A 55,522-nucleotide genomic window follows, 5' to 3' on the forward strand; every position below is an offset into this window, starting at 1 on the left:
AACGCCCTGCTGAACACCGCCAGCGGCGCCACCTGGGTCTCGTTGCACCATGGCGGCGGGGTGGGCATGGGCTTCTCCCAGCACTCGGGGATGGTGATCGTCTGCGACGGCACCGACGAAGCTGCCGAGCGCATCGCCCGCGTGCTGACCAACGACCCAGGCACCGGCGTGATGCGCCATGCCGACGCGGGTTATCAGATCGCGATCGATTGCGCCAGGGAACAGGGCCTGAACCTGCCGATGATCACTGCCTGAGGAATCGAGCATGAGCAATGTGACTGAACTGCCCACACCGCAGCCGCTCAACGGCGTGCGCGTACTGGACCTGAGCCGCGTGCTGGCCGGGCCGCACTGCACCGCGATGCTTGCCGACCTCGGCGCCGAAGTGATCAAGTTCGAAGTGCCGGGGCACGGCGACGACAGCCGCCATCTCGGCCCGTTCAAGGACGGCGAAAGTGTCTATTTCGGCCTGATCAACCGCGGCAAGCGCAGCGTCGAGCTGGACTTCAAGGCGCCGGAAGACCTGCAACGTTTCTATGACCTGGTGGCGGACGCCGATGTGGTGGTGGAGAACTTCCGCCCCGGCGTCACCCAGCGCCTGGGCATCGATTTCGACAGCCTCAGGCAGCACAACCCGAAGCTGATCTACGCGAGCATTTCCGGTTTCGGCCAGAACGGCCCGCTGTCGCGCCGCCCGGCCTACGACATCGTCGCCCAGGCGATGTCCGGGCTGATGAGCGTCAGCGGTTTCCCCGAGACCGGGCCGACCCGCAGCGGCGAAGCACTCGGCGACCTGTGCGCCGGCGTCTATGCGGCCTGGGCGATCAGCAGCGCGCTGTTCTCCCGCGAGCACCAGGGCAGCAGCGCGCAGTACATCGACGTGGCGATGTTCGACGTGCTGGTCAGCCTGCAGATGACCGGCCTGTCCAACCTGTTCGCCCACGGCAGGGCGCCGGGGCTGGTGGGTAACCGCCACCCGGTGTCGACGCCGTTCGACACCTACCGCGCCGCCGACGGCCTGGTGGTGATCGCGGTGGCCAGCGACAAGCTGTTCCGGCGCTTCTGCGAAAGCATCGGCCGCGGCGAACTGGCCGACGATCCGCGCTTTGCCGACGACCCCTCGCGCACCCGCAACGAACAGGCATTGCGTGCCGAGATCGAGGCCTGGACCGGCCAGCGCAGCGTCGAGCAGGCCTGCGACCTGCTGCTGGATGCCGGCGTGCCGGCCTCGCCGGTGTGGAACCTCGCCGAGGCTACCGGCAGCGAACAGGCGCAGGTGCGCCAACTGCTGGTGCAGCCGGGCGACGGCCAGCCGCCACTGGTGCCGCAACCGGTCTACTTCAACGGGCGCAAGCCCCACGCCGCGACGCGCGCTCCCCGATTGGGCGAAGCCAATGCCGCGTTCGGCCTCACGAATAAAGCAGGAGCTGTGCAATGAACTTCGACATCGACGCCACCGAACTGGCCATCGTCGACTCCGCCGAGCGGGTCTGCCGCGACGTGCTGGCCGCCAACGCCCAGCGCTATGACGAAGAAGAGGCCTTCTGCGCCGAAAGCCTGCAGGCCCTCGGGGAGCTGGGCTTCATGGGCATCAACCTGCCGGAAACCTATGGCGGCTTCGGCATCGGCAGCCTGGCCATGAGCCGGGTGGTCGAGGCGGTGTCGGCGGCCTGCGCCTCCACTGCGTCAGCGTTGACCGCACACTTCCTCGCCACCGATTCGATCCTCATCGGCGGCACCGAGGAGCAACGCCAGGAATGGCTGCCGCGCTGTGCCAGCGGTGAGCTGCTCGGCGCCTTCGGCCTGACCGAACCGGCAGCCGGCTCCAACCCGGCGGACATGCGCACCCGTGCCGTGCGCGAGACCGGCGGCTGGCGGATTCGCGGCAGCAAGCACTACATCACCAATGCCCGCGAAGCCGACTTCATCGTGCTCTACGCCAAGACCGACCCGGAGGCCGGCGCCCGTGGCATCAGCGCCTTCCTGATTCCCAAGGGCACCGTCGGCGTCACCTTCGCCAACCCGGAAAAGACCATGGGCCTGCGCGGCAGCACCATCTACGAGCTGGCGCTGGACTGCTGGCTGCCGGCGGATGCGCTGCTGGGCGAGGAAAACCAGGGCTTCCGCACCGCCATGGAAGTGCTGGATCGCGGCCGCGTGGAAGTCGCCGCCATGTCGCTGGGCATCGCCCGCGCGGCCATGGAGTACGCCTTGAAGTGGGTGGATGAGCGGCAGATCGGCACCAAGCCGTTGTCGGCTTACCAGGGCACCCAGTGGCGCATCGCCGATATGCACGCGCAGTTCGAAGCGGCACGGCTACTGACGATGCAAGCCGCCGCCCGACGCGACAGCGGCGAGCGCTTCAGCCTCGAATCGGCCACCGCCAAGCTGTTCGCCGCCGAGGCCTGCGGCTTCATCACCGACGCCGCGCTGCAACTGCACGGCGGCTACGGCTACATCCGCGACCTGCCGCTGGAGCGCTTCGTGCGCGACGCGCGAATCCTGCGGATCTTCGAGGGAACTTCCGAGGTGCAGAAGATCATCATCTCCCGCGCCGTGCTGGATGCCGCCCGCCATTGACGGCAGGTACGGGGCGGCCTCCGCTGCCGCCCCGGCGAATCAGGAAACGCTGTGCATAACAACAACAGCGCGGCTGGGCGAACGTCCGGCGGCGAGGAGAACGCTTCATGGCTGGTAAGTCCCTGATCGAAACCCGCTCCATCGATTACATTCCCCAGGCTGAACGGCACGGCCGCCTGTTCAGCCAGTTCACCCTGTGGTTCGGCTGCAACCTGCAGATCACCGCCATCGTCACCGGCGCGCTGGCGGTGGTGCTGGGCGGCGATGTGTTCTGGTCGCTGATCGGCCTGCTCATCGGGCAGATATTCGGCGGCGTGGTGATGGCGCTGCACGGCGCCCAGGGGCCCAAGCTCGGCCTGCCGCAGATGATCTCCAGCCGCGTGCAATTCGGCGTGTTCGGCGCAGTGATCCCGCTGGTGCTGGTCTGCGTGATGTATGTCGGCTTCAACGCCACCGGCACGGTGCTGGCGGGCCAGGCCATCGGCCAGTTGGCCCATGTCAGCGATACCGTCGGCATCCTGGTGTTCGCGGCGGTCATCGTCGCGGTGACAGTCTGCGGTTACCGGGTGATCCACTGGCTGGGCAAGGCCGCCAGCGTGCTGGGCATCGTCGCCTTCGCCTACCTGTTCGTGCGTCTGCTGTCGGTCAACGACATCGGCGTGCTGCTGGAGAACCGCCACTTCGCCTGGAACACCTTCCTGCTCGCCGTTTCCCTGGCGGCGTCCTGGCAGATCGCCTTCGGGCCCTACGTGGCGGACTACTCGCGCTACCTGCCGAGCGAAACCTCGTCGCCGAAGACCTTCTTCGCGGTGGGCCTGGGCTCGGTGCTCGGTTCGCAGACGTCCATGGTCCTCGGCGTGTTCGCCGCGGCGCTGGCCGGCAAGGAGTTCTCCGGGCAGCCGGTGGCTTACGTGGTCGGCCTGGGGGCGAGTGGCATGATGGCGTCCGCACTGTTCTTCAGCGTGGCCTTCGGCAAGGTGACCATCGCGACGTTGAACGCCTATGGCAGCTTCATGTGCATCGCCACCATCATCAGCGGCTTCCGTGGCCAGTTGAAGGTCACGCACCTGCAGCGTCTGCTGTTCGTGCTGGTGATCGTCGGCCTCTCCACCGGCCTGGCGCTGGCCGGGCAGCACTCTTTCCTGGCCGCGTTCAAGTCGTTCCTGCTGTTCCTGCTGGCGTTCTTCACGCCGTGGAGCGCGATCAACCTGGTGGACTACTACTGCATTACCCGCGAGCGCTATGACATCCCCGCGCTGTCCGATCCCGACGGCCGCTATGGCCGCTGGAACTGGACCGGCATCGGCGTCTACTGCTTCGGTGTGCTGGTGCAGATGCCCTTCATCGACAGCGGTTTCTACACCGGGCCGTTGGTGGAGACGCTGGGGGGCGTGGATATCTCCTGGCTTATCGGCCTGCTGCTGCCGGCCTTGGCCTACTACTGGCTGGCCGCCAGGAGTCAACGCTCAGTGCCGGCCGCGCTGGTGCTGCCGGGGCAGGGCGAGTCCTCCGCTGCCTGAGGGACGGTGCGCCGCTATTGGCGCACCCTCGCTTCCCGGACGGGGGCTCGGCTGATTGCGCTCAGAGCCCCCGGATCTCGCTTGGCTCGACTTCCACCTGATAGCCCGGCCCGACATCGAAGAGGATGTAGAAGTCCTCGCCGGGGCGCTTGAAGGTCAAGCTGGAATCCGCGCCCAGCCTGCCGGGGGCCAGCACCCGGTTGTCGGCGGCGCTCATCACGTCCAGGGTCACACCCGGGGCGTCGCTGCCGTCGGTGAAGCCGCCAACGCAGCGGATGGTCTCGGCATCCAGCGCCGTGCATTCGCAGAAGGGCGCGTGGGCCAGAGCGCTGGCGCTGGCGGCCAGGCCGAGCAGCAGGGCGCTGTGCTTGAGGATCGCTTTCATCGATTGCTCCGGGTCTTTTCCAGCCAGGCCACCAGCGAAGGCGAGGCCTGGTCGAGAGGGATCTGCGCCTGGTGCACGGCGCCATCCCAGCCTTCCACGGTCAGCCACAGCTTGTCGGCCGGGGTGACCCGAGCCGGGATCGTGACTTCCGCGAACTGCTGGTGCGGCGTGCCGGCGAACAGCCCGCCGGCGGCCCGCAGGCTGCGCGGTTCGCCGATACGCAGGTAGGCGGCCTTCACCTGTGCAGAGCAGCTGTCGCAGAGGGCCAGGGTAAAGGCCTTGACGAAGCCGGCGCGGCCTTCGTCTTCCGGCTCGCCGACTTCCCATTCGGCCATGCGCGCGGTCCAGGGGCCGACCTGCAGATTGCCGATCTCGCGCTCGCCCAGGCCGCGTAGGCCACGGTCCAGTTTCGCCTCGTGGAAGTACTGCGGCATGAAGCCCAGGGGAATCAGCACCAACAGGGCGCTGAGGTGGAAACGCCAGCGCAGCCATAGGCGGCGCAGCTTGCTGTTGCCGCTCATTGGCTGGCCTCCGCGGTGGCCGCGACAGCGATGCGCTCGCGGGCTTTCTGCTTCTTCAGTTCCTTGGCGGTGGCGATCAGGGTGCGCTTGCTCCAGATCATCAGGCCGCTGAGCACCATCATGCTGAGGATCAGGCCGAACACGAACCAGATCAGCTTGACCCACACGCCACCGAAATCGCCGGTGTGCAGCGGGCGCATGGACTCGGTGACGAACTCCAGGCCCGAGCGGTCGCCCAGCAGGCGAGTCGAGGCGATGCTGCCGTCGTAGGGGTTCACCTGGGCGCTTTCGGACATCAGCGGGTACCAGGCCTTGCCGAAGATCGTCACCGGGTCGTAGGCGCTGGAGGGCAGGCGGAAGAAGGTCGGCTCGAAGCCGGGAATCCGTTGCTGCGCGGACAGCACGGCGGCGTCCAGGCCGATGCGCGGTGGCGCCTTGCCGTCCACGCCCAGTGGGATGCTGTCGCGCTGGATGATGGTCGGTACGCCCTCGCTGGAGATGGAAATGCTGTTGTCGAACAGCACCGCCTGGATCAGGAACCAGGTGCCGGTGATGGAAATCACTGCGATGAACCAGATCGACCAGATACCCATCAGCCGGTGCATGTCGCCCCAGAAGATGCGCGCGCCCTGGCGCAGGCGCAGGGTCGGCTTGAGGAAGCCGCGCCAGAAGCGCTTGTACACCACCAGGCCGGTGACCAGCGAGGCGAGCATCGGCAAACCGAGCAGCGAGACCAGGTACCAGCCCCAGCTGAAACCGTGGTTGAAGGGCACCAGCCACCAGCCATGCAGTGCACGGGTGAACTGGCGGAAGTCGAACAGCGGCATCTTGCCCTGGATGACCCCGGTATAGGGGTTCACGTAGAGCATGGCGGTAGCGCTGTCGGGATAGGTGACGCTGACTCGCAGCGCAAAATGCATTTCGCTGGGTGCGCTGATCATGCGCACGGCGGCCTGCGGTTGCTGCTGGGCCATGGCGGCGAGTACCTGGTCGTAGCCCAGGCGTTGGGCGTCATCATCCGGCGGATTGGCGCGCACGGACGGATCGGCCAGCCAGACAATCTCCTGGCTCACCGTGGCCAGGGTGCCGGTGATGCACACCAGGAACACGAAGAACCAGATGGGCAGGGCCAGCCAGCTGTGGACCAGGAACCAGAGCCTGGAGCGGGATTTCTTGGACATGGGGAATCACGGCCACGCAAGGGAAAGGCAATGGAAAAGGCCCCCGCCGGACAAGGCCGGCGAGGCGCGAAGACACCCAGTCGCAGCGGTGTTCTAGGAGTAAGGACGGATGAGATCGAAAAACCGGCCATCTGCAGTTGCAAATAAATGTTTCGGTGCGGTTTTCGCGGTCTTTTCCATTTCTTTACACATTTTCTGTGCGTGTTTTTTGCGGCTCATCCGTCTTGTATGTGAAAGCGATCGATTCGCAACGGAAGCGAACTTCAGCCAGACAACAGGAGAACCGCATGACCTTCTACCTTCGCCAGCTCACGCTGCTGGCCGTGGCGCTGAGCTGTGCGCCATTGGCCAACGCGGACTACCTGTGGCTGGAACGCAATGCAGGCCAGAGCGCGAAAAGCTATTTCAGCGAACAGCAGCCCGGCGAGCACCTGCAGGTGACCCAGTTGCAGAACGCTCACGTCGTGCTCGGCGAGGGCAAGACGGCGCCGATGAAGGCTGGCGTCGAGTCCTTCGATATCGGCGCCGTGCCGCCGGGCGACCTGCGCGTCGCCGCCCAGCGTGCCGAAGGCAGCACCCTGACCATTTATCAGGCCCGCGAGGGACGCACCGAGACCCGGGCGCAGAATGATCTGGAGCTGGTGCCCACGACGCCCGGCGGCAATACCTTCGCCCTGCACTGGAAGGGCACCGTGGTGCCGGCCTCGCAGGTCAACGTGTACACCTCCGAGCAGTGGAGTCGCAGCCTGAAGCCGGCAGCCGACGGCACCGTGACCCTGGCCACGCCGTTCCCGGCGCGCTACGTGCTGGAGGTCTCGGCCCAGGTCAACGGCGGTGCCAGCGTCGACGGCAAGCGCTACGACAGCGTGATCCACGTTTCCACCCTGTCCTTCGAGGTGCGCCCATGAGAGTTGCGATCAAAGCCAGTCCGGTGATCCGCCCACGCCTGCCGCGCCCGGCCCGGCAACTGCTGGAACATGCCGGCCTGCGCAGCAGCCTGCCGCGGCTGAACATCCTCGATGCGCTGGTGGCTTGCCGCAAGGCGACTGCCGTAGAGCTGCACGCCTACCTGGAGGAGCCAGGGCTGCCCATCTCCCTCAGCTGCGTCAGTCAGACGCTGCGCCGCCTGCACCTCTCCGGCCTGCTCGAACGTGACGAGAACAAGCGCTACAGCCTGGCACCCGGAGCGGTGGCGGCCATGGGCAAGTCGAGCGAGTTGCATTGACGACGGTGGCTCCCCTGTGGGAGCGAGTCATCTCCGCGATCCGGCCTGCAGGCCGGCTCAGCGCGTCGCCATCGGCCCTGGCGGAGCCGAGATTTCGCGCAGAAGCTTCGTTCATGCATCAGCCAGTGCAATAGCAGGCCGTGCGCATTGAACCCGCCAGGCTCCGTCAGTGGTCGGCGGCGGCCACCTATCGTCGGGACCTATCCTTAGGCGATCCCGGTCTACAGTTGAAGTGACAAGTTCTGAAGACCCGAGGGAGTGCCACCATGAGCCAGTTGTTCGAGCCCCTGACCCTGCGCCAGCTGACCCTGTCCAACCGTATCGCCGTATCCCCCATGTGCCAGTATTCCGCCCAGGACGGCCTGGCCAACGACTGGCACCTGGTGCACCTAGGCAGCCGGGCAGTCGGCGGCGCCGGCCTGGTGATAGTCGAGGCCACGGCGGTCGCCCCGGAAGGGCGGATCAGCGCCGAGGACCTGGGCATCTGGAATGATGAGCAGGTCGAGCCGCTGCGGCGTATCACCCGTTTCATCGAGTCCCAGGGCGCGGTGGCCGGCGTGCAGCTGGCCCATGCCGGACGCAAGGCGAGTACCTGGGCACCCTGGCTGGGCAAGCACGGCTCGGTGCCGATCAGCGAAGGCGGCTGGACACCGGTGGCGCCCTCGGCCATCGCCTTCGACCCACAGCACACCGCGCCCATCGCCCTGAGCGAAGAGCAGATGGCGACCATCAAGCATCAGTTCGTGCGCGGCGCCGAGCGGGCCCTTGCCGCCGGCTTCAAGATCGCCGAGGTGCATGCCGCCCATGGCTATCTGCTGCACCAGTTCCTCTCGCCGCTTTCCAACCAGCGGCGCGACCAGTACGGCACCTGCTTCGAGAACCGCATCCGCTTCCTCCTCGAAATCACCGAGGCGGTGCGTGCGGTGTGGCCGCAGGAGTTGCCGCTGTTCGTCCGCCTGTCCGCCACCGATTGGGTGGAGGACGGCTGGAACCCCGACGAGACCGTTGAGCTGGCACGGCGCCTGAAGGGCCTGGGGGTGGACCTGATCGATGTGTCTTCCGGTGGCACTGCGGCCAACGCCGAGATTCCCGTGGGGCCGGGCTATCAGACGCAGTTCGCCGAGCGGGTGCGCAAGGAAGCCGGTATCGCCAGCGGCACCGTCGGCATGATCACCGAACCGGTGCAGGCGGAACACATCCTGCGTACCGGGCAGGCCGACCTGATCCTGCTGGCCCGCGAGCTGCTGCGCGATCCGTACTGGCCGCTGCACGCCGCCGATGAGCTGGGCGGGCAGCCGGTGCCGTGGCCGGCGCAATACCTGCGCGCCGCGCAACGAGGTACGCCCAAACGCAAGGCCTTCGGGCAGGCCTGAGGCCGGACGGGCTCACTCCCTGGACGTTCTGCGGCAGCCACCAGACCGGTGGCTGCCGATCATCTGCGGACGCTTTCCTTGAACTGGAACAGCGCTGGGCGCAGCGGGGTGGTGAAGGAGCGCTTCTCTTCGTCGAGCGCGGTGGTCACTGGCGTGCTGTCTACGCTGTTGATGACCCAGGTGTCCCCTTCGTGTTTCAGCGAATAGGCCAGCGGCACGCCGTTCCTCAGCACGGGCTCGGGTCTCGCGCGCGCCAGGGCATACAGTGTGACTTCGTAGGCTTCGGCTTCTCCGGCCTGGCCGCGGTCGACGGGAACCAGACGCGCATAGTTCAGCACGGCAGAACCGGGTAGGCGCCCCAGCAGGTGTTCCCCCAGCGAGGCCTCGGCATAAAGCGGATAGTAAGTGGGGGCGGGCGTGCTGACGTCGACAACGTGAAGAAAGCCGTAGAGTCGCCAGTCGCCAGCTCCGAACAGACCGGTGCCGGGGCCCGCCAGTACCTGGTAATGGCGTTTCGGCAGCTTGATGTCCAATAGGCGGGTTTTGCGCATGTCCAGCCGGGGGAAATTGCCCCAGGGCGTGTCGATGGCGTCGAAGCGCTTGCCGCCGATCACCACCGAGGCGGCCTCTCCGGCAATTTCCAGGTAGGACGGCGCGTTCTTCACGTCGGTGCGGTATTCGGTGCCGGCTTTCGACTCCTGCGGGGTGAAATGGGAGCCCAGCGCGGAGGTGGAAACCTGTTCGACGCTCCAGAGGCTCTCGACAGCCGAGTTCAGGCTTTCATGCGTTTCGGCTTGGGCGAGCGGCAGCACCGACAGAAGCGCCAACGTCAGCATGCAGCGGCGTAGCCGGTAAGTGAGCGGCATGGGAGCCTCGCGATCAGTAGAGATGTTCAACGGCGCGCCGCCTGGACGAACACCGGTCCCCAGAGCGGATGGCTGGCCTCGCTGGTACCCAGGTGGAAGGTCGGATCGATCTGCAGGGCGCGGTCAAAGGCGAAGCGGCACTGGATCGGTCGTTCGGTCACGCAATAACTGAACGCCAGGTACTTGAGGGCCTTCAGTTGCACCTGCGCATCGGCGCGCCAGATGGCTGGCGAGAGGAACTGCTGTTCGGCCAGGTAGTAATGCCCGGCCTCGTATGCGCGCAGGCCTTCGTCGAAGGTGTGCTCGGCGAGTACCTGGGCATCATCCGCAGGTGGTGCGGGCGGTGCCTCGGGCTGGCTGCTGCAAGCGGAAACCGTTGCCAGGCAGGCGATCAGCAGCGGTGTCGAGAGAGTGCGCAGAGTCTTCATGGAGGGATCCATACCGGTCAAAGGGGGCCGGCCGACGTTTATTGGAGGCTGTGTCGGAGCGTCACGGATTGTCCTGCGGAAATCTGCACATCCTGTCTGTAGGCCGGCAGGTCGGGGTTGCGCAGTTCGATTCGGTAACTTCCCGGTGGCAGTTGCAGCTTGAACAGGGGCGGGCTGATGCCGCGCTTCCTGCCGTCGATCCAGACTTCGCCCCAGGGCTGAACGATGACGCTCAGGGTGCCTGTTGCGACGGGCGCAGGCTTACTGCCAGGTGGCGTCGGGCTCATGGCCTTGCTGCCGGTGACGGGCATGGCCTGGGTGCGCTGCGGATGAGGCTTGTGTTTCTGCTCGGCTGCGGCCATGGGAGCTGACGGCCGTTTCATCACCGGAGCCGATACTTCATGGGGCGCCGGCGTCGGGGCTGGTGCTGCTGCTTGAACCGGATCGATGGGAGTAGCCGGCGTGGCCGGTACGGCTGCATCGGCGAGCGGGGCAGCCTGTTCCTCCGGCACCGGCTCGGATGGCGGAATGACCAAGGGGCCGTCGTCCATGGGTTCCTGGGTGACGGTATCGAGGCTATCTGCCGGGGACGGTGATCGGTCCACCACGCCCTGCTGACCGGGCTCTACCTGCGAGAGCTTGTCCGGCGCGGGTTCGCTCGGGAGATTGAGTTCATCATCGAGAGCCCAGGGTTGCCACAGCGCCAGCAGCAGAGCGGTGACCAGCGTCCCGACGATGACGCCGGCGATCAGCGGCCAGTTGACGGCCGGTCGGGGGACGGGCGCCAGCAAGTACGGCTCGGCCGTCGGCAGAGGCTCGACCGGCACCTGCGGAGCCGGCCGGGCGATTGTGGGGAGCGGGGCAGGCAGTGCGGCCACCGGGCGCGGCGGCAGTGTGTAGGTGGTACCGGGGCCATCCCAGGAGCTCAAGGCTTCCGTGGGAACCGATCGAGCCGGCTCGCTGGGAAATGTTTCGCCCTCGTCGATTGCATACGAGACCCCCATTGCTGCCTCGCCGGAGGGGGCTTCGGGAAGCGAGCCATTCGGGTCGTTCCGTGTATCTGGCGGGCAGGGAGTCTTGGCGTTCGGTTCCATCGGCTACATCTTCAAGGGGTGACGCGAGGTGAGGCTTGCTGGCTTCAGGCCGCAGGCAGATCGCCATACAGCAGGAGCAGAAATACAAAGCTGGAAAATGGCCGCGGATCATAGGAAGCGGGGGCCTTTCGGCTCAAATGCGCCGAGCTGTTTCCTGGGCTGGGACGGGGAAATGAGCATCAGGTCGCGCTTTACGAGCGGAATACGCGGCTGAAGGAAAGAGGTGACTCAATGGTCAGGAAAAGAAATGAAATGTGATATCTGTCGCAAGATGGCGATCTGATGTTACTCTCTGGGCGCTCGCGCAAGGATCGCGCCACTACCCACCAGAGCATCACTGGAGCACGCATGGACGCTTCTGCAACGCCTGCTGTCATCCCGCAATCGGAAATCGCCCTGCTGGCGAACATCCTCGCCCTCGCCACCCGCAACATGTCGAACCTCAGCACCCTGATCACCCAGTTGTCGGTGGAGCTTGGGCATAGCCCCGATCCGCACCTGCAGCGCGTGGGGCAGCGAGTACTCGCGGATGTGGATGTGCTGTCGAAATCACTGGATACCCAGTGGGAGCTGATCGGCGCGCTCTCGCGCTTCTGTCCGTTGCTGTCGCGCACGCCACTGGCGAAGCCGGCGCTGGTGACGGAAATCCATATCACCGAGTTGCCGGACAGGACCTAGGCATACGCCCAGGCTCGCGAGCAAGCTCGATCCTACCGATGCCTACAACGCTGGAGCCGACCTGGCAGGAGCGATCTTGCTGGCGAACAGTGCGGTGCTTACTCGCCGGCCTTGGCCAGTTCGAAGCTTATCAGCAGCGCCCATGGCGCATCGCTGTCGCCGACGCGGATCGGTTGCAGCAATTCCACGCGCTGGCCTTTCACCTGTTCCCAGGCCTTGCCCCGGGCGATGGCGTTGCGCGCCTCCTGCGGCAGTTCGCTGGCCTTGTCGCCCAGGCGCTTAGGGTCGGCGTGGGTGACGTAGACGCCCGCGTTGGAGAGCAGGGCGTAGCGACCATTGCCCATCGGCGCCAGCTTGCCGAGGCTTTCCTGCAACTGGTGCAGCGTGTAATCGGCGCCGAGGATGCCGAGGAAGCGGCCGTTGGAATACATGGGCGACATGAACGAGGTCATCAGCACGGTGCTGCCGCCGACGCTGTACTCGTAGGGCTCCATAAACACGTCGCGGCCCTTGTCGCGGGGGATCTGGTACCAGTCGCCGCTACCGTCGGCCTTGTCGTAGCCGACCAGGCATTCGCGCTGGGCCACGCCGCTGCCCCTGTGCCAGTAAGCCATGAGGCGGCCGCTGGCGTCGTGGCCGGGGCTGTCGATGAACTCGCGGTCGCGGCCGTCGAAGGCGTTTGGCTCGCACCCGCAGGCGAAGGCCAGCAGCTCGGGATTGCGGGTCAGGTATTCGTGCATCACTGCGTCGATCTGCTCGCGCTGGGGGCCGAGGTTGCGGCTCTTCATGCCGAGGATGAAGTGTTTCAGGCCGTAGAGGGCGGTGGCCATTACGGCGAAGCGCGCTTCCAGGCGCTGGGTTTCGCTGGCCAGCACCACGCGGGCGGTGTCGAGCAGGCTGGAATGCTCGGCCTGCTCGACATCGGCCAGGGCCTTGGCACTCTCGCTCTTGATCGAGGCGACGACGTTGCCGATGTCGGCGGTGGCGTTGGCCGACTGGGTCGCCAGGCGGCGCACCTCATCGGCGACCACCGCGAAGCCACGCCCGCTTTCCCCGGCGCGGGCGGCCTCGATGGCGGCGTTGAGGGCCACCAGGTTGGTGTTCTTGGCGATCTGCTTGATGACTTCGGAGACCTTGCTGATCTCGGTCCAGCGCACATTGAGGTCGGCGATAAGCTGCTTGACCTGGTCGATGGTGGAGCGGGTGCTGGAGCTGTCTTCGGCGCTCGTGGGCCGGCTTTCGAGAGTGGTTGGCATCGGTGGGCACACTGCAGTGGCGGATGAGGGCAGGGGTAGGCGAGGGCTTGTCTTCTTGTTATGTCAGCCGCGCCTTCCGGCGCGGCTGTAGAACACAAATGCTGGATATCGACCCGTAGGGCGAATAACGCGTTGCGTTATCCGCCGCCACGCTGGACGGCGGATTACCCGCTCCGGGTTATGCGCCCTGCGTTTCCGTTACCAGCCCAACTGCTTGTGCAGGCCGAGGGCGTCGTAGTAATCGCCCTGGTAGACGATCTTGCCGTCCTTGACCTTCACGTAGCTCACACCGTCGAACGACAGCGGCTTGTTGGTCGCCGGGGTCTGGGCGTCCCAGGCGCCGGTGTTGGTGCCGCTGAAGGTCCACTGGAAGGCGATGCCGTCCTTGTCGACGATCGGCTTGCCGTTCATCTTCCACGTAAGGTCCGGCACGGCCCCCACGAACACCTTGATCACGTTGTCACGCGCGGCATCGCGGCCCTTCTGCGGGGTGCCGACGGTGACGTCGAAGTACTCCGCATCCTTGGCCAGGTAGCCGGCGGCCTTCTCGGCATCGTGGGCGTTCCACGCGGCCATGTAGGCATCGACGATCTGTTTGGGCGACTCTGCGGCCTGTACGAGACCGGCAAAGGTGAACAGCGACAGCAGGTAAAACGCTCTGACGAGGTGACGCATGCTTGCCTCCGTTGCGGGCGTGCCCGCGGGTTGTCGGCCGGATGGCCGTTGGATGTGGCGCCACGCAGGGTGTGGCGCCGGGGATATCAGGACAGTTCACCCACCGCGCGCCAGGCCTCGTCGATGGCGGCATGGGCATAGGCGTCCCAGGCGGCATCGGAGTTGGCGATGGTGACGTTGCCGACCTTGGTGCGGGCCAGGTTCATCAGTTTTTCGCTCTCTTGCTCATCATCGAAGAGGCTGTTGGAGAAGTACGAATAGCCGTGCGACCAACGGTTGATGGTGATCGCCTGGATATCCTTCTGGTGGTCGAAGCCGGCCGGGCCGAGCATGGCCTGCAACTGGTCGCGGATCATGCCTTCCATGTATTCGAAGCTCATGCCGTAGAGCTTGCCGCGGCCCACGCGGGCCTGGGTGCGCGCGTCCATGCCGGTGTTGGGGCTGGTGGGCACGTAGACCATGTGCAGCCCGATGGGCTGGTTCGGGTCGCGCGGGTGGCTGTAGCCGCCGATGTCCACCGGGTAGTCCAGCTTCACGCGGCTGTACGGCTGGCTGGGGGCGTAGATTTCGTGCACGCCCAGCTTCATGAAACTCTGCCAGTTGCGGATCACTACCTTGGTGTACACCAGTGGGAACTTCACGTTCTGCGCCAGGGCGTGGGACTGCTCGGCGGAGAGGTCGCGCAGTAGGTACGGGATGATCATGTTGTAGCAGGCCAGCACGCAGTGCTTGCCACGCACGCGGTGCAGGGCGCCGGCGCGGCTGTAGCCGACGTCCACGCCGCCGTCGCGGTTCTTCACGCTCACCGCGGTGCTGTTCAGGCGCAGGCGCACGGCGTTGTTCGGCTGGTCCAGTTTCGAATAGTCGAAGGTGGCCAGGACGATGTCGTTCATGTCCTTGCCCGGCGCCACGCCCGGGATCAGGCCGCGCACCAGCAGACGCGCCAGCGAGGCGTTGCCGTCGGGGAAGTGGTAGATGTACGGCTCTTCCATCTCGGACCTGGCTTCCTCGCTGATCGGCGAGAGGTCCATCGCACCGAAACCGGGGAAGCCCACGGAGTAGGCCGAATCGGCGGAGACGGCGTCGATGCTCAGCGCGGAGAAGTCGTTGGTGCGGCTGAGGAAGTAGCGGGTGGCGGCTTCGCTCAGGCCGACGTCCTTGCGCAGGAAGTCCTGGTAGCTGGTCTTGGCCAGGTGCGCTTCCTTCTCCTCGCGGGTCTTGCCGGCGAGGTAGTCCTTGGGTGCCTCGTGCAGGTCGATCAGCGCCTGGCGGTCGGCCTCGGGCAGCGGGAAGTCGCTGATGAAGGCGCGCCAGCTGCGGGCGTTGAGTTTTTCCGGGGCGATGTCGTCGGCCACCATGGGCGTCGGGTCGCCGCTGACCATCTTCGCCTCGCCGAAGCCGGCCTTGTCGAAGAACACGCCGCGCGACAGGCCCAGGTTCGGGTAGAAGTCACGGTCGAAGGCGGTTTCGAAGCGGTCGACGTCGACGTTGAGCTGCTTGAGCAGGTTGTTGACCGTGTCGCTGTACAGGTGCTTGGGCGACTGGAAGGCTTCGCTGCCGCCGTAGCCGAGGATCATCCGGCCGCCGGCCTGGAATTCGTTGCGCTTGGCGTGGCCGCCGAAGTCGTCGTGGTTCTCGATGATCAGCACGCGCGCCTTGGGGTGCTTCTGCCGGTAGAACCAGGCCGCGGACAGGCCGCTGATGCCGCCGCCGACCACCACCAGGTCGTACTGCTCCTCGATCTTCAGGCCATCGGTATCGAACACCTTCTTCTCCCAGCCCATCTGGTGCGCGACCTCGAACGCGCCGGGATGGCTGCCGCGCATGCCGGTCAGGGCAGGCGGGTAGTAGCGGCCGGACGGAGCGGCCTGGAGAAGTTGCAGCGGGGTGAGGCCCGCGCCGATGGTGAGGGCAACGCCGTTGAGGAAGTCGCGGCGGGTGATGGTCATGGGAAGTCCTTGCAAGGTGATGGCCCGGGGCAGGGCTGTCATGGTTTTGCCCTTCCCTGCCGGAAGGGGTTGCGGCATGCGTGGCCGCGCGGCGGTCCCGGTCGAGCGGGGCGCCGATTTGAAGCTTTTGATCTTTACGGTGTAACGAGGAACCAACGACCGCGCGAGCTAGAGCAGGACGAGGCGGAAACGGGGACGGGCCCAGGAGTTTACGAGCTGTAAATGACTGGGCCCGTCCCCGTTTCCAACGCTGTACTGCCGACGCGCAGCCGGTCGTTTTAGTGCTTGATCATTACGTGGCGGATGGCGGTGTAATCCTCGAGACCGTACATGGACATGTCCTTGCCGTAGCCCGACAGCTTCATGCCGCCGTGGGGCATCTCGGTGGTCAGCATGAAGTGCGTGTTGACCCAGGTGCAGCCGTACTGCAGGCGCGCGGACAGGCGATGGGCGCGGCCGATGTCGCTGGTCCACACCGAGGAGGCCAGGCCGTAGTCGGAGTCATTCGCCCAGGCCAGCGCCTGTGCCTCGTCCTCGAACTCAGTGACCGAAACCACCGGGCCGAAGATTTCGCGGCGGACCACTTCGTCGTCCTGGCGGGCGCCAGCGAGCACGGTCGGCTCGAAGAAGAAGCCGGCGCGGTCGGCACGCTTGCCGCCGGTGACCACTTCGATGTGCGGCACCTGGCGGGCGCGCTCGACGAAGCCGATCACGCGCTCCAGGTGCTGTTCGGTGATGACCGGGCCCAGCTCGGTGTTCGGGTCGTCCTGCTCGCCGTACTGGATGCTGGCCACGGCGGCGCCGAGCTTTTCCACGAACTTGGCGTAGATGCCTTTCTGCGCGTAGATGCGGCAGGCGGCGGTGCAGTCCTGGCCGGCGTTGTAGAAGCCGAAGGTGCGGATGCCTTCCACGGCGGCGTCGATGTCGGCGTCGTCGAAGATCAGTACCGGGGCCTTGCCGCCCAGTTCCATGTGCATGCGCTTCACGGTGTCGGCGGTGCCGGCGATGATGCGGCTGCCGGTGGCGACCGAACCGGTCAGCGACACCATGCGCACTTTCGGGTGGGTGGTCAGTGGCTCGCCGACGCTCGGGCCACGGCCGAACACCAGGTTGACCACGCCAGCGGGGAAGATGCCGGCCATCAGCTGCGCCAGGCGCAGGGCGGTCAGCGGGGTCTGCTCGGAGGGCTTGAGCACCACGGTGTTGCCGGCGGCCAGGGCCGGGCCGAGTTTCCACGCGACCATCATCAGCGGGTAGTTCCACGGCGCGATGGAGGCGACCACGCCCACCGGGTCGCGACGGATCATCGAGGTGTGGCCCGGCAGGTATTCGCCCGCGGCGGAGCCTTGCATCACGCGGCAGGCGCCGGCGAAGAAGCGGAACACGTCGGCCACCGCCGGCAGTTCGTCATTCAGCGCGGCGGAGTAGGGCTTGCCGCAGTTGTTGGACTCCAGGCGGGCCAGTTCCTCGGCGTTGGCGTCGATGGCGTCGGCCAGTTGCAGCAGGAGCATCGCGCGGTCTTTCGGCGCGGTCTGCGACCAACTGTCGAAGGCCGCGTCGGCGGCCAGCACGGCGGCGTCGACCTGGGCCGGAGTGGCCTCGGCGATTTCTACCAGGGTGGTGCCCAGGGAGGGGTTCAGGATGGCGAGCTTCTCGCCTTCGCCAGCGACCAGTTGGCCGTTGATCAGCAGGTGGGTTTGCATGGTTGAGTCCTCTTGGTCAGGAACGTGGTGCAAATTCGGTTGGGTGTTTCTTTTTAGGGGCCTGCCGATTTTGAGCCGGCGGGCCTGAGGGGTTCTGTTGGCTTACTTGCCGCTGCCCGCCACGCCCTCGCCACCCTTGGTCAGGTAGTAGGCGCCGAGGATCGGCAGCATGGTCACGATCATCACCAGCATCGCCACCACGTTGGTCACCGGCACGTCGCGCGGGCGGCCCAGCTGGTTGAGCAGCCAGATCGGCAGGGTGCGTTCGTGGCCGGCGGTGAAGGTGGTGACGATGATCTCGTCGAAGGACAGCGCGAACGCCAGCATGCCGCCGGCCAGCAGCGCCGAGCCGAGGTTGGGCAGGATCACGTAGCGGAAGGTCTGCCAGCCGTCGGCGCCCAGGTCCATCGAGGCTTCGATGAGGCTGTGCGAGGTACGGCGGAAACGCGCGATGACGTTGTTGTAGACGATCACCACGCAGAAGGTCGCGTGGCCGATGACGATGGTCAGGAAGCCCGGCTCGATGCCGAGGGTCTTGAACGCCGACAGCAGCGCGATGCCGGTGATGATGCCGGGCAGGGCGATCGGCAGGATCAGCATCAGCGAGATGCCTTCCTTGCCGAAGAAGTCGCGGCGGTACAACGCGGCGGCCGCAAGCGTGCCCAGGAGCATGGCGATCAGCGTGGCGACGCTGGCGATCTTCACCGACAGCTCGATGGCTTCGAGCACGTCCTGGCGCGCGAAGGCGACGCTGAACCAGTGCAGGGTGAAGCCCTTGGGCGGGAAGCTGAAGGCCGCGTCCTCGGTGTTGAAGGCGTACAGGAAGATGATCAGGATCGGGAAGTGCAGGAACACCAGCCCGCCCCAGGCAGCTGCTTTGAGCCCCCAGGAAGCTTTCTCAGAGTGCATCGAAGGCCCCCAGACGTTTGACGATGGAGAGATAGACAGCGATCAGCACGATCGGCACCAGGGTGAAGGCGGCGGCCATCGGCATGTTGCCGATCGCGCCCTGCTGGGCGTAGACCATGCTGCCGATGAAGTAGCCCGGCGGGCCCACCAGCTGCGGCACGATGAAGTCGCCCAGGGTCAGGCTGAAGGTGAAGATCGAGCCGGCGGCGATGCCGGGGATCGACAGTGGCAGGATCACCTGGAAGAAGGTCTGCCGCGGGTGCGCGCCGAGGTCCGCCGAGGCCTGCAGCAGCGACGGCGGCAGGCGCTCCAGGGAGGCCTGGATCGGCAGGATCATGAACGGCAGCCAGATGTATACGAACACCAGGAAGCGCCCGAAGCTGGAGGTGGACAGGGTGTTGCCACCGATCCCCGGAATGCCCAGCAGCAGGTTCAGCACGGGCTCAAGGCCCAGGTGCTGGACGAACCACATCGCCACGCCGCCCTTGGCCAGCAGCAGGGTCCAGGCGTAGGCCTTGACGATGTAGCTGGCCCACATCGGCATCATCACGGCGATGTAGAAGAACGCCTTGGTCTTGCCGGTGGTGTAGCGCGCCATGTAGTAGGCGATGGGGAAGGCCACCGCGCCGCTGGCGATGGACACCGCGACGGCCATCAGCACGGTGCGCTGGATGATGTCGAAGTTGGAGCCACTGAACAGCGAGCCGAAGTTGGCCCAGGTCAGGTCCGGCGTCACCGTCATGGTGAAGTCGTCGAAGGTGTAGAAACCCTGCCACAGCAGCGTCAGCAGCGAGCCGAGGTAGATCGCGCCGAACCACAGCAGCGGCGGGATCAGCAGCAGCGAGAGGTACAGCGTCGGCTTGCGGTAGAGCAGGTTGGACAGGCGGCGCAGCGGGCCATTGCTGGCCGCCGGCAGCGCTGCATTCATCGTCAGTTCCATCTCACGCGCCCTCGTTCAGCACCACCATCGCCTCGCGCGCCCAGCGAGCGGTCACGCGCTGGCCCGGCTGGTGGGCGAGGTCGATGTCGGCCCACTGGCTGTTGGCCTGGCTGAGGCAGAGGTTCTGGCCGTTGTCGAGACGGATCTCGTAGCGGGTCGCGGCGCCCTGGTACTGGATGTCGTGCAGCAGGCCGCTGATCTCGATGTCCGAGGTGGCGCGCTCGCCGTTGGCGAAGGTGATGTGCTCCGGGCGGATGGAGAAGGGCTGGGCGTTGCCGGTCAGGCTCTGGGCGATGTCGCCGCGCAGCACGTTGGAGGTGCCGACGAACTCGGCCACGAACGGAGTCGCTGGCTTCATGTAGAGGTTACGCGGGGTGTCGACCTGCTCGATGCGGCCCTTGTTGAACACGGCCACGCGGTCGGACATGGACAGCGCTTCGCTCTGGTCGTGGGTGACGAAGATGAAGGTGATGCCCAACTGGCGCTGCAGCTTCTTCAGCTCGCTCTGCATCTGCTCGCGCAGCTTGAGGTCGAGGGCACCGAGGGGTTCGTCCAGCAGCAGGACGCGCGGGCGGTTCACCAGGGCTCGGGCCAGGGCAACGCGCTGGCGCTGGCCGCCGGAGAGCTGCACCGGCTTGCGCACGCCGTAGCCACCCAGGGCGACCATGCCGAGGGCTTCTTCGGCGCGCTTCAGGCGTTCGGCCTTGCCGATGCCTTTCACCTTCAGGCCGTAGGCGACGTTCTCCAGCACGCTCATGTGCGGGAACAGCGCGTAGTCCTGGAATACCGTGTTGACGTCGCGCTGGTAGGGCGGCAGGCCCGCGGCCTCTTCGCCATGGATGCGGATGGAACCTGCTGTGGGTTGCTCGAAGCCGGCGATCAGGCGCAGGCAGGTGGTCTTGCCCGAGCCCGACGGGCCGAGCATGGAGAAGAACTCGCCGTCCTTGATGTCGATGGACACCCGGTCAACGGCTTTCACCTCGCCGAACTGGCGGGAGACCTGGGTGAATTGAACAGCGGGGGTGGTCATGGTGCACGCTCCAAGGGGCAGGATTCCGGCGTAGGGGAGTCCTGCCCGTGAATCTGAGATACGGGTGAATCGATGCGAATTGGGTGGGGCGGGAACTCCCTCTCCCTCTGGGAGAGGGCCGGGGTGAGGGAAGCCACGGCACACGGCCGGGCCCTCACCCCCAACCCCTCTCCCAGAGGGAAAGGGGAGCCGAAATCAACGGCCGCCCATGATCCCGATGTAGTCCTGGGTCCAGCGGCTGTACGGGACGAACTTGCCGCCCTCGGCCACCGGGGTCTTCCAGAACGCGATCTTGTCGAACTGGTTGTAGCCGTTGGTGGCGCAGCCTTCTCCGCCCAGCAGGGTGCTCGCCTTGCAGCCTTCCGGCACGGCCGGCACCGAACCGAACCAGGCGGCCACGTCACCTTGCACCTTGGGCTCCAGCGACCAGTTCAGCCACTTGTAGGCGCAGCTCGGGTGCTGGGCTTCAGCGTGCAGCATGGTGGTGTCGGCCCAGCCGGTGACGCCTTCTTTCGGGAACACGGTGGCGATTGGCTGACCTTCGGCCTTCAGGGCGTTGGCCTGGTAGGGCCAGGCGCTGGAAGCGGCGACGCCTTCGTTCTTGAAGTCGCTCATCTGCACGGTGGTGTCGTGCCAGTAGCGGTGGATCAGGTCATGCTGCTTGCGCAGCAGTTCGACCACGGCGGCGTACTGCTTCTCGTCGAGCTGGTACGGGTCGGTGATGCCCAGTTCCGGCTGGGTGGCCTTCAGGTACAGCGCGGCGTCGGCGACGTAGATCGGGCCGTCGTAGGCCTGCACGCGGCCCTTGTTCGGCTTGCCGTCGGGCAGGTTCTGCGCGTCGAACACGACCTTCCAGCTGTCCGGCGCGGTGGGGAAGACCTTGGTGTTGTACATCAGCAGGTTCGGGCCCCACTGGTACGGCGCGCCATAGGTCTTGCCGTTGACCACGTACCAGGCGGCGTCCTTCAGGCGCGGGTCGATGTTCTTCCAGTTGGGGATCAGCGACGGATCGATCGGCTGCACGCGCTTGCCGTAGATCAGGCGCAGGGAGGCGTCGCCCGAGGCGGTGACCAGGTCATAGCCGCCCTTGGCCATCAGGCTGACCATCTCGTCGGAGGTGGCGGCGGTCTTCACGTTGACCTGGCAGCCGGTGTCCTTCTCGAACTGGGTGACCCAGTCGTAGTTCTTGTCGGACTGGCCGCGCTCGATGTAGCCGGGCCAGGCGATGATGTCCAGGCGGCCTTCGCCTTTGCCGACTTCCTTCAGGGCCTCGGCGGCCTGGACGCCGGCGCTGGCCAGCAGGGCGGTGGTGATGGCACTGAGCAGTGCGGTCTTGCGCATCGGGTGTCTCCCTCTCGTTGTTGTCTCTATTGGTGGGGCAGTTCAATCGAGCAACCTCCCTCTGACGACTTGGCGTCGGGGCGTTTCTTATGTGCCGGCGGGTGACCCCGCCGGATGGTTCAATCCAGTTGCTGGCCGTGGCGCGCCATGATGTGGCGCACCACGCTGTAGTCCTGCAGCGAGTCGCTGGACAGGTCCTTGCCGTAGCCCGAGCGCTTGAGCCCGCCGTGGGGCATCTCGCTGGCGAGCATGAAGTGGGTGTTGATCCAGGTGCAGCCGTACTGCAGGCGGTTGGCGATCTGGAAGGCCTTGTCCAGGTTCTGCGTCCACACCGAGGAGGCCAGGCCGTATTCGGAGTCGTTGGCCCAGTCCACCGCCTGCTCCAGTTGGTCGAAGCGGGTCACCGTGACCACCGGGCCGAACACCTCGCGCTGGACGATCTCGTCCTGCTGCTTGCAGCCGGCCAGCAGGGTCGGCTGGTAGTAGAAACCGGGGCCGGAATGCACGGCGGCGCCGGTGACGCGCTCGATGTGCGGCTGGCCGAGGGCGCGTTCGACGAAGCTGGCCACGCGGTCGCGCTGGCGGGCGCTGATCAGCGGGCTGATCTCGTTGTCGGCGTCGCGCTTGCGGGCGAAGCGGATGCTGGCCACGGCGTCGCCCAGCTCGGCGACGAGGCGGTCATGGATGCCCGCCTGCGCGTAGATGCGGCAGGCGGCGGTGCAGTCCTGGCCAGCGTTGTAATAACCATGGGTGCGTACGCCCTGGACCACGGCGTCGAGATCGGCGTCGTTGCAGACGATCACCGGCGCCTTGCCGCCCAGTTCCAGGTGCGTGCGTTTGAGCGTGCGCGAGGCGGCCTGGAGAATCTTCTGCCCGGTGACGATGTCGCCGGTGAGGGAGACCATACGCACCTTCGGGTGGCTGACCAGATGGCTGCCGACGCCTTCGCCGCCACCGCAGACGATGTTGATCACGCCGGCCGGGAGGATTTCCGCCAGCGCTGGCGCCAGCGCCAGGATGCTCAGTGGCGTGTGTTCGGACGGCTTGAACACCAGCGTGTTGCCGGCGGCCAGCGCGGGGGCGATCTTCCATGCGGCCATCATCAGCGGGTAGTTCCACGGCGCAATCGAGGCGACCACGCCCACCGGATCGCGGCGCACCATGCTGGTGTGGCCGGGCACGTATTCGCCGGCGAGTTGGCCCTGCTGGCAGCGCACGGCGCCGGCGAAGAAGCGGAACACGTCGGCGGTGGCCGGAATATCGTCCTGGCGCGCCAGGTGCAGCGGCTTGCCGCAGTTCAGCGATTCCAGCTGGGCGAGATCATTCGCGCGCTTGTCAATGGCGTCCGCGATAGCCAGCAGCGCGGCGGAACGTTGCGCGGGAGTAGTGCGGGCCCAGGCGGGGAAGGCGTGGTGCGCAGCGGCGATGGCCTGCTCGACCTGGTCGATGGAGCCGTCGGCGATGCTGGCGATGGTTTCGCCCGTGGTCGGGTTGATGATCGGCTCGGCCATGCCTTCGCCGGCGACCAGTTGGCCGTCGATCAGCAAGGCGGTATGCAGGGTTGCGCCGGTCATCCTGGAAGCTCGTCTTTTATCTGTCTTGTTTTCGGGGGGCATGTGCGTGCTCCGGCGTAGGGCGGTGCCCGGAACTTGGCCCTTTGGTATGGGACGAGAGACTAGAGTCCGGACGTGGGGTCGACAAATTCTAATTACTGAAAGCGCCGTTCGATTAAATCGAACGCTGTAAGCCTCTAGATCGAAAGGCGTTTTGTGTGGAATGGCGCTCAGGTGGCCGCCAATCCGTAGGGCGCATAACGCTGCAAGCGTCATCCGTCGTCCCTTTCCGTCCGGGCCATTCGGCGGATAACCGCGAGCGATTATTCGTCCTGCGTTGGCTCGGCGTGTTTGTGTAATCCGCTCCTCAGATCGACAGGCGCTTTGCGTTGGGCTGCTCACGGGCGACGGTGAGGAACGGGTCCACCAGCGCCGGTCGAGCGGTGCCGCGACGCCAGGCCAGGCCGACGTCCAGGGGTTCGGAAAGGTCCACCAGCGGCCGTGCCTCGATGATGTCGCCTTCCAGCGACCAGGGGCGGTAAGTCATGTCCGGCTGGATCGACAGGCCCAGGCCCGCCGCCACCAGGCTTCGCACGGCTTCCACCGAGGCGGTGCGCAGCGTCACCTGCGGCACCAGCCCGGCGCGGGACCAGATGCGCTGGGTGTGCAGGCCCATCTCGTCGGCGTTCAGCTGGATCAATGGCTCGCCCGCCACATCGGCCAGGGCGATGCTGTCGCGCTCCAGCAGCGGGTGCTGCGCCGGTAGCCACAGGCGGTGCGGCGAGTGGGTGAGCACCTCGGTCTGCAGGGCGTGGCGGTCTTCCAGGTTGGAGAGGATCAGCACGCCGACGTCGATCTCGCCGCTTACCAGCAGGTGCTCGATGTACGGGCGCTCGTCCTCTACCACGCGGGTCTTCACGTTGGGGAAGGCGCGCTGGAAGCGGTTGATCAGGTCGGCCAGGTAGTAACCCGCCACCAGGCTGGTCACCCCGATGGTCAGGCTGCCGGCCACCTGGTCGGTGCTCTGCTGCAGGCTGCGCTTGGCGTTCTCCACGGTGGCCAGGATCAGGTGCGCCTGGCGCAGGAACTGGTGGCCCTGGTGGGTCAGGGTCATGCCCTTGGCGTGGCGGTCGAACAGGCGCACGCCGATCTCTTCTTCCAATTGCTGAATGGCGAGGGTCAGTGTCGACTGGGAAATGAACACCGCCTGGGCGGCGGCGGAGATCGAGCCGGTCTCGGCGACGGCGATGAAGTGGCGGATCTGGCGGAGGGTCATCATGGGCGATTGGCCGCTGGCGCGCGGAGTCGCGATCTAGAGCCTTGTCTAGCCGGTCTCGGCGCATTTCATTGTTGATTATCGAAAATCTATAGGAGCATTCTTTTTAATCGAATGAAAGCGGCCTATTTGCCCTGCGGACCCGCCGGCAAAGGCCCGCAATATCCGGAAGCACTCTGCAACTCCGCTCTGACAAGGCTGCGAGCTAGAGTCGGAGGCCTGACTTTTCATCTCGATAGCTAGTGGAGATCGCCATGAACACACGTGGCCTGCTCGACCAACTGCTCAAATCCGGGCAGGAACTGATGCAGAACAAGGGCCTGACCCAGCAGGGCGGCGGCCAACCCGCACAGGGCGGCAGCAAGGGTGGCCTGGACCTGGGCAGCCTGCTGTCCGGCGCCGGTGGCGGCGCTCTGGCAGCGGGCGCTCTGGGCTTGCTGATGGGCAGCAAGAAGGCGCGCAAGGTGGGCGGCAAGGTCGTCGCCTACGGCGGCCTCGCGGCGTTGGGCGTGCTGGCCTACAAGGCCTACGGCAACTGGCAGCAGAAGCAGGCCAGCGCTCCGCGCGGCGAGCCGCAGACCGTTGACCGCCTGCCGCCGGCCCAGGCCGAGCAGCATAGCCACGCGATCCTGCGGGCCATCGTCGCCGCCGCGAAAGCCGACGGACATATCGATGATCGCGAACGCCAGCTGATCGACGGCGAAATCGCCAAGCTCACCGGCGACCTCGAGCTGCAGGGCTGGCTCGACCGCGAACTGGCCAAGCCGCTCGATCCGGCGGAAGTCGCTCGCGCCGCCACCAGCGAGGAAATGGCCGCCGAGATGTACCTGGCCAGCCTGCTGATGGTCGACGAGACCAATTTCATGGAGCGCGCCTACCTGGATGAACTGGCGCGCCAGCTGAGCCTCGACACCGGCCTCAAGGTCGAGCTGGAAGCCCAGGCGCAGAAGGCGCTGGACGCGGTGCCCGCCTGAGTGACGTGACCTTCCTCGCATCCGCTGGATAAAGGGCGCGGCTGCGCCGCTTCGCCTGGCACCCGATGGTGCCGGGCATCAGTCTCCGTCGCCGGGCGTCCCGACCATTCCGGGCCGGCTGGCGGACGGCGCTGGCGCATCGGTGTGGCGGGACTATCGTTGCCCAACGCACACCGCGCGATGGCGAGGGACTGATCATGAACACGACCGATCTACTGGAACAACTGCTGCGGGCCGGACAGGGCTCGGCGGCGCAACAGCAACAGGGCGGCGCCGGTGGCGCAGACCCGCTCGGTGGCCTGGGTGGCCTGCTCGGCGGGTTGCTGGGCGGCGGCGGAGGCGGCGGTCTGGGTTCGATTCTCGGCGGTGGTAGCGCGGGCGGTTCCGGTGGTGGTGGTCTGGGCGGCCTGGGTGGTGTGCTGGGCAGCATGCTCGGTGGCGGCGCCAGTTCCGGCGGCGCTCCCCAGGGGCGTTCCACGGGTGGCGGCGTCAACTACGCCATGCTCGCCTCGCTGGGCATGATGGCCTACCAGGCCTATCAGAACTGGCAGCGCCAGCAGAATGCCAATCCCTCGCAGCAGCAATCGCTGACCACCGTCGACCAGCTCGATGGCCCCGAAGCCGAAGCCCACAGCCACGCGATACTCACTGCCATGCTCGCGGCTGCCAAGGCGGACGGCCGTATCGATGAGCGCGAGCAGGCGGCGATCCAGGCAGAACTGCAACGCCACGCCGGCGAGCCGCAATTGCAGGCCTGGATCGATGCTGAAATGCAGAAACCGCTGGACGCCGCGGACGTCGCGCAAACCGCCCAGGGCGATCCCGCCGTTGCCGCGGAAATGTACCTGGTCAGCGTGATGCTGGTGGACGACCAGCAGGACGCCGAGCGCACCTACCTCGACGAACTGGCCTACAACCTCAACCTCGCCCCGGAACTCCAGGCGCACCTGGAACAGCAGGCGAAGGCCGGTGGTGAAGTAGCTTGATACAACTCAGGGCACGACCGCAGGAGCATTCGTACAATCTGACGGTCAGAGAGGCTCGGACGAACGCACCCTCGCGGCGCGTTCGTTCCTCAATTCTGCAAGGAGGCTTCATGCCGTTCGTACGTTTCGCCCTGCCCACCGCGCTGCTGCTCAGCGCTACCGCCACCCTGGCCAACGCCGCCAAACTGGAAGACGTCGCGCCCTATCCCAAGGCCGAGGACGGCTTCGTCCGCCAGGTCATCCACCTGCCCAAGCAGGCCCATGAAGAGAACTTCAAGGTCGAGATCCTCGCCGGCAAGACGCTGACCGTCGACTGCAACCGCCAGCGCCTTGGCGGCACCCTGGAAGAGAAGACCCTGGAAGGTTGGGGCTATTCCTACTACCGCCTGGACAAGGTCAGCGGCCCGGCCAGCACCCTGATGGCCTGCCCCGAAGGCAAGAGTAAGAAGGACTTCGTCCCGGTGATCGGCGAAGGCTTCGTGCTGCGCTACAACAGCAAACTGCCCATCGTGATCTACGCGCCGAAAGACGTCGAAGTCCGTTACCGCCTCTGGTCCGCCTCCGACAAGGTCGAGCACGCCCGCGCGGAGTGACCCTTCCGCTCTCGCTTTCATAGGAGCGAGCTTGCTCGCGAACAGCCTTTACCCGGCTCCGGCGCTGGGTGGGTTCGCGAGCAAGGACTGGGCGTCCCCCCCTCGGTCCTGCAACTAAACCGCCAGCACAACCTCGGAGCGCTCTTCCGGCTCGGTGCAGTGGTGCTGCCAGATTGCCTGGTACAAGGCTTCCAGATCACGGGTGAAGCGCGCCGTGTCGAACAACGGCGAGTCCATCCGCGCTGCCGACAGCCGTTGGCGCAGCTCAGTGCGTGCGCAGTCGTCGAGGGCCAGGGCTTTCAGCCGCTCGAAGCAGTCCTCTGCATCCTTCGCTACCAGTTCGTCAAAACCATGCGCCTTGAGCAGGCTTCCCGCCACGCGGCTGGTAAAGGTCTCTCCCAGTCGAGTGATCAGCGGTACCCCCACCCAGAGCGCATCACTGGCGGTGGTATGCGAGGTGCAGGGGAAGCTGTCCAGGGCCAAGTCGGCCAGGCAGAGGCGGGCGAGGTGCTCATCCTGTTTCAGGCGTGGCGCGAAGATCAGGCGTTCGGCGGCCACTCCACGCTGCTGCGCCTCGCGCCGAAGATTGTCGCGGGCCTCCTCGGCCTCGGGCTCCAGCAGCCAGAGCACGGCCCCCGGCACCTCCCGCAGCAATCGGCACCACAGGTCGAATTCGCCCGGATTGAGCTTGAGCAACTGGTTGAAACTGGCGAACACCACGCCTTTTTCCGGTAGCCCGACCTCCGTTCGACCAGGCGGCGGGTTCAAGGGGCGGTACCGGTCATTGGGTTGGTAGCTATGGGGCATCAGCGCCAGCGTCTCGCTGAAATGCGCAGCGTGCTCGGCTGGCGTCACGGTCGGATCACCGATCAGGTAATCCGCCAGGCGTGGATGCCCCAGGCTGCCCGGATAGCCCAGCCAGTTGACGATCACCGACGCCGGCCGCAATGCGGTGATGCCCTGGCGCGCCCCGGTGGTGTAGCCCTTCAGGTCCACCAGGATGTGCAGACGCTGTTCGGCGATCAGCTTTGCCGCCGCCTCGTCGGACAGCTCGCGCAGGTTGTGGCGGGGCAGGCCAGTTGCGGCGATGCGGCGGGTGAAATAGTCCTCGCGCGGCGGGCTGTAGTCGAACAGTTGGATCTCCACCTTGGCACTGTCGTGAGCCTCCAGCACGCCCATCATCAAATACAGTGTGGCGTGGGCGTAGAGGTCGCTGGACAGGTAGCCAATGCGCAAACGTTCGCCAGGTACGGGCTCCTCCGCCAGAGGCTTGGCCGCCATCTCCACCGGCCAGCAGTCCTCGGCATAGTGGCGCGCGGTGTCGCGGTGCATTGCCGGGGTAAGGGCGGGGATATTGATCAGGCTCCAGGGAGTCGTGCGTTCCTGCGTGGGAATGCGCAACTGTTCCAGCAGGGCTGCGTCCACGTCACTCAGCCGCGACCAATCCGCCAGGTTGCGTAGCGCGAATTGCAGGTCGCCCCAGTGCCCCGCCTTGCTGAACCACTCCGCAGCTTCGGCGTAGCGCTTGCGCTTCTCCAAGGCGCGGGCCAGTTCCAACTGCAGTTCGATGCAGTCGGGGCTGATCTTAAGTGCCCCTGATACCAGCTGAATTGCCGCCTCGCTGTAGCCCCGTTCACGCAGGTGACTGGCCAAATTCCTGTAGGCCAACACATAACCGGGCTCGCTGGCGATGGCCTGGCGATACAGCTGTTCGGCCTCGGCGTACTGGCGCCGATGATTGAGGATGTTCGCCAGGTTATTTGCTGCCTTGGCGTTGCCCGGCTGAAACTTCAGGCAGTTGCGAAAGGCCGCTTCCGCCGCGCGATCATCGTTCAGGGCGCGCTCGGCCAGGGCCAGGTTGAGGTAGAAGGTGCCGTCCTTGCGCAGCATCAGCGCTCGCTTGAACAGCTCCCGCGCCTGCGCCGCCTTGTCCTGCATCAGGCAGGCTGCGCCGCAGAGATGCAGCACATCGGCGTTGCGCGGTTGCCTACGCAGCAACTGCCGCGCCAGGGTCTCGCCACTGGCGAGGGCGCCACTGTTGAGCGCATCGACGATGCTTTGCAGGGATAGGCTGGGTTGCCGCTGGCGCATGAAATGTCTCCGGAATCGGGTGCCGGATATCTTCGGTAAAAGTCGCCTTGAATAATTCGGAAGCGGCTGTCAGGAATCCCTGAACCTGTAGGCAAGTTCGACGCTATTGACGTGGTAAAACAGCAGCCTTCTATCGGCAGGCACAACTGCGTTTGCAGGATCGAACTTGCTCCTGAAGATAGGACGCGCCTTGCTGGTACGGCGCGTTCAGTGGCTCGCTGCACCCTGTATAGCTGCGCTCTTTCCTTCGACGAGAATGCCCTGTTCGCGGCCGCAGAGTTCTACCAGAAAGTCCCACACCAACCTCAGCCGCACCGACCGGTGCAACTCGCGCCGCGTACACATCCAGTATTCCCGTTCGATGAACTCCTCCGGCAGCACCGGCACCAGCCGTGGGTCGTGCAGGCCCATGTACTGCGGGAGGATGGCGATGCCGATGCCGGCCTGGGCGGCCTGTTGCTGGGCGACCGCGCTGGTGCTGCGGAACACCACCTGCGGGTGGCGGCAGAAGCTGTGGTGGAACAGCAGTTCCTGGCTGAACAGCAGGTCGTCGACGTAGCCGATCCACGGGTGCTTGCACAGGTCGTCACGGTCGCGCAGGGGCGGGGCGTTTTCCAAGTAGGCGGGGCTGGCGAACAGGCTCAGGCGGTAGCGGGTGAGCAGGCGGCTGATGAGCAGGTCGGCGCTGGGGCGTTCCAGGGTGATGGCGATATCCGCTTCGCGGTTGGTGATACTGACGAAGCGCGGCACCGATACCAGTTCCACCTCCAGCCCGGGGTAGCGCTGCATCAGTTCGCCCATGCGCGGGGCGAGGAACATGGTGCCCAGGCCTTCGGTGACGCCGATGCGGATCTGCCCCAGTGGCGAGATGGCCTGGCTCATTTCCTCCTGGGCGAGGAGGGCGGTGTTTTCCATGGCCTCGGCGTGCTTGAGCAGCGCCTGGCCGGCCGGGGTGAGCTGGTAGCCGCCGGTGTGCTGGGCGAACAGCTGGGTGCCGAGGTCGCGCTCGATGCTCTCGATATGCCGCGCCACGGTGGCGTGGGTGGTGCCCAGGCGCTTGGCGGTGGTCAGCAGGCGGCCGCTGCGGTGCAGCTCGAGGAAGTAGCGCAGGTCATTCCAGTCGAACATGGGCGGCTCTCGTTGGCAGAAGGCGCACTGTTAGAAAACGCACAGCAGGTGACTCGAAACGACTGTTCTTTTATCACGAACGAACGACTAGGCTCAGTCGTCATACCCAAAAGAACAAGAAACGACGAGGTATTTTCCATGCCGCAGGCACTGGATGCTTATGACTACCTGATCGTTGGCGCGGGCCCTGCCGGCTGCCTGCTGGCCAACCGCCTGTCCGCCGACCCCGCCAACCGCGTGCTGCTGCTCGAAGCCGGCGGCCCGGACAACTATCCCTGGATCCACATCCCCGTCGGCTACCTCTATTGCATCGGCAACCCGCGCACCGACTGGTGTTTCGACACCGAAAAGGTGCCGGGCCTGAACGGCCGCGCCATCAAGTACCCGCGCGGGCGCACGTTGGGCGGCTGCTCCTCGATCAACGGCATGATCTACATGCGCGGCCAGGCGCTGGACTACGACGGCTGGGCGGCCGAGGGCAACCCTGGCTGGGGTTGGAACGACCTGCTGCCGCTGTTCATGAAGATGGAGGACCACTTCGCCGGCGCAAGCCACTTGCACGGCTCCGGCGGCGAATGGCGGGTGGAGAAGCAGCGGTTGTCGTGGGCGATCCTCGATGCCTTCCGCGAAGCGGCGGCGCAGTCCGGCGTGCGCTCGGTGGAGGACTTCAATGGCGGCGACAACGAAGGCTGCGGCTATTTCCAGGTGAACCAGCGTTCCGGCGTTCGCTGGAATGCGTCGAAGGCTTTCCTGCGGCCCATTGCCAACCGCGCCAATCTCACCGTGCTGACCCACGTCGAGGCCCACCGCGTGCTGCTGGAAAACGGTCGCGCGGTTGGCCTGGAGGTGAACTGGCAGGGGGCTCGCCGGGAACTGCGGGCTCGGCGCGAGGTGATCCTCTGCGCCGGGGCGATCAACACGCCGGTGCTGCTGCAACGCTCGGGCATCGGCCCGCGCGATCTGCTGGAGAAGCACGGAATCGGCGTGCGCCATGAGCTCTCCGGCGTCGGCGGCAACCTGCAGGATCACCTGCAGCTGCGCCTGATCTACCGCATGAATGGCGCACCTTCGCTGAACCAGATCGCCTCGACGCTGTGGGGCAAGATGGGCATGGGCCTGGAGTATCTGCTCAAGCGCAGCGGGCCGTTGTCCATGGCGCCGAGCCAACTGGGTGCGTTCGCCAAGTCCGACCCCGGCCAGCGTTCGGCCAACCTCGAATACCATGTGCAGCCGCTGTCGCTGGAGCGCTTCGGCGAGCCGCTGCACAGCTTCCCGGCGTTCACCGCGTCGGTCTGCGACCTGCGCCCGCTGAGCCGCGGAACGGTCACGCTGCGCTCTCTTGATCCACGCGACAAGCCGGTGATCCAGCCCAACTACCTGAGCCACCCGCAGGACCTGCGCGTAGCCGCTGACGCCATTCGCCTGACCCGGCGTATCGCCGCCGCGCCCGCGCTGGCGCGCTTCAACCCGGTGGAGTTCAAGCCCGGCCCGGATTACCAGACCGAAGAAGACCTGCACCGCGCCGCCGCCGAGATCGGCACCACCATCTTCCACCCGGCCGGTACCTGCCGCATGGGGCAGGGCGGGGGGGCGGTGGTGGACAGCCAGTTGCGCGTGCATGGCATTCCCGGCCTGCGCATCGCCGACGCTTCGATCATGCCCAGCCTGACCTCCGGCAACAGCTGTTCGCCGGTGCTGGTGATCGCGGAAAAGGCCGCGCAGATGATTTTGAGCGAACCCGCGCGCGGCGCGGAGGTCATCCCTTCCAGTGGGCGCACACAGGAGGAAGCTCCGGTGGCGTGACGGCGATCCCGTCTGCCCACTTTTTATTTGGCGTGTAGCAAGACAACCGGTATCGCGCGGTGTGAAAGCCGTGGCAGTCGAGGCTGACAAAAACAAGAGCCCCCAGAAGGGGCAGGAGAGCCCGTAATGACCGATGTAGCACAGCCCAGCTCCTATGAGCGTCCCGCGACCACGCGTCGCGACGAGCGCAAGGTGATCTTCGCCTCGTCGCTCGGCACGGTGTTCGAGTGGTACGACTTCTTCCTCTACGGATCGCTGGCGGCGATCATTGCCAAGCACTTCTTCGCCGGGGTCAACGACACCACTGCCTTCATCTTCGCCCTGCTGGCGTTCGCCGCCGGCTTCCTCGTCCGTCCCTTCGGCGCGCTGGTGTTCGGCCGCCTGGGCGACATGATCGGGCGCAAGTACACCTTTCTCGTCACCATCCTGCTGATGGGCCTGTCGACCTTCGCCGTCGGCCTGCTGCCGGCCTACGCCACCATCGGCGTGGCGGCACCGGTCATCCTCATCGTGTTGCGCCTGTTGCAGGGCCTGGCGTTGGGCGGGGAGTACGGCGGCGCGGCGATCTACGTGGCCGAACACGCGCCGGACCACAAACGTGGCGCCTACACCAGCTGGATCCAGTGCACCGCCACCGGCGGGCTGCTGCTGTCGCTGGTGGTGATCTGGGGTTGCCGCCAGCTCACCGGGCCGGAGTTCGAAACCTGGGGCTGGCGCCTGCCGTTCCTGATTTCCATCGTGCTGCTGGGCATCTCCACCTGGATTCGCCTGTCCATGCACGAGTCGCCGGCGTTCCTGAAGATGAAGGCCGAGGGCAAGGTGAGCAAGTCGCCGCTCAAGGAATCGTTCACCCGCTGGAGCAACCTGAAGATCGTGCTGATCGCGCTGTTCAGCATCAACGCCGGCCAGGCGGTGACCTTCTACGCGGCGCAGTTCTACGTGATGTTCTTCCTCACCCAGGTGCTCAAGGTCGACCCGGCGCTATCCAACGGGATGCTGATCGTTGCGCTGGTGATCGGTGCGCCGCTGTTCGTGATCATGGGCTGGCTGTCGGACAAGGTCGGTCGCAAGCCGGTGCTGATCACCGGGTTGCTGCTGGCCACGGTGCTGTACTTCCCGCTGTTCAAGGCGCTGACCCACTACGCCAACCCGCAGATCGACGCGGCCTCGCGCCAGGCGCCGGTCACCGTGATGGCGGACCCGGCCACCTGCACCTTCCAGTTCGATCCGGTGGGCAAGGCCAAGTTCGACAGCGCCTGCGACAAGGCCAAGACCCTGCTGGTGAAAGGCGGCGTGCCCTACAGCACGCTGGCCGCGCCGGCTGGTAGCGAGTTGGTGGTGACCGTGGGCGAGAAGCGCATCGAGGGCTTCGACGCCGCCGCGCTGGGCGCAGCGGTGAAGGATGCCGGCTACCCGACCGTGGCTGATTCCTCACTGGTGAACCGGCCGATGGTGGTGGCCATCATCGTCGCGCTGATCTTCATCGCCACCTGCTGCTATGGCCCGCTGGCGGCGCTGATGGTCGAGCTGTTCCCGACACGCATCCGCTACACCTCGCTGTCGCTGCCGTACCACATCGGCAACGGCTGGTTCGGCGGGTTGCTGCCGACCATCTCGTTCGCCCTGGTGGTGTATACCGGCAACATCTTCTACGGGCTCTGGTACCCGGTGCTGGTGACGGCGATGAGCCTGGTGTGCTCGCTGCTGTTCCTGCGCGAGACCAAGGACAACGACATCCACGCCGATTGACCGGCGCTTGAAGTGAACGAGGCCCGCGCGATGCGGGCCTTGTTCATGGCGGAGAGGTATCGCGGCGACACGGTGTCGCTTACCCTATGCCGACTTGGCCTGCGCAGCGGGCCATTCGTATTGGAGTTCGAGCATGAGTCAAGAGATCGCCACCGTTACCGTCAGCGCCGAGCACTGGGGCCGCGAAGCCGAAGCAGTGGATAACGCCCGCGTCACCATCACTCTCAGCGCTCCCGAAGAGGGCGTGATCGAGGTGCGTTTCAAGGGCCAGCTGGATGCCCCGGAAGAGCCGACCCACGTCTGCGTGACGCTGGATAACGGGTTGTCCTATTACGGCGAGATCCAGGGTGGCGAGGCGAATGAAGAGGGCGGCTGGCTGCGCTTCGAGGGCGAGCTGATCGATCTGGAAGGTTTTTAAACCGAAAGTTCCCTGGAGGATACGCCGCAAGCCGATGTTGTCCTGCGCAGCGGACTCCATTTTCAATGGCGTTCCCAGGGGCCATCGCTCCTACAAAATGCCCGCCCAATGAAAAACCGGCCACCTGGGCCGGTTTTTCATTGCCTGTGGATAACCTCACTGCTGCGGGATCATCCCCTCGATGCGCTTGGCGAAGGCATTGGCCAGCGGGCCATCGGCGAGCAGCAGCAGGTAGTCGTGCTCGGACTTGGCCGCCGGGGCGATCTGGTACTTCAGGGTGCCCGAGGCGACCTGGCCGACCACCGGTACGGTCAGGGTGCCGACGCATTCCAGTACGCCGCTGTCCGGGTCCTTGTCGATGATCGCCACGTCCTTCAGCTCGGCCTTGCTCAGCGCATCGGACTGGGCGGAAAGCGCGCCGGAGAGGAAGACCTTCACCAGCTGGTTCTTCACGTCGTCCGAGCCGCAGACCTTGGCCTCGTTCCCCCCGCAGGCGCTCAACAATGCGGCTGCGGCCAGCACGGCCGAGAATTTCAACAGTTTCATCTATCCACCCTGTGGCGTTCCATGATGGCCATTGGATAGGAAATTGCCGGAAAAATTCCCTGTCATCTCGTCCCGTTTCGCCAGCTCGACGGCGAAACGGGAGTAGGGCCATGGGCCGTCAGACCACGAAGCGCGCCACCATGCCGTTCAGGTCCACGGCCAGCCGCGACAGTTCCTGGCTTGCCGCGCTGGTCTGGGTGGCACCGGCCGAGGTCTGGGTCGCCAGGTCGCGGATGGTCAGCAGGTTGCGGTCCACCTCGCGGGCGACCTGGGCCTGTTCCTCGGTGGCGCTGGCGATCACCAGGTTGCGTTCGTTGATCAGCGACATGCGTTGCAGGATCACCTGCAGCGAGTCGCCTGCCTCGCCGGTGCGGCTGACGGTGCGCTCGGCGTGGGCGGTACTGCTGAGCAGCGCGGTGACGGTGCGATCGCTGCCGTTCTGGATGGCCGACACCAGCTCCTCGATCTCGCGGGTCGAGCTCTGCGTGCGCTGGGCCAGCGAGCGAACCTCGTCGGCGACCACCGCGAAACCACGCCCGGCCTCGCCGGCGCGGGCGGCTTCGATGGCGGCGTTGAGCGCCAGCAGGTTGGTCTGCTCGGCGACGCTGCGGATCACTTCCAGCACCTTGCCGATGTCCTGCGCCTGGTTTGCCAGGGCTTCGGCCTGCTGCGAAGCCTGGCCCACTTCACCAGCCAGGATGCCGATGGCGCTGGAGGTTTCGTCCACCCGCTCGCTGCCGCTGCGCGCGGCGTCGATGGCCTCGCGGGAGGCGGCGGAGGTCGAGGCGGCGTTGCTGGCGACTTCCTCCACGGCGCTGGTCATCTGGTTGACCGCGGTGGCGGCCATCTCGATCTGGTCGCTCTGCTGCTGCAGCGCGCGGCTGCTGTCGTCCATGACGCTGTGCATTTCCTCGGCGGCCGAGGCCAGCTGGCTGGCCGAATTGCCGATGCCACGGATGGTCTCGCGCAGGCTGGTCTGCATCTCCGCGAGGGCCTTGAGCAACTGTGCCGGCTCGTCACGGCCCTCGATGCCGAAGCGCTGGCTCAGGTCGCCGCTGGCGATGGTCTGGGCCACGCGCACCGCCTGGCTTAGCGGTACGACGATACTGCGGGTGAGTTGCCAGGCCAGTAGCAGGGTCAGGCCGACACTCAGCAGCAGAATGCCGCCGACCACCAGTCGGCCGCTCTGGAACTGCTCCACGGCGCGGTCGGCGGCAGCAGCGGCGCCGTTGCGGTTGAGGTCGATCAGCGCGGTGAGGCGCTTGTTCAGTTCGGCGCCCTGCTGGGTGATGTTGCCGTTGAGGATGTGCAGCGCGCCTTCCTCGTCGTTCTGGCGGACCTTTTCCAGCAACTGGTCGACAAAGCCCAGGTAGCCGTCCAGCGCCTGGCGAAGTTCATCGGTGCGCTGCTGCTCTTCGCTGCTGAGGATCAGCCGGCGGTAGTCGGCCAGCACCTTGTCCTTGTCCTGCCGCGCCTCGGCGATCAGCTCCAGGCTATGCTGGCGCGCGGTGCTGTCGTGGTTGACCAGCAGGCGCATGGATTCCAGGCGGATGCGGGCAATGTCGCCCGACAGCTGGTTCATCTGGCTGATGCTCAGCAGCCAGTTGCTGTCGATTTCCTCGGAAGCGGCGCGCAGGGTCGACAGCTTGTACAGCGAGAACAACCCAAGAAACACCAGGAGCAGGCCCATGACAGCGAAACCCAGGGACGCGCGGCGGCCAATACTCATGCTTCTGAACATCGTGAATTTCCCTTTTCTTCATCCATTGTGTGGAGCCGGCAGGCTCTGCCATGCACGGTGATGGCGCAGTGATATTACTTGGCGCCAATTTTTCGTTGCAGTGGCAAAACAGGACTGGCAGAGGAAATTCCTGGCCGTTCTGACCAAGGGCAAGTCAGGCGAGCGTGAGCCAGGCCAGTACGGCGTAGCGCCCGACCTTGGCGACGCTGACCAGAAGCAGGAAACGCCACAGGGGCTCGCGCATGACACCGGCGACCAGTGTCAGCGGGTCACCGATCACCGGCGCCCAGCTGAGCAGCAGCGACCAGCTGCCGAAGCGCCGGTAATGGCGCTGGGCTTTCTCCAGCGCCGCATCGCTCACCGGAAACCAGCGGCGCCCGCGCCAGCGCTCCAGACCCCGGCCCAGCAGCCAGTTCACCAGCGAGCCGAGCACATTGCCCAGGCTCGCGGCCAGCAATAGCGACCACACGGGGTACTGGCCGCCCAGCAGCAGAGCCACGAGCAAGGCTTCGGATTGCAGTGGCAGCAGGGTGGCGGCGGTGAAGGCTGAGAGGAACAGGCCAAGGTGGGCGGCCAGGGCAAGGCTGAGCATGAGTCTTGGATTGGCCGAAGGACAGGAGGAGTGAGAGTGGCAGAACCAGCGTGCTAAAAATTCGGAATAAAGAGAAAAGGTTCCGGTGTCTGCGGATACTATATGTCCTATCTTGCTGATGATTTGGTAGGAATTTACTTTCGCGGCGTGTTTCCCCGAATCCTTCCTACATCAGTACGCCACAAATCTCCTGGGGAACGCTGTGAAGAACTGGACTTTACGCCAACGCATCCTGGCCAGCTTTGCCGTCGTCATCGCGATCATGCTGCTGATGGTGGTGATTTCCTACACCCGCCTGCTGCGCGTCGAGGCCAGCACCAAGCGGGTCAGTGAGGACGCCATGCCTGGCACTTACGCCCTGACAACCGTCCGCTCGGCCTGGACTGACAGTATCCTGCTGACCCAGGTGTTGGTCGGCCTGAGTGACGGCAAGGCCCTCGACGAGGCTCGTCGCCAGGAGTTCCGTGCCAATCACGACACCCTGATCGAGCGCATTGCCTCCTACGAACGCACCGTCAACGATCCGCGCGACCATGAGATCCTCGCCCACTTCAAGCAGCAGGCGAGCGAGTACGACGCGTTGCTGGGCCAGGTACTGCAGCTTTACGGCACTGACCGTGAAGCGGCGCGCAAGCTCCTGCTGGATCGCCTGGAGCCCATGTGGGAAGACGGCCGCAAGACCCTCAACCAACTGATCTCGCTGAACAAGGAGATCGCCGATGCCGCTTCCGCGAACATCGTCACCGAGGTGACCACCGCCAAGGCCATCATGCTGATCTCCCTGCTGCTGGCCATCGCCGTCGCCGCGGTGTGCGGCCTGTTGCTGATGCGTGCCATCACCGGACCGGTGAGCCAGGTGGTCAAAGGTTTGCAGGTGATGGGCAGCGGGGACTTCACCACGCGCCTGGCGATGGAGCGCAACGACGAGTTCGCGGTGATAGAGACCGGCTTCAACGGCATGGCCGAGGAGCTCAAGGGCCTGGTTTCGCAGGCGCAGCGCTCGGCCATCCAGGTGACCACCTCGGTCACCGAAATCGCCGCCACCTCCAAGCAGCAGCAGGCCACCGCCACCGAGACCGCCGCCACGACCACCGAGATCGGCGCTACCTCGCGGGAAATCGCCGCCACCTCGCGCGACCTGGTGCGCACCATGACCGAAGTGTCGTCGGCTGCCGAGCAGACTTCCACCCTGGCCGGCTCCGGCCAGCTCGGCCTGGCGCGCATGGAAGAGACCATGCACCACGTGATGGGCGCCGCCGAACTGGTCAACGCCAAGCTGGCGATCCTCAACGAGCGCGCCGGCAACATCAACCAGGTGGTCACCACCATCGTCAAGGTGGCCGACCAGACCAACCTGCTGTCGCTCAACGCCGCTATCGAGGCGGAGAAGGCCGGCGAGTACGGCCGCGGCTTCGCCGTGGTGGCTACCGAAGTGCGCCGGCTGGCCGACCAGACCGCCGTGGCCACTTACGATATCGAGCAGATGGTCCGCGAGATCCAGTCCGCCGTCTCTGCCGGCGTAATGGGCATGGACAAGTTCTCCGAGGAGGTGCGTCGCGGCATTTCCGAAGTCGGCCAGGTCGGCGAGCAGCTCTCGCAGATCATCCAGCAGGTGCAGGCCCTGGCACCGCGTGTGCAGATGGTCAACGAAGGCATGCAGGCCCAGGCCACCGGCGCCGAGCAGATCAACCAGGCGCTGGTGCAGCTGGGCGAGGCCACCGGGCAGACTGTGGAATCCCTGCGTCAGGCCAGCTTCGCCATCGATGAGCTGAACCTCGTGGCCAACGGACTGCGCAATGGCGTCTCGCGCTTCAAGGTCTGACACCGCCGCGGCGGGCAGGCTGTACCTGCAATTCCGCCTGGGTGCGGACCGCTATGCGCTGGATGTCCATGACGTGATCGAAGTGCTGCCGGTGCCGGCGCTCAAGCGTGTGCCGGAAGCACCAGCCTGGGTTGCCGGGCTGTTTCCGCACCGTGGCGCGCTGCTGCCGGTGCTGGACATGAGCCAGCTCGCCTTCGGCCACAGCGCGCCACGCCGCACCAGTACGCGTCTGGTGCTGGTGCGCTATCGCGCCGTTGCGGAAGGGCAGGAACAGCGGCTCGGGCTGATCCTCGAACAGGCCACCCACACCTTGCGCCGCGACCCGGCGAGCTTCCGCGACTATGAACTGGACAACGGCAGCGCCCGCTACCTTGGCCCCGTTCTGGAAGACGAGCAGGGCCTGTTGCAGCGCGTGAGCGTCGACCAGTTGCTCAGCGACGAAGCCCGCGCGCGCCTGCTGCTGGACGGGAGTGCGCCGGCATGACCACCGATCCGCGCTTCGCCCGGTTGCTCAAGGAACGAATCGGCCTGGACGCCGAGTCCGTCGGCGACGCCGTGATCGAGCGCGCCGTGCGCCAGCGCTGCAACAAGGTCAGCGGTGGCAATGGCGAGCATTACTGGATGCTTCTGCAGGGCTCCACCGAGGAAGTGCAGGCGCTGATCGAGGCGGTGATCGTTCCGGAGACCTGGTTCTTCCGTTATCCCGAATCTTTCGGCGCGCTCGCCGATCTCGCGTCCCGGCGCGTGCTGGAGCTGGCCGGCAGCCGCCCGCTGCGTGTGCTGAGCCTGCCGTGCTCGACTGGCGAGGAGCCGTACTCGATCGTCATGGCACTGCTGGACGCAGGACTGGCACCGTCCGCCTTCCAGGTCGATGCGTTGGATGTCAGCCGCGCGGTGCTGGAGCGGGCGGAAGAAGGGCGTTATGGCCGCAACTCCTTCCGCGGTTCCAGCCTGGAATTCCGCGACCGCCATTTCAGCGCCGATGGCAACGATTACCAACTCGCCGAGGCGGTGCGCCGCAAGGTCCGCTTTCGCGTCGGTAACCTGCTGGCGCAGGGCTTGCTGGCCGGCGAGGCGCCCTATGACTATGTGTTCTGCCGCAACCTGCTGATCTATTTCGACCGGCCGACCCAGGAACAGGTAGTGGAAGTGCTGTGTCGCCTGACGCGGCCGGATGGCGTGCTGTTCATCGGCCCGGCCGAGGCCAGCCTGATGTCGCGCATCGGGCTGCGTCCTCTGGGTGTCCCGCAATCCTTCGCCTTCCCGCTGGAAAGCGTCGAACCGGCTCCCCGCGTGGCGCCGCTGAACTGGACCGCGCCGGCGCCGATCCCACGTCCGGCTCCGCCTAAACCCGCGCCGGTGCGCCCGCGCCTGGCCGCCAAACCCGAGCAGCCGGTCACTGTGCCTGCCGATAACGCGCTGGTGGATATCGCCCGGCTGGCCAACGCCGGCCAGGCCGCCGAAGCGCGCCAGCGTTGCGAGGCGTGGCTGGCCGAGAATGGCCCGGACGCCGAAGCCTTCTACTGGCTCGGCCTGCTGGCCGATGCCCAGGGCCAGGGTAACGAGGCGCAGGCCTTCTACCGCAAGGCCCTGTACCTGAAACCCGATCATCAGGAAAGCCTGCAGCACCTGGCCGCACTGCTCGCGGCCCAGGGCGACACGGCCGGCGCCCGGCGTCTGCAGGAGCGCGCCGCGCGAGGAGTGAAGCGCAATGGTTGAACGCGGCTACGCCACCTTTGGATCCGACCTGCCGTCAGTGGACGACTGCTGGAACCGCATCGGCGTGCGCGGCGACCGGAGCTGCCCGAAGCTGGCCGAGCACATCCATTGCCGCAACTGCCCGGTGCATGCCGCCGCCATCAGCCTGCTGGACCGTTACGCGCTGGGCAGCGAAGGTGCGGAGCTGGCGCCTGTCGAACCCACCGAAGTGGCCATCGAAGAGGGCCGCCCGCACCTGATCTTCCGACTCGGCGAGGAATGGCTGGGCCTGCCCACCCGCGCGCTGGCCGAGGTGGCACCGTCCTGCGTCGTGCACTCGCTGCCGCACCAGCGCTCGCCAGCGCTGCTGGGCGTGGCCAATGTGCGCGGCACCCTGGTGGCGTGCATTTCCCTGGGCGAGCTGCTCGGCCTCGACAATCGTACGGCCACTCGTGACGACGCCCGCGTCGTGCCGCGCATGCTGATCCTGGCGGCCGTTGGCGGGCCGATCATCTCGCCGGTGGACGAGGTGGAAGGCATCCATGAGTTGGACGAGGGCGCCATAGTCGAAGCTTCGTCCCAGAACCACGCGGCCACCGATCGCTTTACCCGCGGCGTGATGCTGTGGCGCAGCCGCAGCATCCGCCTGCTCGATCAGGAAGCCCTGCTCGATGCCGCCACCCGGAGCCTCGCATGACCCCGGACCAGATGAAGGACGCATCGATGCTGGAGCTGTTCCGCCTGGAGGCGGAGGCTCAGACGCAGGTGCTGGTGCAGGGCTTGATGGCGCTGGAGCGCAACCCGACCCAGGCCGACCAGCTCGAAGCCTGCATGCGCGCGGCGCACTCGCTCAAGGGCGCGGCGCGGATCGTCGGGCTGGATGCCGGCGTGCAGGTCGCCCATGTGATGGAGGACTGCCTGGTCGGCGCCCAGGAGGGCCGCCTGCTGCTGACCTCCGGGCATATCGACGCGCTGCTGGCCGGCACCGATATCCTCCTGCACATCGCCGACGCCCAGCCCGAGCGTGCGGAGCAGGCCCAGCAGGGCGTGCCGGCCATGGTCGAACGCCTGCAGGCGCTGCTTTCCGGAAAGATCCCGGCACCGCCGGCGCCTCCCGTTGCCATGCCGGTCGAGCCGGCCCCCGTCGCCATTGAGGCGGCTACTGAATTGCCCACGCCGCCTGCCGCGCCCGCCGAGCCGCCTGCCGCGCCCGCCGAGCCGGCACCCCGTCGCCGCTCCAGCGACAGCGATGAAGCCGGCGAACGCGTGCTGCGGGTTACCGCCGAGCGCCTCAACCAACTGCTCGATTATTCCAGCAAGTCGCTGGTGGAGTCCCAGCGCCTCAAGCCGCTGCTCGATTCCCTGCAGCGCCTCAAGCGCATCCAGGCCAGTGCCAGCCGCGTCCTGGATGGCGCCCGCGACGCCGCCAGCACGGCCAATCTCGACGCCGAGGCGCAGGCCTATCTGGCCGACGCGCGCCGCCTGGTCGGCGAGTGCCAGCAACTGCTCAGCGAGCAGATCGCCGAGCTGGACGAATTCAGTTTCAAGGCCGGCCAGCGCGCGCAGTCGCTCTACGACACCGCATTGTCCTGCCGCATGCGACCGTTCTCCGACGTGCTGTCCGGGCAGGCGCGGATGGTCCGCGATCTCGGCCGCTCGTTGGGCAAGGCCGTGCGCCTCGACGTGCAGGGCGCGACGACCCAGGTCGACCGCGATGTGCTGGAAAAGCTCGAGGCGCCGCTCACTCATCTGCTGCGCAACGCCGTCGACCACGGTATCGAATCCGCCGAGGTACGCGCCCGCGCCGGCAAGCCGGAGCAGGGCGTCATCCAGCTGCTGGCCCGCCATCACGCCGGCATGCTGGTCCTGGAGCTGCAGGATGACGGCGGCGGTGTTGACCTCGACCGCCTGCGCAGCGCCATCGTCCGCCGCCAGCTGTCCACCGAGGAAACCGTGGCGCGCCTCACCGAGGACGAGCTGCTGAGTTTCCTGTTCCTGCCCGGCTTCAGCATGCGCGAGCAGGTCACCGAGGTGTCCGGCCGCGGTGTCGGCCTGGACGCCGTGCAGCACATGGTGCGCCAGCTGCGCGGCGGCATCCGCATGGAGCAGGTGCGCGGGCAGGGCGCGCGCTTCCACCTTGAAGTGCCGCTGACGCTGTCCGTGGTGCGCAGTCTGGTCGTCACCATCGGTGGCGAGGCCTATGCCTTCCCGCTGGCGCACATCGAACGCATGCGCCGGTTGGCGCCGGACGAGATCGTCCAGCTCGAAGGCCGCCAGCAGTTCTGGCACGAAGGTCGGCATGTCGGGCTGGTGTCCGCCAGCCAACTGTTGCAGCGCCCCGATGGCGAAGCTACGCCGGACGAGATTCCGGTGGTGGTGATCCGTGACCGCGAAAGTGCCTATGGCGTGGCGGTGGAGAAGTTCATCGGCGAGCGCACCCTGGTGGTGGTGCCGCTGGACGCGCGGCTGGGCAAGGTGCAGGACGTTTCCGCCGGTGCGCTGCTGGATGACGGCACGCCGGTGTTGATCCTCGACGTCGAGGACATGCTGCGCTCGGTGGAGAAGCTCCTGGCTACCGGCCGGCTCGAACGCATCGACCCTGCTGGGCGCCTCGCCGGCCCGGCGCGCAAGCGCGTGCTGGTGGTGGACGACTCGCTCACCGTGCGTGAATTGGAGCGTAAGCTGTTGCTGGGGCGGGGGTATGACGTCGCCGTCGCGGTGGACGGCATGGACGGCTGGAACGCCCTGCGCTCGGAGCATTTCGACCTGGTCATCACCGACATCGACATGCCGCGCATGGACGGTATCGAGCTGGTGACTCTGATCCGCCGCGACACCCGCCTGCAATCGCTGCCGGTGATGGTGGTGTCCTACAAGGACCGCGAAGAGGATCGTCGACGCGGCCTGGATGCCGGCGCCGACTATTATCTGGCCAAGGCCAGCTTCCACGACGAGGCCCTGCTGGATGCGGTGGTCGACCTGATCGGGAGTGCGCAGGGATGAAGATAGGGATAGTCAACGACATGCCCCTGGCGGTGGAGGCGATGCGCCGCGCGCTCGCGTTCGAGCCGGCGCACCGCGTCGTCTGGGTCGCCGCCAACGGCGCCGAAGCGCTGGAGATGTGCGCCGCGCAGAAGCCCGACGTGATCCTCATGGACCTGCTGATGCCAGTGATGGATGGCGTCGAGGCGACCCGCCGGATCATGGCCCAGAGCCCTTGCGCGATCATCGTCGTCACGGTGGACCTGGAGCAGAACATGAGCCGCGTGTTCGACGCCATGGGCAATGGCGCCGTGGACGCGGTGAACACCCCGGCCATGGGCTCCGGAGACCCTGCCGAGGCGGCTCGGCCGCTGCTGCGAAAACTGCAGAACCTGGCCTGGCTCAACGCCCCGCTCGACAGCCGCCCGACCGCCAGCGCGGCGCCGGCGCGCAAGGGTTCGGGGGCGCGCAAGCTGATCGCCATCGGCTCCTCGGCGGGCGGCCCGGCGGCGCTGGCCGATCTGTTCGCCCGTCTGCCGGCGGATTTCCCGGCGGCCATTGTGGTCGTCCAGCATGTCGACGAGGTGTTTGCCGCCGGCATGGCCGAGTGGCTCTCGACCCAATCGACGATTCCGGTGCGCCTGGCCCGCAACGGCGAGCCGCCGCAGCCGGGCTGCGTGCTGCTGGCCGGCACCAATCACCATATCCGCCTGGTCAAGGGCGGCGAGCTGGCCTACACCGCCCAGCCCAGTGGCCACATCTATCGGCCCTCGATCGATGTGTTCTTCGACAGTGTGGTGGAGTACTGGCCTGGCGACGCCGTTGGCGTGCTGCTCACCGGCATGGGCCGGGACGGCGCCGAGGGATTGAAACGCATGCGCGAACGCGGCTTTTTGACGCTGGCCCAGGACCAGGCCAGCAGCGCCGTGTACGGTATGCCCAAGGCTGCGGCGGCGATCGGCGCCGCCGTGGAGATTCGCGCGCTGGGCGACATCGCCCGAAGACTCGCTGAAGTCTGCGCCTGAGTGCAGGCTACGGAGCCCCATCAGATGAACCCTTTGACGAGTGACTACCCCGTGAACACCCCAGGCGATTCCGCTGTGATGGTGCTGCTGGTCGATGACCAGCCGATGATCGGCGAGGCCGTGCGCCGCGCGCTGGCGGACGACCCTGGCATTGACTTCCATTTCTGCTCCGATCCGCACCAGGCCATTGCCCTGGCCATTCAGATCAAACCCACGGTGATCCTCCAGGACCTGGTGATGCCCGGCGCCGATGGCCTCTCGCTGGTACGCGAGTACCGCGGCAACCCGGCCACCCGCGACCTGCCGATCATCGTGCTGTCGACCAAGGAAGACCCGGCGGTGAAGAGCGCGGCGTTCAGCGCCGGCGCCAACGACTACCTGGTCAAGCTGCCCGACGCCATTGAGCTGATCGCCCGCGTGCGCTACCACTCGCGTTCTTACCTCGCCCTGCAGCAGCGCGACGAGGCCTACCGAGCCCTGCGCGAGAGCCAGCAGCAGTTGCTGGAAACCAACCTGGTGTTGCAGCGGCTGATGAACTCCGACGGCCTGACCGGGCTGTCCAACCGCCGGCACTTCGACGAATACCTGGAAATGGAGTGGCGCCGCGGCCTGCGCGAGCAGACCCAGCTGTCGATCCTGTTGATCGACGTGGATCACTTCAAGGCTTACAACGACACCTTCGGCCACGTGCAGGGCGACGAGGCGCTGCGCCAGGTGGCCGGGGCGATCCGCGCCAGCGCCAGCCGCCCCTCGGACCTGCCGGCGCGCTACGGCGGCGAGGAGTTCGTCATGGTCCTGCCCAACACCTCGCCCGGCGGCGCACGCCTGCTCGCCGAGAAGCTGCGGCGCCTGGTGCAGGACCTGAATATCCGCCACGAACTGCCCACTCCGGGCTCGTCGCTGACCATCAGTATCGGTGTGGCGACGCTGATCCCCCAGGCCGGGCAGGCCTGCCGCCAGCTCATCGAACTGGCCGACCAGGCGCTCTACAACGCCAAGCACGGCGGGCGCAACCAGGTGGCCATCGCCGGCTGAACGGGCGGGCAGGGCGCGAAAACGGTGGGCGTGCTTTGTCGCAAAGCCTGAAAAGGCGGCGAAAAATCACGTATACTTGCCGGCTTTTCTACGCCCTTTACCCGTGAGAGATGCCCGCCATGGAAATCCAACCGATCCTCAACAGCATCAAGGACCTCACCGACCGTACCCAGTCGATTCGGGGGTATCTTTGACTACGATCTGAAACATGATCGTCTGATTGAAGTCAACCGCGAGCTGGAAGACCCGGCGGTCTGGAACAAGCCCGAATACGCCCAGAACCTGGGCCGCGAGCGCGCCATGCTGGCGCAGATCGTCGAGACCCTCGACGAGCTCACCGGCGGTTTGGCCGACTCCCGCGACCTGCTCGACATGGCGGTCGAAGAGGATGACGAAGGCGCCGTGGCCGACGTCGAGGCCGAAGTCCAGCGCCTGCGCGAGATCCTCGAGAAGCTCGAGTTCCGCCGCATGTTCAGCGGCGAGATGGACCCCAACAACGCCTACCTGGACATCCAGGCCGGCTCCGGCGGCACCGAAGCCCAGGACTGGGCCAACATGCTGCTGCGCATGTACCTGCGCTGGGCCGACAAGAACGGCTTCGATGCCGAGATCGTCGAGCTGTCCGAGGGCGAAGTCGCCGGCATCAAGGGCGCCACTGTGCACATCAAGGGCGAGTACGCCTTCGGCTGGCTGCGCACCGAGATCGGCGTGCACCGACTGGTGCGCAAGAGCCCGTTCGACTCCGGCAACCGTCGCCACACCTCGTTCACCGCAGTGTTCGTCTCGCCGGAAATCGACGACAACATCGAGATCGAGATCAACCCGGCCGACCTGCGCATCGACACCTACCGCTCCTCCGGCGCGGGCGGTCAGCACGTGAACACCACCGACTCCGCGGTGCGTATCACCCACGTGCCGACCAACACTGTGGTGGCGTGCCAGAACGAACGCTCCCAGCACGCCAACAAGGACACCGCCATGAAAATGCTGCGGGCCCGGTTGTACGAGCAGGAGATGCAGAAACGCACCGCCGCCTCGCAGGCGCTGGAAGACACCAAGTCCGATATCGGCTGGGGCCACCAGATCCGTTCCTACGTGCTCGACCAGTCGCGTATCAAGGACCTGCGTACCGGCGTGGAACGCAGCGATTGCGACAAGGTGCTCGACGGCGACCTCAACGAATACCTGGAAGCCAGCCTGAAACAAGGCCTGTAAACAGCACCACCCTGCAGGGCTCGCCATACGGCGAGCCCTGCCAGTAACCCCATATTGATCAAGACGCCAGGCAGATAGACGACCATGAGCGACCAACAACTCGACCAGCACGACCTGCAACAGGAAGAAAACAAGCTGATCGCCCAGCGCAAGGAAAAGCTTGCCGCCGTGCGTGAGGCCAAGGCCATTGCCTTCCCCAACGACTTCCGCCGCGCCGACTACTTCGCGGACCTGCAGAAACAGTACGCCGACAAGACCAAGGAAGAGCTGGAAGCAGCCGCCATCCCGGTCAAGGTCGCCGGTCGCATCATGCTCAACCGTGGTTCGTTCATCGTCCTGCAGGACAGCAGCGGCCGTCTGCAGGCCTACGTGAACCGCAAGACCCTGCCGGAAGAAACCCTGGCCGAGATCAAGACCTGGGACCTGGGCGATATCATCGGCGCCGAAGGCACCCTGGCCCGTTCCGGCAAGGGCGACCTGTACGTCGAGATGACCAGCGTGCGCCTGCTGACCAAGTCCCTGCGCCCGCTGCCGGACAAGCACCACGGCCTGACCGACACCGAGCAGCGCTACCGCCAGCGCTACGTCGACCTGATCGTCAACGAAGAAACCCGCCACACCTTCCGCGTGCGTTCGCAGGTCATCGCCCACATCCGTCGCTTCCTTTCCGATCGCGGCTTCCTCGAAGTGGAAACCCCGATGCTGCAGACCATCCCCGGCGGCGCGGCGGCCAAGCCCTTCGAAACCCACCACAACGCGCTGGACATGGCCATGTTCCTGCGTATCGCCCCGGAGCTGTACCTCAAGCGCCTGGTGGTCGGTGGCTTCGAGAAGGTCTTCGAGATCAACCGCAACTTCCGTAACGAAGGCGTTTCGACCCGGCACAACCCCGAGTTCACCATGCTCGAGTTCTACCAGGCCTACGCCGACTACGAAGACAACATGGACCTGACCGAGGAGCTGTTCCGCGAGCTGGCCCAGGCCGTGCTCGGCAGCACCGACGTGCCCTACGGCGACAAGGTCTTCCACTTCGGCGAGCCGTTCGCCCGCCTGTCCGTGTTCGATGCCATCCTCAAGTACAACCCGGAACTCACCGCGGCTGATCTGAACGACCTCGAGAAGGCCCGCGCCATCGCCAAGAAGGCCGGCGCCAAGGTTCTCGGCCACGAAGGCCTGGGCAAGCTGCAGGTGATGATTTTCGAAGAGCTGGTCGAGCACAAGCTGGAGCAGCCGCACTTCATCACCCAGTATCCGTTCGAAGTCTCCCCGCTGGCGCGCCGCAACGATAACGACCCGAGCGTCACCGACCGCTTCGAGCTGTTCATCGGTGGCCGCGAGATCGCCAACGCCTACTCCGAGCTCAACGACGCCGAAGACCAGGCCGAGCGCTTCATGCTGCAGGTGAAGGAGAAGGACGCCGGTGACGACGAGGCGATGCACTACGACGCCGACTTCGTCAACGCGCTGGAATACGGCATGCCGCCCACCGCCGGCGAAGGCATCGGTATCGACCGCCTGGTGATGTTGCTGACCAACTCGCCGTCGATCCGCGACGTCATCCTGTTCCCGCATATGCGCCCGCAGGCGTAAGCGCAGGAGTCAGCGAAAAAGGCCGCCCACTGGGCGGCCTTTTTCGTTTTTGCGTCGATCGGGCGGACGGGCGACACGAGCCCTCCGTGCGTTTCCGAGGTCGGGCGGTTCTTGTAGGATCGTCCGACGAAATGCATGTCACTCCCGTGGCTCGTGCGCTATGTGGCACGTCATACACCCAGGCCTGACTCCCTGCCGCCTGCTCTGCCTCGCGGCCTGCTTCGTGCGCCGGTGTCGCAGCCGCATGGCGGCGATTGTTTTCCCACAGAAAAGCTCGAACAATGCGCCATCAGGCCGCGCCGTCGGAGGTAATGCCCGTGACCCCAGTGTCCCCGCGAGACAGTGCCGCGCAAGTCGCCAGCGCCATCGCCGAAAGTGTCAAATACCAGGGCCGCAAGGCCAGCCGCCAGGGCAGCGAGCAGCGCCGCCAGGCGATCCTCGACGCCGCCCTGCGGATCATCGTGCGCGATGGCGTCCGCGCCGTACGCCACCGTGCCGTGGCCGCCGAGGCCGGCGTGCCGCTGTCCGCCACCACCTACTACTTCAAGGACATCCAGGACCTCATCACCGATACCTTCGCGCTCTTCGTCGAGCGTAGCGCCGAAGCCCTGTCGACCTTCTGGGGCAGCGTCGAGGGTGACCTCCAGGCCATGGCCGCCGGCCTCGCCCAGGACGACCCACAGGCGCGCCGCGAGCTGACCGCGAATATCGTCGAGCTGGCGATCCAGTACGTCATGGTCCAGCTCAACGAACGCCGCGAGCACCTGCTGGCCGAACAGGCCTTCCGCCAGGAGGCGCTGCTCAACCCCAGCCTCAGCGATCTGGCGCAGCGCCACCGGCGGATTCTTTCCCTGGGCGTGGTGCATTTCTTCGAAGTGCTCGGTTCAAAGCAGCCCGAGCAGGATGCCCGGGTGTTGACGGCCATCATCCTGCAGATGGAGTATCAGGGCCTGCTGGACGGCGCCGACCACCTGCAGACCGAGGAAATGCGTGCCATCCTTAGCCGCTACCTCGACCTGGTGATGGGTTTGTAGCGCCAACTGCTGCATTCCAACCCCGCCGGCCGGCGGGGTTTTCGTGTCGGAACTCCGGGCGCCTGCGCGTATCGCATGAGAAGGCATCCGGACCTAAGGAGGGCGTGATGAAAGTCTGGCGTGCACTGCTGCTGTTGAGCATCTGCCTGCTCAGTGGCTGTCTGGTGACGTTCAAGGACCCGATTCCGGCCAACGAGCCCGCGCCGGCTCACCTGCTGGGCCAGTGGTCACGTGTGGACGAGTACGGCGAGGAGCAGTTCCTCGAGGTCACCCGCTCCGGCTCCAATCTCTACCGTGCGCTCAGCTACGTCGACAGCAAGGACAACACCGACAGTGTCGAGGACTTCGGCTTCACCGTCGCCCATCACGGCAGTCGCTGGTACCTCTCGGCCGGGTTGCCGAAGAGCATGGGCGGCAACTTCGCCCTGGCCGGCTTCGAGATCACCGACAAGGACGAACTGGTGATCTATAACCTGGATGTCGAGCATATCCTGCAGGACATGAAGGAAGGCGCACTCAAGGGCGAGAAGGTCGACACCGAGCAGGGTGCCGGTGCGCTGGTGAGCAGCCCGCTCGCCGACGTCATCGCCTACCTGAATGATCCGGCCAATTCCGACGTGTTCGTCGAAGCGCTGCGCTTCTCGCGCGTGACCCCGGGAGAAAAGCAATGACCCCACGGCGCAAGAAGTCCACGCCCAACGAGTACCAGCAGATCATCCGCAGCCTGTCCGACCGGATCGTCGAGGCGCAGACACCGATCCGCGTACTCGATGCCATCAAGTGGGATGACAGCATCCGCGACGACTTCCTCAAAGGCCGCGGCAAGCATGCGCCCAAGGTCGACCGCAGCTACTACGACAGTCGCCCACTGTCCTTCGACAGCAGCGCGAAGAAGCAGGAATTCCAGAACATCGAGCGCGACATTACCCGCCACCTGGGGCAGTTCAATCCGGTCGGGCAGATCATGCGGCGCATGTGCAAGGAATACCGCATGGTCATCCGCATGCTCGAAGCACGCGGCACCCAGGACTTCGGGCTGATTTCCCAGGAGCTCTACGGCTCGGCCTCCGATGCTTTTCATGCCGGCGACCCGACCCTGGCCGACCTCGGCCTGATGCTCTCGGACTACCTGAACAACATCGCCGACCGAGGCGACCTCAAGGACGAACCCAAGACCCTTACCGCCAGCGACGCGGTGCGGATGTTGCAGGAGCGCCTCAACAAGGTCTTCGACGGCAAGGAAGACACCATCCGCGTCTTCGAGTCCGACGGCATCGTCGCTGATGCGGCGGCCGGCGCCGATTACATCAAGGTGCGTGCCGACGCCATGTTCAACGAGCGCGACGTGCGCGCGCTGGAAGTCCACGAAGGCCTGGTGCACGTCGGCACCACGCTCAATGGCCTCAACCAGCCGATCTGCACCTTCCTCGCCAAGGGCCCGCCGTCGTCCACCGTGACCCAGGAAGGCCTGGCGATCCTGATGGAAGTGATCGCCTTCGCCTCCTACCCGACCCGCCTGCGCAAGCTCACCAACCGCACCCGCGCCATCCACATGGCGGAGGAGGGGGCGGACTTCCTGGAAGTGTTCAACTTCTACCGCGAGCAGAACTACAGCGCGGAAAGCAGCTACCAGAACGCCAGCCGGGTGTTCCGCGGTTCGACGCCGTCGGGCCTGCCGTTCACCAAGGACCTGTCGTACCTCAAGGGTTTCATCCTGATCTACAACTACATCCAGCTCGCCGTGCGCAAGGGCAAGCTGGAGCAGATCCCGCTGCTGTTCTGCGGCAAGGCCACCCTGGAAGACATGCGCACCCTGCGCCAACTGGTGGACGAGGGCCTGGTGGTGCCGCCCAAGTACCTGCCGCCGCAGTTCCGCGACCTCAACGCACTGTCGGCGTGGATGTGTTTCTCCAACTTCCTCAACCACCTCAGCCTCGACCGCATCGAGGCGGACTACGCCAATATCCTCTAACGATTGGACGGCATGGCGTGCGGCTGGACACGCCCTCTCCCTAACCCGGGCTACGCACCCCGCTCCGAAGGGAGAGGGGATCGTTCGGTGCAGGATGACACCCTATAGCGTCAGCCGACACGGATAGCTCCCTCTCCCTTCAGGGAGAGGGCGGGGGAGAGGGGCTTTGATAGCGCGCCATTGCTGATCCATTTGAAGGAAGCTCCCAAGGATGACTTGCCGATGATCCGATGCTTCAAGGCCGCCGCGCTGGCAGTGCTGGTAGCCCTCAGCGGTTGCAGCTCGCTGCTGTTCTACCCCAGCGATGACGTCGCCATCACGCCCGCGCGGGCCAAACTGGAGTTCCGCGACGTCACGTTCACCACTGCCGATGGCGTTAGGCTCGCCGGCTGGTGGTTGCCGGCGAAAGCGGGCGTGCCGGTCAGGGGCACCGTGCTGCACCTGCACGGCAATGGCGGCAACATGGCGTGGCACCTGGGCGGCGCGTACTGGCTGCCGGAGCAGGGCTACCAGGTGCTGATGCTGGATTACCGCGGTTACGGCAAGTCCGAGGGCGAGCCGAGCCTGCCGGCAATCTACCAGGACATCGACGCCGCCTTCGCCTGGCTGGACAAGGCACCGGAGGTGCAGGGCAAACCGGTGATCCTGCTGGGCCAGAGCCTGGGCGGCGCCATGGCGGTGCATTACCTGGGCATGCACCCTGAGCGGCAGAAGAAGTTGAATGCCGTGGTGCTCGATGGCGTGCCGGCCAGTTACCGCGATGTGGCGCAGTACACCCTTAGCACCAGTTGGCTGACCTGGCCGCTGCAGGTGCCGCTGTCCTGGCTGGTGCCCGACGGCGATAGCGCGATCCGCTCCATGCCGCGACTTTCTGGCGCACCCGTGCTGTTCTTCCACAGCATCGACGATACCATTGTGCCCCTGGACAACGGCCTGACCCTCTACAAGGCCGCGCCGCCGCCCAAGGTCTTCCAGCTGACACGCGGCAATCACGTGGAAACCTTCGGGGAGCCGGTGTGGCGCGAAGTGATGCTGCGCTTCCTTGACGATCCGCAGCACTTCACCGGCCTGCGCCGGTTGGCCGAAGTCCCGAACTCTCCCTCTCCGGCGAAGCCACAGGAATCGCAGGCGGACCCGAAACAACAAGGCACCCCATGAACGACCGCAACCCGATCTCCTACATCCTCACTGTCATCGCCACCATCTTTGTCTCGGTCGGCACGCTCTGGTATTACGGCTACCTGCACTTTGCCAAGCCCGAGGACGCCCTGGAGCTGACCCAGTTCACCCTGCTGAAGAGCATCCCCGGCCAGGACACCAAACTTTCCCTCGATCCGGCCGACCAGCAGGCGCAGTGCATCGACGGCGTGCTGGTGATGTTCGACATGACCCAGAAGGGCCTGACCGGTGTGCTGGTCGACGGCCGCAAGCGCGCCGTGCGCTGCATGGGCGAGCAGACTCCGCAAGAAACCAAGTGACGGTCGGCCCTGACCCGGCGGACTGAGGGAGGAAGGTCATGAGCCATCCCGAGATCCGCATCTGGCAGGGCGACATCACCCGCCTCGACGTCGACGTCATCGTCAACGCCGCCAACAGTTCGCTGCTGGGCGGTGGTGGCGTCGACGGCGCAATCCACCGGGCCGCGGGCCCGGATCTGGTCCACGCCTGCCGCCCGCTGGGTGGCTGCAAGGCCGGCCAGGCGAAGATCACTCCCGGCTTCCGCCTGCCGGCGCGCTACGTCATACACACTGTCGGGCCTGTCTGGCGCGGCGGTGAGCACGGCGAGCCCGAGGTGCTTGCCCAGTGCTACTGCAACAGCCTGCAACTGGCCGAAGGCAACGGCCTCGCCAGCATCGCCTTTCCTGCCATCAGTACCGGTATCTACGGTTATCCCGCCGAAGCCGCGGCGCGGGTCGCCGTGGACGAACTGCGTCGTCCGCGCGGTGAAGGAAGTTCGCTGAAGGAAGTGGTGCTGGTGCCTTTCTCGGCCGAGATGGCCGAGCTTTACCGGCGCCTGCTGGCCTGAATAAGTGCCCATGGTCGCGGGCTTGGCCCGCTCCAACAGGGAACGCAGGTCGTAGGACGGGTGGAGCGGAGCGATTCGCATGCTGTTGATGCAGTGCTCGAAGGGTATCGCTTCGCTCCACGCCATCCTACAAGAGCGCTGTCTCCCGAAGGATCAATAAGTGCCGCTTACCGCCGAGCGCGGCTGCACCGGGTTGGCGTCATTGGAAATGGTCACCTCGACGCGACGGTTCATGGCACGGCCGGCCGGAGTGGCGTTGCTCGACACCGGGTACTCCTTGCCGTAACCGCGAGAAACGACGCGATCGGGGGTGACACCCTGGCTCAGCAGCGCCAGGCGAATGGCGTCCGCGCGACGCTCGGAGAGCCTCTGGTTGTAGGAGGACGAGCCGCTGCTGTCGGTGTAGCCCTCGACGATGACCTTGCGTTCCGGATTCTGCTGCAGGTAGCCGGCGAGGTTCTGCACATTGCCCATGGCGCCAGGTTTCAGCTCGGCGCGGTCGAGGTCGAACAACACATCGCCGAAGGACACCATGGTTCCGCGCGAGGTCTGCTTGGCGTTCAACTCGCCCTTGAGCTTGTTCAGCTGTGCGGTACGGGCATCCAGGCGGGCCTGGGCGCGTTGGGCCGAGGTGTTCTTCAACTGATCCTCGGCGTCCCGCAGGGCCACCGTCTGGTTGGCCAGCTCGATGCGCTGCTGGGTCAGGTAGGCCATCTGGTCGACGTCCTTCTGGTCGGCGCCGTCGCGGTAGGCTTTGTCGGTCTTGGCCAGCCAATCGCCGGCGTCCTTGGTTTCCAGCGCGGCCTGCTGGGTGGCCTGGGGCTCGGCCTGCAGCGCCTGGAAGTCGCTGCGGGCTTTCTCCAGGTTGGCGTTGGGCGGTGTGGAGCACGCGGCGAGGGCCAGGGCGAGGGTCGAGACGGCGGGCAGTACGATGAGCTTGTTCATGTCGGAATTCCTTATATGACCGGACGTAGGGGCGGGATCACTGGGCCTGCTGCAGACCTTCCTGACGCAGCTCCATCACGCCCTGCTGGGCGTCCTTGACGTTGTTCTGCGCCTTCACGGCCTGCGACTTGCGCTCGGCCACGCGAGCGTCCCATTCGGCCTGCTGCGCCAGTCGCTTGGCCTGGTCGTATTCCTTGTCGTTCAGGGCGATGCGCGCCTGGGCGAGTTTGTCCTGGGCATTCTTGGTTTCGACCGGGGCGAATTCGGGTCCACCTGAGCTGACGGCGGCGTTAACCGCCGATTCGGTGACGGCCATCTGTTCGCTGGGCGGGTTGCCGGCGCAGCCAGCCAGCAGCGCGGCGCTGCCAAGGGCGAGCAGGCTGAGGCGCAGGGAAGGGCGCAGGGAAGCGCGGGTGGAGGCGGTCGGGACGGTTCGAGCGCTCTGAGATTTCAGTTCCATTGGGTGAATCCTCTGACGTTTGGTAAGGGGTTCCCTCGGCGATTCGAGTGCCGGTGGATGCCTGCCGCGCGGGTCTGCGGCTTCGTGGGCATCTGATTAGGGGACTAAGGGTTTTGTCAGGGGGTTCAAAAAAAATGCCCGCCGTATGGGCGGGCATTGGCGACGATCCACTGGAATCAGCCGCGATGACGCAGTAATCGCAGGCCGTTGAACACGACCAGCAGGCTGGCGCCCATGTCGGCGAAAACCGCCATCCACAGGGTGCCTTCGCCGGCCAGGGTGAGGGCAAGGAACACCGCCTTGATGCCCAGCGCGAGGGTGATGTTCTGGATCAGCACGCGGTGGGTCTGGCGCGACAGGCGAATGAAGGACGGCAGCTTGCGCAGGTCGTCATCCATCAGCGCGACGCCGGCGGTTTCGATGGCCGTATCGGTGCCCGCCGCGCCCATGGCGAAACCGATGTCGGCGCGTGCCAGGGCGGGAGCGTCGTTGATGCCGTCGCCGACCATGCCCACTCGCTTGCCACCTTCCTGGCGCTGCTTTACCTCGCGCAGCTTGTCCTCGGGTAGCAGGTTGCCCAGTGCTTCGTCGATGCCCACCTGGGCGCCGATGGC

At 66.0% G+C, this 55,522-nt stretch carries 52 protein-coding genes and 2 pseudogenes (1 of these 54 cut by a window edge); 29 read left to right on the top strand and 25 right to left on the bottom strand.

Annotated elements, in window-relative coordinates; all coding sequences use genetic code 11:
- From GJV37_RS23870 to GJV37_RS23885, 4 genes and pseudogenes are all read left to right on the top strand, one after another.
- Window positions 1-255: pseudogene (locus GJV37_RS23870) on the top strand (urocanate hydratase); the annotation flags it as partial.
- Between the two features lie 10 nt (window positions 256-265).
- Entirely contained in the window at window positions 266-1,438 is a 1,173-nt protein-coding gene (locus GJV37_RS23875; protein ID WP_065084915.1) for a CaiB/BaiF CoA transferase family protein, read from the top strand.
- Window positions 1,435-2,580 (top strand): acyl-CoA dehydrogenase family protein, encoded by a 1,146-nt coding sequence (locus tag GJV37_RS23880; RefSeq protein WP_170860038.1) that lies wholly within the window; start codon window positions 1,435-1,437, stop codon window positions 2,578-2,580. The genes GJV37_RS23875 and GJV37_RS23880 overlap by 4 nt, the downstream gene beginning before the upstream one ends.
- 107 nt (window positions 2,581-2,687) lie before the next feature.
- Complete coding sequence (locus GJV37_RS23885; RefSeq protein ID WP_024766947.1) at window positions 2,688-4,100, top strand: purine-cytosine permease family protein; 1,413 nt, start codon at window positions 2,688-2,690, stop codon at window positions 4,098-4,100.
- Between the two features lie 61 nt (window positions 4,101-4,161).
- Here the strand turns inward: GJV37_RS23885 and GJV37_RS23890 are convergent, their stop codons facing one another.
- From GJV37_RS23890 to GJV37_RS23900, 3 genes are read right to left on the bottom strand one after another with little or no spacing between them, the layout of a single operon-like run.
- Window positions 4,162-4,485 carry a hypothetical protein gene (locus tag GJV37_RS23890; RefSeq protein WP_037015963.1) on the bottom strand — a complete coding sequence of 108 codons (324 nt, stop codon included), beginning with the start codon at window positions 4,483-4,485 and terminating at the stop codon, window positions 4,162-4,164.
- On the bottom strand, window positions 4,482-5,006 hold the full coding sequence (locus GJV37_RS23895) for a thiamine pyrophosphate-binding protein (protein WP_169887268.1): 525 nt from the start codon (window positions 5,004-5,006) through the stop codon (window positions 4,482-4,484). The genes GJV37_RS23890 and GJV37_RS23895 overlap by 4 nt, the downstream gene beginning before the upstream one ends.
- On the bottom strand, window positions 5,003-6,187 hold the full coding sequence (locus GJV37_RS23900; RefSeq protein WP_169887269.1) for a PepSY-associated TM helix domain-containing protein: 1,185 nt from the start codon (window positions 6,185-6,187) through the stop codon (window positions 5,003-5,005). Before GJV37_RS23900 ends, GJV37_RS23895 begins: the two co-directional genes overlap by 4 nt.
- A 287-nt stretch (window positions 6,188-6,474) precedes the next feature.
- Here GJV37_RS23900 and GJV37_RS23905 point away from each other — a divergent pair, with 287 nt between their 5' ends.
- The 3 genes from GJV37_RS23905 (at window position 6,475) to GJV37_RS23915 (ending at window position 8,785) form a co-directional block, all read left to right on the top strand.
- The gene (locus GJV37_RS23905; RefSeq protein ID WP_170860035.1) at window positions 6,475-7,095 is read left to right on the top strand and encodes a hypothetical protein; all 621 of its coding nucleotides are present in this window, start codon (window positions 6,475-6,477) and stop codon (window positions 7,093-7,095) included.
- The gene (locus tag GJV37_RS23910) at window positions 7,092-7,412 is read left to right on the top strand and encodes a transcriptional repressor (protein ID WP_024766942.1); all 321 of its coding nucleotides are present in this window, start codon (window positions 7,092-7,094) and stop codon (window positions 7,410-7,412) included. The genes GJV37_RS23905 and GJV37_RS23910 overlap by 4 nt, the downstream gene beginning before the upstream one ends.
- A 266-nt stretch (window positions 7,413-7,678) precedes the next feature.
- Window positions 7,679-8,785 (top strand): NADH:flavin oxidoreductase/NADH oxidase, encoded by a 1,107-nt coding sequence (locus GJV37_RS23915; RefSeq protein WP_170860034.1) that lies wholly within the window; start codon window positions 7,679-7,681, stop codon window positions 8,783-8,785.
- A gap of 59 nt (window positions 8,786-8,844) precedes the next feature.
- Here the strand turns inward: GJV37_RS23915 and GJV37_RS23920 are convergent, their stop codons facing one another.
- The 3 genes from GJV37_RS23920 to GJV37_RS23930 are packed head-to-tail and all read right to left on the bottom strand — an operon-like array spanning window position 8,845 to window position 11,173.
- Window positions 8,845-9,651, bottom strand: a complete 807-nt coding sequence (locus tag GJV37_RS23920; protein ID WP_193452987.1) for a hypothetical protein — start codon at window positions 9,649-9,651, stop codon at window positions 8,845-8,847.
- A gap of 26 nt (window positions 9,652-9,677) precedes the next feature.
- Window positions 9,678-10,079, bottom strand: a complete 402-nt coding sequence (locus GJV37_RS23925; RefSeq protein WP_205896533.1) for a TssQ family T6SS-associated lipoprotein — start codon at window positions 10,077-10,079, stop codon at window positions 9,678-9,680.
- A gap of 38 nt (window positions 10,080-10,117) precedes the next feature.
- The gene (locus GJV37_RS23930) at window positions 10,118-11,173 is read right to left on the bottom strand and encodes a hypothetical protein (protein ID WP_193452988.1); all 1,056 of its coding nucleotides are present in this window, start codon (window positions 11,171-11,173) and stop codon (window positions 10,118-10,120) included.
- 348 nt (window positions 11,174-11,521) lie between these two features.
- On the opposite strand from GJV37_RS23930, the gene GJV37_RS23935 reads away from it, so the two are divergent.
- Window positions 11,522-11,851 carry a hypothetical protein gene (locus tag GJV37_RS23935; RefSeq protein ID WP_024766938.1) on the top strand — a complete coding sequence of 110 codons (330 nt, stop codon included), beginning with the start codon at window positions 11,522-11,524 and terminating at the stop codon, window positions 11,849-11,851.
- 98 nt (window positions 11,852-11,949) lie between these two features.
- Here GJV37_RS23935 and GJV37_RS29895 read toward each other — a convergent pair whose 3' ends face one another.
- The 11 genes and pseudogenes from GJV37_RS29895 to GJV37_RS23985 all read right to left on the bottom strand — a co-directional run bounded on the left by GJV37_RS29895 (window position 11,950) and on the right by GJV37_RS23985 (window position 24,486).
- A complete protein-coding gene (locus GJV37_RS29895) occupies window positions 11,950-12,681 on the bottom strand; it encodes a cache domain-containing protein (RefSeq protein WP_425326846.1) in 732 nt (243 codons plus the stop codon).
- A gap of 132 nt (window positions 12,682-12,813) precedes the next feature.
- A pseudogene (locus tag GJV37_RS29900) lies at window positions 12,814-13,107 on the bottom strand (methyl-accepting chemotaxis protein); the annotation flags it as partial.
- Between the two features lie 198 nt (window positions 13,108-13,305).
- A complete protein-coding gene (locus GJV37_RS23945; RefSeq protein ID WP_024766936.1) occupies window positions 13,306-13,782 on the bottom strand; it encodes an ester cyclase in 477 nt (158 codons plus the stop codon).
- An 86-nt stretch (window positions 13,783-13,868) separates the two neighbouring features.
- Entirely contained in the window at window positions 13,869-15,731 is a 1,863-nt protein-coding gene (locus GJV37_RS23950; protein WP_193452990.1) for an FAD-dependent oxidoreductase, read from the bottom strand.
- Window positions 15,732-16,009: 278 nt separating this feature from the next.
- A complete protein-coding gene (locus GJV37_RS23955; protein WP_193452991.1) occupies window positions 16,010-17,434 on the bottom strand; it encodes a gamma-aminobutyraldehyde dehydrogenase in 1,425 nt (474 codons plus the stop codon).
- 102 nt (window positions 17,435-17,536) lie between these two features.
- A complete protein-coding gene (locus GJV37_RS23960; protein ID WP_024766933.1) occupies window positions 17,537-18,343 on the bottom strand; it encodes an ABC transporter permease in 807 nt (268 codons plus the stop codon).
- On the bottom strand, window positions 18,333-19,283 hold the full coding sequence (locus GJV37_RS23965; RefSeq protein ID WP_038803387.1) for an ABC transporter permease: 951 nt from the start codon (window positions 19,281-19,283) through the stop codon (window positions 18,333-18,335). Before GJV37_RS23965 ends, GJV37_RS23960 begins: the two co-directional genes overlap by 11 nt.
- 1 nt (window position 19,284) lies before the next feature.
- Complete coding sequence (locus tag GJV37_RS23970; RefSeq protein ID WP_193452992.1) at window positions 19,285-20,313, bottom strand: ABC transporter ATP-binding protein; 1,029 nt, start codon at window positions 20,311-20,313, stop codon at window positions 19,285-19,287.
- Window positions 20,314-20,508: 195 nt separating this feature from the next.
- Complete coding sequence (gene ydcS, locus GJV37_RS23975) at window positions 20,509-21,654, bottom strand: putative ABC transporter substrate-binding protein YdcS (RefSeq protein ID WP_024765696.1); 1,146 nt, start codon at window positions 21,652-21,654, stop codon at window positions 20,509-20,511.
- A 119-nt stretch (window positions 21,655-21,773) separates the two neighbouring features.
- Window positions 21,774-23,228: a gamma-aminobutyraldehyde dehydrogenase gene (locus GJV37_RS23980; RefSeq protein WP_193452993.1), complete on the bottom strand. Its 1,455-nt coding sequence runs from the start codon at window positions 23,226-23,228 to the stop codon at window positions 21,774-21,776.
- 346 nt (window positions 23,229-23,574) lie between these two features.
- Window positions 23,575-24,486 (bottom strand): LysR family transcriptional regulator, encoded by a 912-nt coding sequence (locus GJV37_RS23985; protein WP_024765694.1) that lies wholly within the window; start codon window positions 24,484-24,486, stop codon window positions 23,575-23,577.
- 251 nt (window positions 24,487-24,737) lie between these two features.
- Here GJV37_RS23985 and GJV37_RS23990 point away from each other — a divergent pair, with 251 nt between their 5' ends.
- From GJV37_RS23990 to eco, 3 genes are all read left to right on the top strand, one after another.
- Entirely contained in the window at window positions 24,738-25,457 is a 720-nt protein-coding gene (locus tag GJV37_RS23990; RefSeq protein WP_193452994.1) for a tellurite resistance TerB family protein, read from the top strand.
- Between the two features lie 197 nt (window positions 25,458-25,654).
- The gene (locus tag GJV37_RS23995) at window positions 25,655-26,443 is read left to right on the top strand and encodes a tellurite resistance TerB family protein (RefSeq protein ID WP_024765693.1); all 789 of its coding nucleotides are present in this window, start codon (window positions 25,655-25,657) and stop codon (window positions 26,441-26,443) included.
- Between the two features lie 110 nt (window positions 26,444-26,553).
- Window positions 26,554-27,036 (top strand): serine protease inhibitor ecotin, encoded by a 483-nt coding sequence (eco, locus tag GJV37_RS24000; protein ID WP_037015245.1) that lies wholly within the window; start codon window positions 26,554-26,556, stop codon window positions 27,034-27,036.
- Window positions 27,037-27,150: 114 nt separating this feature from the next.
- On the opposite strand, the gene GJV37_RS24005 is transcribed toward eco, so the two are convergent.
- The gene (locus GJV37_RS24005) at window positions 27,151-29,127 is read right to left on the bottom strand and encodes an O-linked N-acetylglucosamine transferase, SPINDLY family protein (RefSeq protein ID WP_193452995.1); all 1,977 of its coding nucleotides are present in this window, start codon (window positions 29,125-29,127) and stop codon (window positions 27,151-27,153) included.
- A gap of 207 nt (window positions 29,128-29,334) precedes the next feature.
- The gene (locus GJV37_RS24010) at window positions 29,335-30,255 is read right to left on the bottom strand and encodes a LysR family transcriptional regulator (protein WP_193452996.1); all 921 of its coding nucleotides are present in this window, start codon (window positions 30,253-30,255) and stop codon (window positions 29,335-29,337) included.
- A 138-nt stretch (window positions 30,256-30,393) separates the two neighbouring features.
- Here GJV37_RS24010 and GJV37_RS24015 point away from each other — a divergent pair, with 138 nt between their 5' ends.
- The 3 genes from GJV37_RS24015 to GJV37_RS24025 all read left to right on the top strand — a co-directional run bounded on the left by GJV37_RS24015 (window position 30,394) and on the right by GJV37_RS24025 (window position 34,225).
- Window positions 30,394-32,058 (top strand): GMC family oxidoreductase, encoded by a 1,665-nt coding sequence (locus GJV37_RS24015; protein ID WP_193452997.1) that lies wholly within the window; start codon window positions 30,394-30,396, stop codon window positions 32,056-32,058.
- A gap of 126 nt (window positions 32,059-32,184) precedes the next feature.
- Window positions 32,185-33,807 (top strand): MFS transporter, encoded by a 1,623-nt coding sequence (locus GJV37_RS24020; RefSeq protein WP_065086125.1) that lies wholly within the window; start codon window positions 32,185-32,187, stop codon window positions 33,805-33,807.
- Between the two features lie 133 nt (window positions 33,808-33,940).
- Entirely contained in the window at window positions 33,941-34,225 is a 285-nt protein-coding gene (locus tag GJV37_RS24025) for a hypothetical protein (protein ID WP_024765683.1), read from the top strand.
- A 156-nt stretch (window positions 34,226-34,381) separates the two neighbouring features.
- Here the strand turns inward: GJV37_RS24025 and GJV37_RS24030 are convergent, their stop codons facing one another.
- The 3 genes from GJV37_RS24030 to GJV37_RS24040 form a co-directional block, all read right to left on the bottom strand.
- A complete protein-coding gene (locus tag GJV37_RS24030) occupies window positions 34,382-34,771 on the bottom strand; it encodes a hypothetical protein (RefSeq protein WP_024765682.1) in 390 nt (129 codons plus the stop codon).
- Window positions 34,772-34,889: 118 nt separating this feature from the next.
- A complete protein-coding gene (locus GJV37_RS24035; RefSeq protein ID WP_246228428.1) occupies window positions 34,890-36,500 on the bottom strand; it encodes a methyl-accepting chemotaxis protein in 1,611 nt (536 codons plus the stop codon).
- 166 nt (window positions 36,501-36,666) lie between these two features.
- Window positions 36,667-37,104 (bottom strand): YqaA family protein, encoded by a 438-nt coding sequence (locus tag GJV37_RS24040; RefSeq protein ID WP_037007383.1) that lies wholly within the window; start codon window positions 37,102-37,104, stop codon window positions 36,667-36,669.
- Between the two features lie 202 nt (window positions 37,105-37,306).
- Between GJV37_RS24040 and GJV37_RS24045 the strand changes: the two genes are divergently transcribed.
- The 15 genes from GJV37_RS24045 to GJV37_RS24115 all read left to right on the top strand — a co-directional run bounded on the left by GJV37_RS24045 (window position 37,307) and on the right by GJV37_RS24115 (window position 53,503).
- Window positions 37,307-38,926 (top strand): methyl-accepting chemotaxis protein, encoded by a 1,620-nt coding sequence (locus GJV37_RS24045; RefSeq protein ID WP_065086128.1) that lies wholly within the window; start codon window positions 37,307-37,309, stop codon window positions 38,924-38,926.
- Window positions 38,901-39,410, top strand: a complete 510-nt coding sequence (locus tag GJV37_RS24050) for a chemotaxis protein CheW (RefSeq protein ID WP_065086129.1) — start codon at window positions 38,901-38,903, stop codon at window positions 39,408-39,410. Before GJV37_RS24045 ends, GJV37_RS24050 begins: the two co-directional genes overlap by 26 nt.
- Window positions 39,407-40,645, top strand: coding sequence for a CheR family methyltransferase (locus GJV37_RS24055; protein ID WP_193452999.1), 1,239 nt, complete (start codon window positions 39,407-39,409; stop codon window positions 40,643-40,645). The genes GJV37_RS24050 and GJV37_RS24055 overlap by 4 nt, the downstream gene beginning before the upstream one ends.
- Window positions 40,638-41,321, top strand: a complete 684-nt coding sequence (locus GJV37_RS24060) for a chemotaxis protein CheW (RefSeq protein WP_193453000.1) — start codon at window positions 40,638-40,640, stop codon at window positions 41,319-41,321. The genes GJV37_RS24055 and GJV37_RS24060 overlap by 8 nt, the downstream gene beginning before the upstream one ends.
- The gene (locus GJV37_RS24065; RefSeq protein WP_193453001.1) at window positions 41,318-43,627 is read left to right on the top strand and encodes a hybrid sensor histidine kinase/response regulator; all 2,310 of its coding nucleotides are present in this window, start codon (window positions 41,318-41,320) and stop codon (window positions 43,625-43,627) included. Before GJV37_RS24060 ends, GJV37_RS24065 begins: the two co-directional genes overlap by 4 nt.
- Window positions 43,624-44,631: a chemotaxis response regulator protein-glutamate methylesterase gene (cheB, locus tag GJV37_RS24070; RefSeq protein ID WP_024765675.1), complete on the top strand. Its 1,008-nt coding sequence runs from the start codon at window positions 43,624-43,626 to the stop codon at window positions 44,629-44,631. The genes GJV37_RS24065 and cheB overlap by 4 nt, the downstream gene beginning before the upstream one ends.
- 24 nt (window positions 44,632-44,655) lie before the next feature.
- Complete coding sequence (locus GJV37_RS24075; RefSeq protein ID WP_024765674.1) at window positions 44,656-45,666, top strand: response regulator; 1,011 nt, start codon at window positions 44,656-44,658, stop codon at window positions 45,664-45,666.
- A gap of 119 nt (window positions 45,667-45,785) precedes the next feature.
- Window positions 45,786-46,881, top strand: a protein-coding gene (gene prfB, locus GJV37_RS24080) for a peptide chain release factor 2 (protein WP_099051256.1) whose coding sequence is annotated in 2 segments (ribosomal slippage) — window positions 45,786-45,857 and window positions 45,859-46,881 — 1,095 coding nt in all. Because the reading frame shifts where the segments join, the coding sequence is not laid out codon by codon here.
- Window positions 46,882-46,965: 84 nt separating this feature from the next.
- Window positions 46,966-48,471, top strand: a complete 1,506-nt coding sequence (gene lysS / locus GJV37_RS24085; protein ID WP_024765672.1) for a lysine--tRNA ligase — start codon at window positions 46,966-46,968, stop codon at window positions 48,469-48,471.
- Window positions 48,472-48,788: 317 nt separating this feature from the next.
- On the top strand, window positions 48,789-49,505 hold the full coding sequence (locus tag GJV37_RS24090) for a TetR/AcrR family transcriptional regulator (RefSeq protein WP_024765671.1): 717 nt from the start codon (window positions 48,789-48,791) through the stop codon (window positions 49,503-49,505).
- A 107-nt stretch (window positions 49,506-49,612) separates the two neighbouring features.
- Window positions 49,613-50,176: a hypothetical protein gene (locus GJV37_RS24095; protein WP_065086133.1), complete on the top strand. Its 564-nt coding sequence runs from the start codon at window positions 49,613-49,615 to the stop codon at window positions 50,174-50,176.
- A complete protein-coding gene (locus GJV37_RS24100; RefSeq protein WP_054908275.1) occupies window positions 50,173-51,477 on the top strand; it encodes a flavohemoglobin expression-modulating QEGLA motif protein in 1,305 nt (434 codons plus the stop codon). The genes GJV37_RS24095 and GJV37_RS24100 overlap by 4 nt, the downstream gene beginning before the upstream one ends.
- A 222-nt stretch (window positions 51,478-51,699) precedes the next feature.
- On the top strand, window positions 51,700-52,635 hold the full coding sequence (locus GJV37_RS24105) for an alpha/beta hydrolase (RefSeq protein ID WP_193453002.1): 936 nt from the start codon (window positions 51,700-51,702) through the stop codon (window positions 52,633-52,635).
- The gene (locus tag GJV37_RS24110) at window positions 52,632-52,955 is read left to right on the top strand and encodes a PA3694 family proteiin (RefSeq protein ID WP_024765667.1); all 324 of its coding nucleotides are present in this window, start codon (window positions 52,632-52,634) and stop codon (window positions 52,953-52,955) included. Before GJV37_RS24105 ends, GJV37_RS24110 begins: the two co-directional genes overlap by 4 nt.
- Window positions 52,956-52,993: 38 nt before the next feature.
- A complete protein-coding gene (locus tag GJV37_RS24115; protein WP_065086135.1) occupies window positions 52,994-53,503 on the top strand; it encodes an O-acetyl-ADP-ribose deacetylase in 510 nt (169 codons plus the stop codon).
- Between the two features lie 153 nt (window positions 53,504-53,656).
- Here the strand turns inward: GJV37_RS24115 and lptF are convergent, their stop codons facing one another.
- The 3 genes from lptF to GJV37_RS24130 form a co-directional block, all read right to left on the bottom strand.
- Window positions 53,657-54,448, bottom strand: coding sequence for a lipotoxin F family OmpA-related lipoprotein LptF (lptF, locus tag GJV37_RS24120; RefSeq protein WP_037017351.1), 792 nt, complete (start codon window positions 54,446-54,448; stop codon window positions 53,657-53,659).
- A gap of 37 nt (window positions 54,449-54,485) precedes the next feature.
- Window positions 54,486-54,908: a DUF4398 domain-containing protein gene (locus tag GJV37_RS24125; protein ID WP_193453003.1), complete on the bottom strand. Its 423-nt coding sequence runs from the start codon at window positions 54,906-54,908 to the stop codon at window positions 54,486-54,488.
- Window positions 54,909-55,084: 176 nt separating this feature from the next.
- Window positions 55,085-55,522: the final stretch of a heavy metal translocating P-type ATPase gene (locus GJV37_RS24130; RefSeq protein WP_246228437.1), read on the bottom strand. The gene runs 1,632 nt beyond the window's last position; only the last 438 of its 2,070 coding nucleotides appear in the window; the start codon falls outside the window, past its right edge — the gene reads right to left on this strand; its stop codon occupies window positions 55,085-55,087.

The sequence above is a fragment of the Pseudomonas nitroreducens genome, assembly GCF_010994165.1.
Lineage (GTDB): Bacteria > Pseudomonadota > Gammaproteobacteria > Pseudomonadales > Pseudomonadaceae > Pseudomonas > Pseudomonas nitroreducens.

Excerpts from the sequence above, each read along its gene's own strand:
- GJV37_RS23970 (WP_193452992.1), bottom strand. The coding sequence starts at position 20,313 with ATGACCACCCCCGCTGTTCAATTCACCCAGGTCTCCCGCCAGTTCGGC.
- lptF (WP_037017351.1), bottom strand. The coding sequence starts at position 54,448 with ATGAACAAGCTCATCGTACTGCCCGCCGTCTCGACCCTCGCCCTGGCC.
- cheB (WP_024765675.1), top strand. The coding sequence starts at position 43,624 with ATGAAGATAGGGATAGTCAACGACATGCCCCTGGCGGTGGAGGCGATG.
- GJV37_RS24030 (WP_024765682.1), bottom strand. The coding sequence starts at position 34,771 with ATGAAACTGTTGAAATTCTCGGCCGTGCTGGCCGCAGCCGCATTGTTG.
- GJV37_RS23945 (WP_024766936.1), bottom strand. The coding sequence starts at position 13,782 with ATGCGTCACCTCGTCAGAGCGTTTTACCTGCTGTCGCTGTTCACCTTT.
- GJV37_RS23955 (WP_193452991.1), bottom strand. The coding sequence starts at position 17,434 with ATGCAAACCCACCTGCTGATCAACGGCCAACTGGTCGCTGGCGAAGGC.
- GJV37_RS23950 (WP_193452990.1), bottom strand. The coding sequence starts at position 15,731 with ATGACCATCACCCGCCGCGACTTCCTCAACGGCGTTGCCCTCACCATC.
- GJV37_RS23960 (WP_024766933.1), bottom strand. The coding sequence starts at position 18,343 with ATGCACTCTGAGAAAGCTTCCTGGGGGCTCAAAGCAGCTGCCTGGGGC.
- GJV37_RS24035 (WP_246228428.1), bottom strand. The coding sequence starts at position 36,500 with ATGAGTATTGGCCGCCGCGCGTCCCTGGGTTTCGCTGTCATGGGCCTG.
- GJV37_RS23980 (WP_193452993.1), bottom strand. The coding sequence starts at position 23,228 with ATGACCGGCGCAACCCTGCATACCGCCTTGCTGATCGACGGCCAACTG.
- GJV37_RS23985 (WP_024765694.1), bottom strand. The coding sequence starts at position 24,486 with ATGATGACCCTCCGCCAGATCCGCCACTTCATCGCCGTCGCCGAGACC.
- GJV37_RS23880 (WP_170860038.1), top strand. The coding sequence starts at position 1,435 with ATGAACTTCGACATCGACGCCACCGAACTGGCCATCGTCGACTCCGCC.
- GJV37_RS24065 (WP_193453001.1), top strand. The coding sequence starts at position 41,318 with ATGACCCCGGACCAGATGAAGGACGCATCGATGCTGGAGCTGTTCCGC.
- GJV37_RS24015 (WP_193452997.1), top strand. The coding sequence starts at position 30,394 with ATGCCGCAGGCACTGGATGCTTATGACTACCTGATCGTTGGCGCGGGC.
- GJV37_RS23920 (WP_193452987.1), bottom strand. The coding sequence starts at position 9,651 with ATGCCGCTCACTTACCGGCTACGCCGCTGCATGCTGACGTTGGCGCTT.
- GJV37_RS24095 (WP_065086133.1), top strand. The coding sequence starts at position 49,613 with ATGAAAGTCTGGCGTGCACTGCTGCTGTTGAGCATCTGCCTGCTCAGT.
- GJV37_RS24040 (WP_037007383.1), bottom strand. The coding sequence starts at position 37,104 with ATGCTCAGCCTTGCCCTGGCCGCCCACCTTGGCCTGTTCCTCTCAGCC.
- GJV37_RS29895 (WP_425326846.1), bottom strand. The coding sequence starts at position 12,681 with ATGGCCACCGCCCTCTACGGCCTGAAACACTTCATCCTCGGCATGAAG.
- GJV37_RS24105 (WP_193453002.1), top strand. The coding sequence starts at position 51,700 with ATGATCCGATGCTTCAAGGCCGCCGCGCTGGCAGTGCTGGTAGCCCTC.
- GJV37_RS23925 (WP_205896533.1), bottom strand. The coding sequence starts at position 10,079 with ATGAAGACTCTGCGCACTCTCTCGACACCGCTGCTGATCGCCTGCCTG.
- GJV37_RS23895 (WP_169887268.1), bottom strand. The coding sequence starts at position 5,006 with ATGAGCGGCAACAGCAAGCTGCGCCGCCTATGGCTGCGCTGGCGTTTC.
- GJV37_RS24100 (WP_054908275.1), top strand. The coding sequence starts at position 50,173 with ATGACCCCACGGCGCAAGAAGTCCACGCCCAACGAGTACCAGCAGATC.
- GJV37_RS24010 (WP_193452996.1), bottom strand. The coding sequence starts at position 30,255 with ATGTTCGACTGGAATGACCTGCGCTACTTCCTCGAGCTGCACCGCAGC.
- GJV37_RS23890 (WP_037015963.1), bottom strand. The coding sequence starts at position 4,485 with ATGAAAGCGATCCTCAAGCACAGCGCCCTGCTGCTCGGCCTGGCCGCC.
- GJV37_RS23875 (WP_065084915.1), top strand. The coding sequence starts at position 266 with ATGAGCAATGTGACTGAACTGCCCACACCGCAGCCGCTCAACGGCGTG.
- GJV37_RS24025 (WP_024765683.1), top strand. The coding sequence starts at position 33,941 with ATGAGTCAAGAGATCGCCACCGTTACCGTCAGCGCCGAGCACTGGGGC.
- GJV37_RS24110 (WP_024765667.1), top strand. The coding sequence starts at position 52,632 with ATGAACGACCGCAACCCGATCTCCTACATCCTCACTGTCATCGCCACC.
- GJV37_RS23915 (WP_170860034.1), top strand. The coding sequence starts at position 7,679 with ATGAGCCAGTTGTTCGAGCCCCTGACCCTGCGCCAGCTGACCCTGTCC.
- GJV37_RS23905 (WP_170860035.1), top strand. The coding sequence starts at position 6,475 with ATGACCTTCTACCTTCGCCAGCTCACGCTGCTGGCCGTGGCGCTGAGC.
- GJV37_RS24020 (WP_065086125.1), top strand. The coding sequence starts at position 32,185 with ATGACCGATGTAGCACAGCCCAGCTCCTATGAGCGTCCCGCGACCACG.
- GJV37_RS24075 (WP_024765674.1), top strand. The coding sequence starts at position 44,656 with ATGAACCCTTTGACGAGTGACTACCCCGTGAACACCCCAGGCGATTCC.
- GJV37_RS24050 (WP_065086129.1), top strand. The coding sequence starts at position 38,901 with ATGGCGTCTCGCGCTTCAAGGTCTGACACCGCCGCGGCGGGCAGGCTG.
- GJV37_RS23910 (WP_024766942.1), top strand. The coding sequence starts at position 7,092 with ATGAGAGTTGCGATCAAAGCCAGTCCGGTGATCCGCCCACGCCTGCCG.
- GJV37_RS23935 (WP_024766938.1), top strand. The coding sequence starts at position 11,522 with ATGGACGCTTCTGCAACGCCTGCTGTCATCCCGCAATCGGAAATCGCC.
- eco (WP_037015245.1), top strand. The coding sequence starts at position 26,554 with ATGCCGTTCGTACGTTTCGCCCTGCCCACCGCGCTGCTGCTCAGCGCT.
- GJV37_RS24125 (WP_193453003.1), bottom strand. The coding sequence starts at position 54,908 with ATGGAACTGAAATCTCAGAGCGCTCGAACCGTCCCGACCGCCTCCACC.
- GJV37_RS23965 (WP_038803387.1), bottom strand. The coding sequence starts at position 19,283 with ATGGAACTGACGATGAATGCAGCGCTGCCGGCGGCCAGCAATGGCCCG.
- GJV37_RS24005 (WP_193452995.1), bottom strand. The coding sequence starts at position 29,127 with ATGCGCCAGCGGCAACCCAGCCTATCCCTGCAAAGCATCGTCGATGCG.
- GJV37_RS23885 (WP_024766947.1), top strand. The coding sequence starts at position 2,688 with ATGGCTGGTAAGTCCCTGATCGAAACCCGCTCCATCGATTACATTCCC.
- GJV37_RS23995 (WP_024765693.1), top strand. The coding sequence starts at position 25,655 with ATGAACACGACCGATCTACTGGAACAACTGCTGCGGGCCGGACAGGGC.
- GJV37_RS24115 (WP_065086135.1), top strand. The coding sequence starts at position 52,994 with ATGAGCCATCCCGAGATCCGCATCTGGCAGGGCGACATCACCCGCCTC.
- ydcS (WP_024765696.1), bottom strand. The coding sequence starts at position 21,654 with ATGCGCAAGACCGCACTGCTCAGTGCCATCACCACCGCCCTGCTGGCC.
- GJV37_RS24060 (WP_193453000.1), top strand. The coding sequence starts at position 40,638 with ATGGTTGAACGCGGCTACGCCACCTTTGGATCCGACCTGCCGTCAGTG.
- GJV37_RS24055 (WP_193452999.1), top strand. The coding sequence starts at position 39,407 with ATGACCACCGATCCGCGCTTCGCCCGGTTGCTCAAGGAACGAATCGGC.
- GJV37_RS23930 (WP_193452988.1), bottom strand. The coding sequence starts at position 11,173 with ATGGAACCGAACGCCAAGACTCCCTGCCCGCCAGATACACGGAACGAC.
- GJV37_RS23990 (WP_193452994.1), top strand. The coding sequence starts at position 24,738 with ATGAACACACGTGGCCTGCTCGACCAACTGCTCAAATCCGGGCAGGAA.
- GJV37_RS23900 (WP_169887269.1), bottom strand. The coding sequence starts at position 6,187 with ATGTCCAAGAAATCCCGCTCCAGGCTCTGGTTCCTGGTCCACAGCTGG.
- lysS (WP_024765672.1), top strand. The coding sequence starts at position 46,966 with ATGAGCGACCAACAACTCGACCAGCACGACCTGCAACAGGAAGAAAAC.